60 protein-coding genes and 1 tRNA gene (2 of these 61 running past the window's edge) are annotated in these 57671 nt (G+C 37.1%); 28 read left to right on the forward strand and 33 right to left on the reverse strand.

What is annotated here, in order from left to right; translation table 11 throughout:
• The 3 genes from KIM67_RS09475 to KIM67_RS09485 all read left to right on the forward strand — a co-directional run.
• Positions 1-541, forward strand: partial view of a response regulator transcription factor gene (locus KIM67_RS09475; RefSeq protein WP_213831088.1) — the 3' portion only. 110 nt of this gene lie to the left of the window's left edge; only the last 541 of its 651 coding nucleotides appear in the window; its start codon lies off the left edge, out of view; it ends in the stop codon at positions 539-541.
• A 154-nt stretch (positions 542-695) separates the two neighbouring features.
• On the forward strand, positions 696-1121 hold the full coding sequence (locus tag KIM67_RS09480; protein WP_163419651.1) for a hypothetical protein: 426 nt from the start codon (positions 696-698) through the stop codon (positions 1119-1121).
• Between the two features lie 18 nt (positions 1122-1139).
• Positions 1140-1748 (forward strand): SIMPL domain-containing protein, encoded by a 609-nt coding sequence (locus KIM67_RS09485; RefSeq protein WP_213831089.1) that lies wholly within the window; start codon positions 1140-1142, stop codon positions 1746-1748.
• Between the two features lie 210 nt (positions 1749-1958).
• Here the strand turns inward: KIM67_RS09485 and KIM67_RS09490 are convergent, their stop codons facing one another.
• On the reverse strand, positions 1959-2201 hold the full coding sequence (locus KIM67_RS09490) for a hypothetical protein (RefSeq protein ID WP_213831090.1): 243 nt from the start codon (positions 2199-2201) through the stop codon (positions 1959-1961).
• 319 nt (positions 2202-2520) lie between these two features.
• On the opposite strand from KIM67_RS09490, the gene KIM67_RS09495 reads away from it, so the two are divergent.
• Entirely contained in the window at positions 2521-3096 is a 576-nt protein-coding gene (locus KIM67_RS09495) for a glycoside hydrolase family 19 protein (RefSeq protein ID WP_213831091.1), read from the forward strand.
• Between the two features lie 90 nt (positions 3097-3186).
• Here the strand turns inward: KIM67_RS09495 and KIM67_RS09500 are convergent, their stop codons facing one another.
• Positions 3187-5760 carry a toxin-antitoxin system YwqK family antitoxin gene (locus KIM67_RS09500; protein WP_213831092.1) on the reverse strand — a complete coding sequence of 858 codons (2574 nt, stop codon included), beginning with the start codon at positions 5758-5760 and terminating at the stop codon, positions 3187-3189.
• A gap of 190 nt (positions 5761-5950) precedes the next feature.
• Here KIM67_RS09500 and KIM67_RS09505 point away from each other — a divergent pair.
• The 7 genes from KIM67_RS09505 to KIM67_RS09535 all read left to right on the forward strand — a co-directional run bounded on the left by KIM67_RS09505 (position 5951) and on the right by KIM67_RS09535 (position 11987).
• Positions 5951-6034 (forward strand) — tRNA-Leu (locus KIM67_RS09505).
• Positions 6035-6207: 173 nt separating this feature from the next.
• Entirely contained in the window at positions 6208-7107 is a 900-nt protein-coding gene (locus KIM67_RS09510) for a MerR family transcriptional regulator (RefSeq protein ID WP_213831093.1), read from the forward strand.
• A gap of 21 nt (positions 7108-7128) precedes the next feature.
• A complete protein-coding gene (locus KIM67_RS09515) occupies positions 7129-8583 on the forward strand; it encodes an NAD(P)/FAD-dependent oxidoreductase (RefSeq protein WP_213831094.1) in 1455 nt (484 codons plus the stop codon).
• Positions 8584-8588: 5 nt separating this feature from the next.
• Positions 8589-9428 (forward strand): phytoene/squalene synthase family protein, encoded by an 840-nt coding sequence (locus tag KIM67_RS09520; RefSeq protein WP_213831095.1) that lies wholly within the window; start codon positions 8589-8591, stop codon positions 9426-9428.
• On the forward strand, positions 9429-9878 hold the full coding sequence (locus KIM67_RS09525) for a sterol desaturase family protein (RefSeq protein WP_213831096.1): 450 nt from the start codon (positions 9429-9431) through the stop codon (positions 9876-9878).
• Positions 9878-11344: a 1-hydroxycarotenoid 3,4-desaturase CrtD gene (crtD, locus tag KIM67_RS09530; RefSeq protein WP_213831097.1), complete on the forward strand. Its 1467-nt coding sequence runs from the start codon at positions 9878-9880 to the stop codon at positions 11342-11344. Before KIM67_RS09525 ends, crtD begins: the two co-directional genes overlap by 1 nt.
• Position 11345: 1 nt before the next feature.
• Positions 11346-11987, forward strand: coding sequence for a carotenoid biosynthesis protein (locus KIM67_RS09535; RefSeq protein WP_213831098.1), 642 nt, complete (start codon positions 11346-11348; stop codon positions 11985-11987).
• On the opposite strand, the gene KIM67_RS09540 is transcribed toward KIM67_RS09535, so the two are convergent.
• The 7 genes from KIM67_RS09540 to KIM67_RS09570 all read right to left on the reverse strand — a co-directional run bounded on the left by KIM67_RS09540 (position 11970) and on the right by KIM67_RS09570 (position 19544).
• Positions 11970-12683, reverse strand: a complete 714-nt coding sequence (locus tag KIM67_RS09540; RefSeq protein ID WP_213831099.1) for a DUF3291 domain-containing protein — start codon at positions 12681-12683, stop codon at positions 11970-11972. The two genes, KIM67_RS09535 and KIM67_RS09540, sit on opposite strands and share 18 nt — an antisense overlap.
• Complete coding sequence (locus KIM67_RS09545) at positions 12684-13244, reverse strand: TlpA disulfide reductase family protein (RefSeq protein ID WP_213831100.1); 561 nt, start codon at positions 13242-13244, stop codon at positions 12684-12686.
• Positions 13245-13248: 4 nt separating this feature from the next.
• Complete coding sequence (locus KIM67_RS09550; RefSeq protein WP_213831101.1) at positions 13249-13809, reverse strand: TlpA disulfide reductase family protein; 561 nt, start codon at positions 13807-13809, stop codon at positions 13249-13251.
• Between the two features lie 77 nt (positions 13810-13886).
• Positions 13887-16157, reverse strand: a complete 2271-nt coding sequence (locus KIM67_RS09555) for an aconitate hydratase (RefSeq protein ID WP_213831102.1) — start codon at positions 16155-16157, stop codon at positions 13887-13889.
• Positions 16158-16257: 100 nt separating this feature from the next.
• Positions 16258-17211, reverse strand: a complete 954-nt coding sequence (locus KIM67_RS09560) for a MoxR family ATPase (RefSeq protein WP_213831103.1) — start codon at positions 17209-17211, stop codon at positions 16258-16260.
• A 4-nt stretch (positions 17212-17215) separates the two neighbouring features.
• A complete protein-coding gene (locus KIM67_RS09565) occupies positions 17216-18628 on the reverse strand; it encodes a peptidylprolyl isomerase (protein ID WP_213831104.1) in 1413 nt (470 codons plus the stop codon).
• Complete coding sequence (locus KIM67_RS09570; RefSeq protein ID WP_250149221.1) at positions 18609-19544, reverse strand: peptidyl-prolyl cis-trans isomerase; 936 nt, start codon at positions 19542-19544, stop codon at positions 18609-18611. The genes KIM67_RS09565 and KIM67_RS09570 overlap by 20 nt, the downstream gene beginning before the upstream one ends.
• A 64-nt stretch (positions 19545-19608) precedes the next feature.
• Here KIM67_RS09570 and KIM67_RS09575 point away from each other — a divergent pair, with 64 nt between their 5' ends.
• The 6 genes from KIM67_RS09575 (at position 19609) to KIM67_RS09600 (ending at position 25759) form a co-directional block, all read left to right on the forward strand.
• Positions 19609-20061, forward strand: coding sequence for an SRPBCC family protein (locus KIM67_RS09575; RefSeq protein ID WP_213831105.1), 453 nt, complete (start codon positions 19609-19611; stop codon positions 20059-20061).
• 5 nt (positions 20062-20066) lie between these two features.
• Positions 20067-20324, forward strand: coding sequence for a hypothetical protein (locus KIM67_RS09580; protein WP_213831106.1), 258 nt, complete (start codon positions 20067-20069; stop codon positions 20322-20324).
• Positions 20325-20334: 10 nt separating this feature from the next.
• The gene (locus tag KIM67_RS09585; RefSeq protein ID WP_213831107.1) at positions 20335-21477 is read left to right on the forward strand and encodes a serine hydrolase; all 1143 of its coding nucleotides are present in this window, start codon (positions 20335-20337) and stop codon (positions 21475-21477) included.
• 130 nt (positions 21478-21607) lie between these two features.
• Positions 21608-23968, forward strand: a complete 2361-nt coding sequence (locus KIM67_RS09590; protein ID WP_213831108.1) for a DUF2339 domain-containing protein — start codon at positions 21608-21610, stop codon at positions 23966-23968.
• Positions 23952-25175, forward strand: coding sequence for a DUF3999 family protein (locus KIM67_RS09595; protein WP_213831109.1), 1224 nt, complete (start codon positions 23952-23954; stop codon positions 25173-25175). The genes KIM67_RS09590 and KIM67_RS09595 overlap by 17 nt, the downstream gene beginning before the upstream one ends.
• Positions 25176-25324: 149 nt before the next feature.
• A complete protein-coding gene (locus KIM67_RS09600; RefSeq protein WP_213831110.1) occupies positions 25325-25759 on the forward strand; it encodes a BLUF domain-containing protein in 435 nt (144 codons plus the stop codon).
• Positions 25760-25842: 83 nt separating this feature from the next.
• On the opposite strand, the gene KIM67_RS09605 is transcribed toward KIM67_RS09600, so the two are convergent.
• Positions 25843-26361: a fasciclin domain-containing protein gene (locus tag KIM67_RS09605; RefSeq protein WP_213831111.1), complete on the reverse strand. Its 519-nt coding sequence runs from the start codon at positions 26359-26361 to the stop codon at positions 25843-25845.
• 119 nt (positions 26362-26480) lie between these two features.
• On the opposite strand from KIM67_RS09605, the gene KIM67_RS09610 reads away from it, so the two are divergent.
• Positions 26481-27044 carry an RNA polymerase sigma factor gene (locus KIM67_RS09610; protein WP_213831112.1) on the forward strand — a complete coding sequence of 188 codons (564 nt, stop codon included), beginning with the start codon at positions 26481-26483 and terminating at the stop codon, positions 27042-27044.
• Positions 27041-27796 carry an anti-sigma factor domain-containing protein gene (locus tag KIM67_RS09615; protein WP_213831113.1) on the forward strand — a complete coding sequence of 252 codons (756 nt, stop codon included), beginning with the start codon at positions 27041-27043 and terminating at the stop codon, positions 27794-27796. Before KIM67_RS09610 ends, KIM67_RS09615 begins: the two co-directional genes overlap by 4 nt.
• A gap of 13 nt (positions 27797-27809) precedes the next feature.
• Here KIM67_RS09615 and KIM67_RS09620 read toward each other — a convergent pair whose 3' ends face one another.
• The 3 genes from KIM67_RS09620 to rimO form a co-directional block, all read right to left on the reverse strand.
• A complete protein-coding gene (locus KIM67_RS09620; RefSeq protein WP_213831114.1) occupies positions 27810-29432 on the reverse strand; it encodes a Gfo/Idh/MocA family protein in 1623 nt (540 codons plus the stop codon).
• 12 nt (positions 29433-29444) lie between these two features.
• Positions 29445-29915 carry a DoxX family membrane protein gene (locus tag KIM67_RS09625; protein ID WP_213831115.1) on the reverse strand — a complete coding sequence of 157 codons (471 nt, stop codon included), beginning with the start codon at positions 29913-29915 and terminating at the stop codon, positions 29445-29447.
• A gap of 90 nt (positions 29916-30005) precedes the next feature.
• Positions 30006-31313 carry a 30S ribosomal protein S12 methylthiotransferase RimO gene (gene rimO / locus KIM67_RS09630; protein WP_213831116.1) on the reverse strand — a complete coding sequence of 436 codons (1308 nt, stop codon included), beginning with the start codon at positions 31311-31313 and terminating at the stop codon, positions 30006-30008.
• Positions 31314-31439: 126 nt separating this feature from the next.
• On the opposite strand from rimO, the gene KIM67_RS09635 reads away from it, so the two are divergent.
• Positions 31440-32531 (forward strand): serine hydrolase, encoded by a 1092-nt coding sequence (locus KIM67_RS09635; RefSeq protein ID WP_213831117.1) that lies wholly within the window; start codon positions 31440-31442, stop codon positions 32529-32531.
• Between the two features lie 168 nt (positions 32532-32699).
• Here KIM67_RS09635 and KIM67_RS09640 read toward each other — a convergent pair whose 3' ends face one another.
• The 14 genes from KIM67_RS09640 to KIM67_RS09705 all read right to left on the reverse strand — a co-directional run bounded on the left by KIM67_RS09640 (position 32700) and on the right by KIM67_RS09705 (position 43466).
• On the reverse strand, positions 32700-34397 hold the full coding sequence (locus KIM67_RS09640; RefSeq protein WP_213831118.1) for an amidase family protein: 1698 nt from the start codon (positions 34395-34397) through the stop codon (positions 32700-32702).
• Entirely contained in the window at positions 34364-35230 is an 867-nt protein-coding gene (locus KIM67_RS09645) for a DUF2911 domain-containing protein (protein ID WP_213831119.1), read from the reverse strand. Before KIM67_RS09645 ends, KIM67_RS09640 begins: the two co-directional genes overlap by 34 nt.
• A 1-nt stretch (position 35231) precedes the next feature.
• Positions 35232-36188, reverse strand: coding sequence for a signal recognition particle-docking protein FtsY (gene ftsY / locus KIM67_RS09650; protein WP_213831120.1), 957 nt, complete (start codon positions 36186-36188; stop codon positions 35232-35234).
• Between the two features lie 180 nt (positions 36189-36368).
• Positions 36369-36521 carry a DUF4295 domain-containing protein gene (locus tag KIM67_RS09655; RefSeq protein ID WP_097047502.1) on the reverse strand — a complete coding sequence of 51 codons (153 nt, stop codon included), beginning with the start codon at positions 36519-36521 and terminating at the stop codon, positions 36369-36371.
• A 10-nt stretch (positions 36522-36531) separates the two neighbouring features.
• The gene (gene rpmG, locus KIM67_RS09660; protein WP_031444791.1) at positions 36532-36714 is read right to left on the reverse strand and encodes a 50S ribosomal protein L33; all 183 of its coding nucleotides are present in this window, start codon (positions 36712-36714) and stop codon (positions 36532-36534) included.
• 27 nt (positions 36715-36741) lie between these two features.
• A complete protein-coding gene (gene rpmB / locus KIM67_RS09665) occupies positions 36742-36969 on the reverse strand; it encodes a 50S ribosomal protein L28 (protein ID WP_163419616.1) in 228 nt (75 codons plus the stop codon).
• A 73-nt stretch (positions 36970-37042) separates the two neighbouring features.
• Positions 37043-38290, reverse strand: a complete 1248-nt coding sequence (locus KIM67_RS09670; protein WP_213831121.1) for a competence/damage-inducible protein A — start codon at positions 38288-38290, stop codon at positions 37043-37045.
• Positions 38291-38629, reverse strand: a complete 339-nt coding sequence (locus tag KIM67_RS09675) for an Hpt domain-containing protein (protein ID WP_213831122.1) — start codon at positions 38627-38629, stop codon at positions 38291-38293.
• Positions 38629-39240 carry a fumarylacetoacetate hydrolase family protein gene (locus tag KIM67_RS09680; protein WP_213831123.1) on the reverse strand — a complete coding sequence of 204 codons (612 nt, stop codon included), beginning with the start codon at positions 39238-39240 and terminating at the stop codon, positions 38629-38631. The genes KIM67_RS09675 and KIM67_RS09680 overlap by 1 nt, the downstream gene beginning before the upstream one ends.
• A gap of 25 nt (positions 39241-39265) precedes the next feature.
• Positions 39266-40042, reverse strand: a complete 777-nt coding sequence (locus KIM67_RS09685) for a 3'-5' exonuclease (RefSeq protein WP_213831124.1) — start codon at positions 40040-40042, stop codon at positions 39266-39268.
• Positions 40043-40051: 9 nt separating this feature from the next.
• Complete coding sequence (locus KIM67_RS09690; RefSeq protein WP_213831125.1) at positions 40052-40834, reverse strand: prolyl oligopeptidase family serine peptidase; 783 nt, start codon at positions 40832-40834, stop codon at positions 40052-40054.
• Positions 40835-40900: 66 nt separating this feature from the next.
• Complete coding sequence (locus KIM67_RS09695) at positions 40901-42265, reverse strand: dihydrolipoamide acetyltransferase family protein (RefSeq protein ID WP_213831126.1); 1365 nt, start codon at positions 42263-42265, stop codon at positions 40901-40903.
• 94 nt (positions 42266-42359) lie between these two features.
• A complete protein-coding gene (recR, locus tag KIM67_RS09700; protein ID WP_213831127.1) occupies positions 42360-42980 on the reverse strand; it encodes a recombination mediator RecR in 621 nt (206 codons plus the stop codon).
• 126 nt (positions 42981-43106) lie between these two features.
• Positions 43107-43466 carry a CoA-binding protein gene (locus KIM67_RS09705; RefSeq protein WP_213831128.1) on the reverse strand — a complete coding sequence of 120 codons (360 nt, stop codon included), beginning with the start codon at positions 43464-43466 and terminating at the stop codon, positions 43107-43109.
• A gap of 356 nt (positions 43467-43822) precedes the next feature.
• Between KIM67_RS09705 and KIM67_RS09710 the strand changes: the two genes are divergently transcribed.
• Positions 43823-46276 carry an outer membrane beta-barrel family protein gene (locus KIM67_RS09710; protein WP_213831129.1) on the forward strand — a complete coding sequence of 818 codons (2454 nt, stop codon included), beginning with the start codon at positions 43823-43825 and terminating at the stop codon, positions 46274-46276.
• A 98-nt stretch (positions 46277-46374) separates the two neighbouring features.
• Here the strand turns inward: KIM67_RS09710 and KIM67_RS09715 are convergent, their stop codons facing one another.
• The 3 genes from KIM67_RS09715 to KIM67_RS09725 form a co-directional block, all read right to left on the reverse strand.
• On the reverse strand, positions 46375-47382 hold the full coding sequence (locus KIM67_RS09715; RefSeq protein WP_213831130.1) for a 3-oxoacyl-ACP synthase III family protein: 1008 nt from the start codon (positions 47380-47382) through the stop codon (positions 46375-46377).
• A 93-nt stretch (positions 47383-47475) separates the two neighbouring features.
• Positions 47476-48786 (reverse strand): AarF/ABC1/UbiB kinase family protein, encoded by a 1311-nt coding sequence (locus KIM67_RS09720; protein WP_213831131.1) that lies wholly within the window; start codon positions 48784-48786, stop codon positions 47476-47478.
• 6 nt (positions 48787-48792) lie between these two features.
• Positions 48793-49449, reverse strand: a complete 657-nt coding sequence (locus KIM67_RS09725) for a TetR family transcriptional regulator C-terminal domain-containing protein (RefSeq protein ID WP_213831132.1) — start codon at positions 49447-49449, stop codon at positions 48793-48795.
• Between the two features lie 336 nt (positions 49450-49785).
• Between KIM67_RS09725 and htpG the strand changes: the two genes are divergently transcribed.
• The 3 genes from htpG (at position 49786) to KIM67_RS09740 (ending at position 53494) form a co-directional block, all read left to right on the forward strand.
• Positions 49786-51672, forward strand: coding sequence for a molecular chaperone HtpG (gene htpG / locus KIM67_RS09730; protein WP_213831133.1), 1887 nt, complete (start codon positions 49786-49788; stop codon positions 51670-51672).
• A gap of 130 nt (positions 51673-51802) precedes the next feature.
• Complete coding sequence (locus KIM67_RS09735; RefSeq protein WP_213831134.1) at positions 51803-53137, forward strand: hypothetical protein; 1335 nt, start codon at positions 51803-51805, stop codon at positions 53135-53137.
• A gap of 3 nt (positions 53138-53140) precedes the next feature.
• The gene (locus KIM67_RS09740) at positions 53141-53494 is read left to right on the forward strand and encodes a MauE/DoxX family redox-associated membrane protein (protein ID WP_213831135.1); all 354 of its coding nucleotides are present in this window, start codon (positions 53141-53143) and stop codon (positions 53492-53494) included.
• Here the strand turns inward: KIM67_RS09740 and KIM67_RS09745 are convergent.
• Both KIM67_RS09745 and KIM67_RS09750 read right to left on the reverse strand, forming a co-directional pair.
• Positions 53489-53905: a hypothetical protein gene (locus KIM67_RS09745; RefSeq protein WP_213831136.1), complete on the reverse strand. Its 417-nt coding sequence runs from the start codon at positions 53903-53905 to the stop codon at positions 53489-53491. The genes KIM67_RS09740 and KIM67_RS09745 overlap by 6 nt on opposite strands.
• Positions 53898-54476 carry an RNA polymerase sigma factor gene (locus KIM67_RS09750; protein ID WP_213831137.1) on the reverse strand — a complete coding sequence of 193 codons (579 nt, stop codon included), beginning with the start codon at positions 54474-54476 and terminating at the stop codon, positions 53898-53900. Before KIM67_RS09750 ends, KIM67_RS09745 begins: the two co-directional genes overlap by 8 nt.
• A gap of 134 nt (positions 54477-54610) precedes the next feature.
• Here KIM67_RS09750 and KIM67_RS09755 point away from each other — a divergent pair, with 134 nt between their 5' ends.
• Together KIM67_RS09755 and KIM67_RS09760 are read left to right on the forward strand one after the other, a co-directional pair.
• Positions 54611-54964, forward strand: a complete 354-nt coding sequence (locus KIM67_RS09755; RefSeq protein WP_213831138.1) for a DUF6249 domain-containing protein — start codon at positions 54611-54613, stop codon at positions 54962-54964.
• A gap of 62 nt (positions 54965-55026) precedes the next feature.
• Positions 55027-55659: an MOSC domain-containing protein gene (locus KIM67_RS09760; protein ID WP_213831139.1), complete on the forward strand. Its 633-nt coding sequence runs from the start codon at positions 55027-55029 to the stop codon at positions 55657-55659.
• A 50-nt stretch (positions 55660-55709) separates the two neighbouring features.
• Here the strand turns inward: KIM67_RS09760 and KIM67_RS09765 are convergent, their stop codons facing one another.
• Positions 55710-56090 carry a hypothetical protein gene (locus KIM67_RS09765; protein WP_163419585.1) on the reverse strand — a complete coding sequence of 127 codons (381 nt, stop codon included), beginning with the start codon at positions 56088-56090 and terminating at the stop codon, positions 55710-55712.
• A 211-nt stretch (positions 56091-56301) separates the two neighbouring features.
• On the opposite strand from KIM67_RS09765, the gene KIM67_RS09770 reads away from it, so the two are divergent.
• Together KIM67_RS09770 and KIM67_RS09775 are read left to right on the forward strand one after the other, a co-directional pair.
• Complete coding sequence (locus KIM67_RS09770; RefSeq protein WP_213831140.1) at positions 56302-57171, forward strand: AraC family transcriptional regulator; 870 nt, start codon at positions 56302-56304, stop codon at positions 57169-57171.
• Between the two features lies 1 nt (position 57172).
• Positions 57173-57671 carry the 5' portion of an alpha-ketoglutarate-dependent dioxygenase AlkB gene (locus tag KIM67_RS09775; RefSeq protein ID WP_213831141.1) on the forward strand. It continues 98 nt past the right edge of the window, so the window shows 499 of its 597 coding nt (coding positions 1-499); it begins with the start codon at positions 57173-57175; the stop codon falls past the right edge of the window.

Below are 57671 nucleotides of genomic sequence, written 5' to 3' on the forward strand. Positions count from 1 at the left end.
CGGAAAAAACGTAGCAAAGTATTTGGACATCAATAACGCCAAAGAATCCATAGACTTAGTAATCACCGATGTCAACATGCCAGAATTTAATGGTATCGAACTTAATAAGCACATCAAAACCAAACATCCGAATACAAAAACTTTGGTAGTTAGTATGCTGCACGATACCAACACCGTTCAAACGTTGACCAAGGACAATGTGGATGGTTATGTTCCGAAGAACGCAGAAAAGGGTGAGCTCATCAAAGCTATTGAGACCATTCTTAAAGGGGAAAAGTATTTTTCCCAAACCATTAAAGATGTTTATTTAAAAGGAATGTTCTCCAATGAGCAATCGCTGACACAATCATTATCAAAAAGAGAGAAAGAGGTTTTAAAATTGATCGCACAAGAATTTACTACCCAAGAAATCGCAGACAAATTATTTCTTAGCAAGCATACCATAGAAAGCTACAGAAAAAACCTCATCTCCAAGTTAGAGGTCAGAAATCTTGCTGGCCTAACAAAATACGCTATTAAATTAGGGCTGTTGGAAGAATAGCGAGGACCATATCCAATGTGCTTCCATAAAAGGTTTCATTAAATTCTAGACCACTCCCTGTAAACAGGGGGTGGTTTTTTACTGAAAAACGGGCTGTATACAGTTCTGGATATCCGCAATTTTGAATCATTAATTAACATAAAAACTTATAATTATGATTTACGGAATTACCTTAATCTTACTTAGCATTATCGCGGTACCATCATTGGTGCTAGCAAAAAAACCAAACGCCAAGGAGTTATTGGAAAAAATTGAACCCTACCAAGGATGGATAGGTTTAGTTTTCTGCTTTTGGGGAGTTTGGGGCATTATCACCAGTATTCTCAATCTTGGATGGTTGACCTCTGCACCTATTTGGTGGATTACACTTTTTGCAGGGAGCTTGGTAGAGGCCACTCTGGGTTTTATGCTCGGTTTTGGATTGATCAACAAGCTTTTCTTGAGCAAGAACGACAAGGCTACCGAAAAAGCAGCAGAACTTCGTTCTAAAATTGCCCCAAAACAAGGAAAGCTTGGTCTGTTGGGTATCGCAGTGGGCATTTGGATGATAGTTGCATCATTCTTATTTACAATTAGTTAAACATAAATAAAAAGCAAAATGAAAAAAATCATTCTAATTGTAATGGTATTGATCACACTAGTAGTGAGGTCACAAAATTCGACAGATCAAAGAAATACCGTTTCGGTTTCTGGCAGGGCATTAGTGGATAATGCATCAAAGTCCTACAAAGCCAAAGTGGTCCTTAACATGGATCAGGTGCGTTATTCAAATCCCGATTGCAAAACCTTAGAGGAGTTGAAAGAAAAGTTTTTTGAAAAGTTAAAAGCCAATGGTTTTGAACTTACTTCTTTTAGAGAGAATAAGATGGAATTTATCGCTTACGGTTATCAAAGCGACGGAACTGTTTTTGATTTTGAAACCTCTGATTTTGAAAAGGTAATGGCACTAACAAAAGTTAGAATGACTGGAGTGACCACTACTTTTCAATACAAATCTACCGTATCTGAAGCGATGCACAAAAGCTTGATCAAAACAGCAGTCGAAGATGCTAAAAAAAATGCAACACTGGTGTGCAATGTAATCAACAAAAAACTAGGCGGCATAGTTTCCATAAGCGAAAGCTTTCTAAACAATGGCATCTGGTACTCTTACTACAATGGTAATAAAGATTATTTAACCGTTCAAGTGGTTTATGAAATAAATTGAAAATTTAGTTAATTAGTTGGTTTCCGGTCTTTGGGCTTTTAAGTTCATAGGCCGGTTTTTTTGTGTTATGTTTTTTACAGAAGACCTATTTAAATTTTTTAAATGCAATTTGCTATAATAAGTCTCATTTCTTTAAGAGAAATGGTGCTACTAGACGTTAAGATACTGTAGCGAATGTATGAGCGCGTATTGGAAAAACTCTTTTCACCTTTATTCTGAATAATTATCCTTCAAGTGCAAGAGGTTATTGATAATGCCCGAAAGCTCAAAGGAAATAATCTTCTCACCCTTCTTTTCGAACGATGTAATCGAATATGAATAAATTTCCCTGCCTCCTTTTAGTATCGTTACGGAAAAGAGATCTTCATTCGAATCAAAAACTGCTGTACAATCGTAGTTCGTATTCGAGCTGAGCCAATAGCACAGACTATTGATTTGGTTAAACTTGGACATGTTCTCGTTCATGTGGTAGAAAAAACCAACTATTTGGGTGCATTGAAAATAACTTTTTTGTTTTTGATATATTGTATCAACGACCCCGGAACAAATAGGAGCGATTTCAGAAAAAAAGCTTTTCAACAGCTACTGACATAAGAATCCCGCGTTTTGACCACTTCACTTTAAAGAAGCAACTTTAACACTTCTCATGCGTTTTTAACAAACCAAAAAGATATTCGTCAGCGTAAATATTAATGTATGGTGATGGATTTAAATATTATGAATTACTGTAATGGAATCCATCTTCAATTGTTTTAAAAACATTTGGATAAGAATGATAAACAGGACCTTTTTCTTCGATTATATAAGACATCGTCTCCATTTTGGAAGACTATCCCAAAACCAAGTAAATGGCTATACACTGCTTCTTGATTATTGGGAGACCAACCAATTGAAAGATACAAGGTGGTTGGCCTATGTTCTTGCGACCACCTATCATGAAACGGACAAGACCATAAGGCCCTTAGTCGAATATGGAAAAGGAAGAGGCAAAGAATATGGCAAAAGAGATCCTGATACTGGTCAGACATATTATGGGCGTGGTTATGTACAATTGACCTGGAAAGAAAACTACAGGAAATATTCAGAAATACTCGGCATTGATTTGGTCAACAATCCCGATTTGGCATTGGACCAAAATGTTGCGACAGAGATATTGTTCCACGGCATGGTAAACGGTATATTTACCGGCAAAAAACTGATGGACTACTTCAATACAGATACATTAGATTGGTACAATGCCCGAAAGATTGTCAATGGGAACGACAAAAAATTTATAATAGGCGACTACGGCAAAGAATTTTTCGCAGCAATTTCTTTTAATTTTATGGCCAATACTAATTCACTCTAGAGAGAATTTGAACAATTCCCTTTATAAAGAATTTAGTTTCATGTATATACAGCCTAAAAGGGCAACATAGTAAATGTCTTTTACATCAACTCAATAAAGATCTTTGTAATTAATATAGTTTAATCCAAGATTGAGTTTTTCAATTTGTGAATTAAGACCCAACTGAATTTTCTCCGAAGCTTTGAACACTATACCATTATTTTTGGATTCTATCTCCACTTCCATGGAATCCTTGGTTTTGACACAGCGTATTTTTTCCAAATCGTTATTGTAGTTGTAAATAGGAACCATCCACAGTTCGCCATCTATAAAATTACCATTTCTGAATGTTGCACTGTGCATTTTTGCGCCTTTCATATTATAACGGTCTACAGTGCCATCCAAACTATTGTTTCTGAGAACAAATTCATATTTTTTATTTTTGGATGATGGATAGTACACAATTATATTCTGTAAACCGTCCTCTTTGTAAATGGTATAGAAATCGCCTGTTTTTTTCTCTGCTAGGCTACTGACCAGTTTGCCTTTCTCATATAGTTCGGTTCTCTTATCGTTATATGTCGACACGATCATTTTTCCTTGATAGGGAGCATCGTTCTTGTAGATAATATTGGCAATGGTATTTCCTTTTCCGTCAAAATAAGCAGCTTCACCCTCTAGTTTGTCGTTGATGTAATGTATATAGGATGTGACTTTACCATAAGTATCGTAAAACGTAAATTTACCATCTCGCAAACCAGCTTTGTACTGACCATCTCCCAGTACTTGACTTCCGTAACCGTATTCTTCATACAATCCATCTTTAAGGCCGTTCTTATAGGTATGTTTATTTCGTTTTTGATGGTCATAGAATGTACCTTCGAAAGGTTCACCGTCTTTAAATTTCATAGATGACAAAAGCACTCCAGATCTATCATAAATTTTAGCCTCGCTCGTAACATCGATATCCTCCATTAAAACATAATCCTTTTCTCGACCTGTCGAAACGTAAACATCTTCGTAGCGTAAAAGACGAACGTTTTTACCATCCTTCCATATTTCTTTCCTTTTGATTCTATCGGCACCATAAAAAAACTCGTACAGGGTTCCTTCATTTTTTTTGTAATCAAAAGATCCTATTTGGGTACCCTGTTCGTCATAAAACTTGCCAAAAACCTCTTTGTAGTTCTCAAAATCGATATCTGACCTTACTTGTCCGTTGCTGTAGTATGATATCTTTTTCTTGTAATTATAACCATCCGTATCATAGATTTTCTCTTCTTTATATGGCAGGCCTGTATCATAATTGTACGATATGTAATAGTCTCTCGCTAGCTTGGAATCTTTATAAATCTGTGAGGAGGTTATTCTTCCATCACGGTCTACTGTAAATTGTTCCCCGTCTTTAGGAGCATAGTACTTCTCGTCATCCAAAATCATTTTTCCGATAACTGCTCCAGATTTATTAAAAAATTGTTCCGTATATCCGTCACGTTTTTTAAAAACAATATTTGACTCTGGATAGTAGACCGTTTCCTGAAGAAGCTTCCCATCTTTATATTTTTTTATGGCACCCGTTACCAAAAGCTCGGTACCCTCGTAGGGCGCATAATTCTTAAACAACAAAGAATCCATTACAGCACCTTCGGTGTCATAATAGAGAATCTTTTCCCTGTAATTTTTATCGGAATATGTAGTATAGGAAAAGAGTTTACCATTTTTAAAATTCCTGACCCAGCTTAAGCGTTCATTTTTATAGTTGGATATGCTTGACGGCACGAACTCTTTACCCTCTCTCTGTTTTTTGTAGTCAAAAGCATATTTCTTCCCATTTACGGGGACCAATCTATTTTCTTTTAATCTGTAGCTTACTTCACCCAATTCTTTTCCAGTCTCATCATAATAAACTGTTTTGTAGTCAGGCTCAGAAATCAATTCTTCCCTAATCTGTCCAGAAATATCATAAAAGTCAGCGCCTAAATAAGTCTTATTTTTATAATAACTTATCTGGTATATTCCGTCTAGACCCTTTCTAAAATAAGCTTCTGACCCATTTATTGGACTGCCCCTATCGTAGGACATTTGAGCAACCAATTTACCGTTTTTGTCATAATACTTTGATTTAACCCTTCCGTAGTTATCCTCGTCAGTCAACGTATACGTCTCGCCCCTAATACCATTTAGGCCATTCTTATGGGTAATTTCTATAACCGTGTCCTTGTCAATCTCCTTATAGTACTGTGTACCATAGGACATTATATTTTGTTTGCCCGAAACAAATTTTCCATTTTCATAATTGGCAGTTAATTCTTGACCGTGTAGTGAAGTAATGAATTTACCTTCCAATTTATTGTCAACATAATTTCCTTTTTGAAGTAAAGAACCATTATTATTGTACCAGGTAACCTCACCATGCCAATAATCTTTATCCTCAAATTTTGAGACCCCTTCCATCTGAATCTGTCCGTTGATATAAAAATCCTTTATCAAAAACAAACCATCACTTTTCACCACAGGAGGCCTAAAAAAAGCTGCATTATTTTTATCGGTTGTCTTCCAAGCTGCATCGTACCATATTGTATCGTTTTGTGCAAATAGTGAAAGATCGGAACATAAAATAACCAACGTTAGTACACAGTATATTTTTTGTTTTCCAAAATCGTTCATCAAAAATTTCTTTATCATATCATGAAATTAAATAGTTAAGCCAAAAGTATGCGCACCATAATTTGAATCCTACCCTGTTTTCAGTGGAATTTTTAAATCATCTTAAAATGGATGAAATACAGCAAACGTAAAAATGGATTTGATATTACTTGCACCATCTAGCTTGCAATTTAGGTATTTTGATTATTTTTGCAGCCCAATTATTAATGCCCACGTGGTGGAATTGGTAGACACGCTACCTTGAGGGGGTAGTGTTCGAAAGGACGTGCTGGTTCGACTCCAGTCGTGGGCACAAAACCGCAGATTGCTGCGGTTTTTTTATTGTATAAATGGCTTTTTGCCAAGGTTTTGCTTAAAAACTTCAAAAAAAACCTGCATTTTAATAAAACCTCTATAAATTTTATCCTAACATATTAGGTTAGCATCATTTAAATTGTAAATTTGTTTAACGTTTACAGTCAAAAGATGAACAATGTAAAAAAGTCTTTCAGTATAAGGGATATGGAAAATCTTTCTGGTATTAAAGCGCATACCATTAGGATTTGGGAAAAAAGATATAATCTTTTTCAGCCAGAACGTACCGTCACAAATATAAGAACGTATAGTTTAAGTAGTTTGCAAAAACTTTTGAACATAACACTTCTATACAATAATGGGTATAAGATTTCTAAAATAGCTAAACTTGAAGAATCTCATATTCCAGTTATTGTAAGGGAGATCGTGTCTAACAATAGTGAAAAAAATCATGCCATAAATGCATTTAAATTGGCGATGATCAATTTTGACCAGACCCTATTTTTAAACACCTACAACAGTTTATTGACAGAAAGGTCATTTAGGGACATATTCAACGAAGTGTTCATTCCACTCCTGAACGAACTGGGTCTTTTGTGGCAAACAGATACCATAAGTCCGTCCCATGAGCATTTCATTACCCATTTGATAAAACAAAAAATCTATATCAATACAGAAAAGTTGCAAATGGTGGAACCTACACAAAAAGATAAGGTTTTTGCACTCTTCCTTCCTGAGAATGAAATCCACGAAATTGGATTACTTTATCTGAACTATGAGATTACCCTGAGAGGTTATAAATCAATTTATCTAGGACAAACAATGCCCATAGAAAGTTTGGTGGATTTACTTAAATACTACAGTAATGTCCACTTTGTTTCTTATTTCACTGTTTCCCCCACCAAAGACGAGCTGACCTCATATTTTGAGAAATTTTCAAAAACATTGAATATATCCGGTAGTTCCAAACTATACGTTTTGGGCCATCAGATACAATACATAGCAAAGGAAGAACTTCCTAATACCATAAGAACCTTTAATTCGATTGAGCATTTAATAGGTTCGCTCTAATTTTAAGTTGTAGTTGCCCCGATGAAAAAAGTTGTGATTATAGGTTCTGGTTTTTCCTCACTTTCAGCTTCATGCTACATGGCAAGAGCTGGATACGACGTAGAAATCTTTGAGAAAAACAATACCGTAGGTGGACGTGCAAGACAATTGGTGAAAGAAGGGTTTACTTTTGATATTGGCCCTAGCTGGTATTGGATGCCCGATATTTTCGACAAATTTTTTGCAGATTTTGGCAAAAAAACTTCAGACTATTACCAACTGGATAAATTAAGTCCCGCTTACAAAATCTTTTTTGATGATGATATAATCACAATTGGTGATTGCATGGATAAAATATGTGAGGAATTTGAAAGAATCGAAAGTGGCAGTGGAAAACACTTAAAGCAATTCATTGGCAAGGCCCAAGAGAATTATGACATAGCGATCAATAAAGTTGTTCTTCGACCTGGATTATCCCCTTTTGAGCTGGTTACCAAGGAAACAGTACTTAGAGTAGATCAATTTTTTAAAACCATAAGTCAAGAAGTACGAAAGCGTTTTAAAAATCCAAAACTGATTTCCACACTAGAGTTCCCCGTGCTTTTCTTAGGAGCAAAACCAAGTAAAACACCTTCTTTTTATAGTTTTATGAATTTTGCTGATTTTGGTTTGGGCACATGGCATCCAAAAGGCGGTATGTATGAAATTATAAAAGCCATGAGAAGACTTGCAGAAGAATTGGGCGTTACCATACATACAGAAAGTGCTGTTGACAAAATTAATGTTACCAATGGAAAAGTTTCTGGTATCAGTAGTAAGGAGAATGTCATAAACGCAGATTTTGTGATAAGTGGTGCAGACTATCACCATTCAGAAACGTTATTAGAAGAGAAGTACAGACAGTATTCTGAAAGCTATTGGGATAAGAAAACCTACGCACCTTCTTCATTGCTATTTTATGTCGGGTTTGATAAAAAACTGAAAAACATAGAACATCATAACCTCTTTTTCGATACAGATTTTGAAAAGCATGCACAAGAGATTTATGACAACCCACAATGGCCAAGTGATCCGTTGTTTTATGTAAACTTTCCATCCGTGACAGATTCCTCTATGGCCCCAGAAGGTTGTGAAACAGGTTTTTTTCTCGTTCCCATTGCTCCAGACCTTGAAGACACACCACAATTAAGAGACCAATACTTTGACATTATAATAGATAGATTCGATAAACGCACGCAACAGGATGTTAAAAAATCTATTATCTTTAAAGAAAGCTTTTGTGTAAACGACTTTGTGGAACAGTACAACTCGTACAAAGGAAATGCTTATGGCATGGCCAATACCCTAAGTCAGACAGCTTTTTTAAGACCAAACCTTAGAAGCAATAAAGTAAAGAACCTGTATTTTACCGGTCAGCTAACCGTTCCGGGGCCTGGTGTTCCACCATCGTTGATATCGGGAAAACTGGTGTCCGATTTGATAATTAAAAATACCTAACTAAGATGAAAACTATTTTTGACAACGTATCCTACAATTGCAGTAAGATTGTGACAGAATCTTACAGTACTTCATTTGCATTGGCCACAAAAATGCTATCATCATCCATTAGGGGCGATATATATAATATTTACGGATTTGTTCGTTTTGCCGATGAAATTGTGGACACGTTTCATGATTATGATAAAAAGATGCTTTTCGAAAATTTTGAAAAAGCCATGAACGATGCTATCGATAATAAAATCAGTTTAAATCCGATTCTAAATTCTTTTCAAAGTACCTATCACAAATATGACATCCCCTTCCATTTGGTAGAAGCTTTTATGAAAAGCATGCGAATGGATCTTTCAAAGAAAAAGTACCACACCTTTGAGGAATATCAGGAATACATTTATGGTTCCGCCGACGTGGTAGGTTTAATGTGCCTGTGTGTTTTCGTAGATGGTGACAAAGACAAATATGAAGAATTAAAAGATTCTGCAATGGCTTTGGGGTCAGCATTTCAAAAAGTAAACTTTCTAAGGGATTTAAAGGCTGATTACGAACTATTGGAACGCACCTATTTTCCAAATACCAATTTAATGGAATTGGACGAGGCTTCTAAAAAAAGAATTGTAGATGAAATTAAAGCAGACTTTGCATTAGGATATTCGGGCATTGTAAAATTACCAGAACAAGCTAAGTTTGGAGTTTATACCGCTTACAAGTATTATAACAAACTTCTCCAAAAACTGCAGAGCACACCACCTTTGGAAATAAAAAATACGCGAATCCGTGTTCCAAATTACCAAAAATTCGGACTTTTGGCACAATCTTATGTCAACTATAAATTACAGCTTGTCTAAATGAAAATTGCCCTTACGATTCTTATCTTTTTTGGAACTTTTTCCATTATGGAGTTTATGGCATGGTTCACCCATAAATATGTAATGCACGGTTTTTTATGGAGCTTGCACAAAGATCATCATAAAAAAGACCATGATTCTTGGTTTGAACGAAACGACTTTTTCTTTATTTTTTATGCGGTAGTAAGTATGTCGTTCATAATGATAGCCAACAATACCACTTTTTGGTACGGTTGGCCAATCGGTTTTGGAATATTGGCATATGGGATAGCGTATTTCTTTGTACATGATATTTTTATCCATCAACGTTTTAAGCTCTTTAGAAATGCTAACCATTGGTATGCCAAAGGTGTACGAAGAGCCCATAAGATGCACCATAAACACCTAGGAAAAGATAAAGGTGAGTGCTTTGGAATGTTGTTCGTTCCCTTTAAATATTTCAAAAAATAATGCCTAAAGCCATTGTTATTGGCGCTGGTATTGGTGGAATAGCCACCGCAATCCGTTTAAGGGCCAAGAACTATAACGTACTTGTATTTGAGGCCAATGACTATCCTGGTGGCAAACTACATTCAAAACAGGTAAACGGATATCGTTTTGATTTAGGCCCTTCGTTATTTACCATGCCACACTTTGTAGACGAGCTCTTTCGACTTCATAATCAAAAACCTGAAGATTATTTTAACTACGTTCAAAAAGATACGGTCTGTAATTACTTTTGGGACGACGGTACTAGGTTTTCGGCCAAGTCCAAAAAAGAAACCTTCGTTAAAGATGCTTCAGAAACCTTTGATGAGCCTAAGGAAAAAATAGCGGATTATTTGGAAAGAAGTCAGATAAAATACGATTTGACTGCATCGCTGTTTCTTGAAAAGTCATTACACAAGTTAACCACCTATCTTTCAAAAGATACCGTCAAAGCCATTTTGCAGCTGGGAAAGTTGGATATAAACGCATCTTTAGACCATTCCAACAAAAAGGCATTCGAGAGCGAAAAGCTTGTCCAACTTTTTAATAGGTATGCAACCTATAATGGTTCCTCTCCTTATCAAACACCGGGAATAATGTCTATGATACCACATTTGGAAATGCATTATGGCACATTTTTCCCAAAGGGTGGAATGCACCAAATAACGCAATCTCTTTTTAATTTGGCGAATGATGTTGGGGTAGAATTTAAATTTGGCGAAGCGGTTGAGGAAATCAATATAGCTAACAAAAAGGCTGAAGGGATAAAATCTCAAAACGGCTTCTACGAATCGGATATCGTAGTTTCCAATATGGATATCTATCCTACGTTTAAAAAATTGCTTTCAAAACAAAAACAACCAAAAAAAGTCTTGCAACAAGAACGTTCTAGTTCAGCACTTATTTTTTATTGGGGCATTTCCAAAAGTTTTAAGGAGCTCGATCTTCATAACATTTTTTTCAGTGCTGATTATCAAAAAGAGTTCAAGCACATTTTTGAAGAGAAAAGTCTTTATCACGACCCAACAGTTTATATAAATATTACCAGTAAGGAAGAACCAAGTGATGCACCGGAAAATCACGAAAACTGGTTTGTCATGATCAATGCGCCAGGAAATTATGGACAGGATTGGGAAACCCTGATAAAAGAGAGTAAAAAAAACATTTTACGAAAGCTCAATAATATATTGGGCATAGCTATAGAACAATATATAGATTCAGAATTCATACTGGACCCTGTGGGTATCGAGAACAACACCAGTTCCTACAGAGGAGCATTGTATGGAGCGGCTAGCAATTCAAAATTTTCGGCATTTCTTCGGCATCCTAATTTTAGCTCTTCAATAAACAACCTATTTTTTTGTGGTGGTTCTGTGCATCCGGGAGGAGGTATACCATTGTGCCTATTGTCTGCGAAAATTGTTAGTGACCTAATCCCAGAAGCGTAATATGAGGTTTTTGTCAACATATAAGCTATGGATAGCCATAGGATTGATATGGCTCTTCCATATATCTGGAATCATAGGGATTAGTATAGGATATCAAGATTGGTTTTTAACGAAAACTCCATTAAATCTATTTATCTGTCTGATACTTTTCATCTGGTTGTTTCCTATAAATTCCAAGAAAAAAATAGCAGCTGCGCTATTGTTCTTCTTCATGGGTATGTTTTCAGAGTGGCTCGGCGTTAATTATAGCTTACTCTTTGGCGAGTATGCCTATGGCTCCAATTTTGGCCCTAAATTGGATGGCGTTCCTTTTCTTATTGGTTGCTTATGGGCGTTACTGGCATTTATTACAGCTTCTTTGGTAGAAATATTTAAAATATCTAGGTGGGTAAAGCTTATATTATCCGCTTTGTTAATGGTGGCTCTCGATTTTTTGATGGAACAAAGTGCGCCAAGTTTTGATTTTTGGCTTTTCGAAGGTCATGTACCCATTAAAAACTATGTGACTTGGTTTATACTGGGCTTTATAATGCATTTAGTTATTTGGAAGTACAGAATGTACGGAAACACTATTTTATCCTATAATTTATACGTAGCGCAGTTCCTATTCTTTGGTTATTTCTATCTATTCCCCATTGCTTAGTCTTGGCAAAGGATTTTTTCCACCCCAAGTCCCAATAGATCGGTAGGGCTGAAACCTAGAAAATAATTCTTCCTTATACCATTTCAATTCCCTTGTATGCCCAATCGCTTTTACATGTGTCCTACTCTGATACGCAAAACTGTCAAGAGCAGCTTTGCTTTTCCAAACACTGAATGTTGCCATTTGTTTTATGGGAACTTCACCGAAGCCTTTTGTATAGATGAGACCTTCGTTTGTGAGCAGCTGTTCTTGGGAAACAGGAACATATTTCCAAAATGTATATAATAATTTGGTTTTAATCGTAGCCCTTGTAATAGCAACTACAAACGGATTATTTTCATCTATTTCTTTGCTCTTCTTAAACGGATTTGAACCAGACCACTCCCCCCTACTTATCAAGTTTTTTAAATACAAGCACCAATGTTCCTTGGAACGCGAGCGATATTTTTCCATTAAAGAGGATGTTTCAAAAAAATGACTTGCACAATCTTCATTTTCCCAAATCTGCAGTAGTGCATAAGTACTCCAATCGGGTAATGGGTTGAACCCTTCTTTACCACTCCCCCATAATTTATAGAATTGAAGCCCATCTACTTTCTTAAGGTGTGAATGTGCAAATTGCATCATTAGAAAGGCCCAAAACTTAGCTCCAAAAGAAGGATATTTAAAAATGGTTATCGTAGTAACTTGCCCCATTTATTCCGATAAAAGTTTATTCAGTAGATTTCTGGTATTTTCTGAATTCCAATCGGCCGCACCATGCTCAGCGACTACAATCTTCCCTGATTTACCAATGATGTACGTTGTTGGTATACTTTTATGTGATAATACTGAGGGAATATCGGTCGCTTCAAAAAAAACAGGTAGTTCATATTCTTTTTTATTCAATAAGCTGACCACTTTATCCTGGTCATCATTGGCCACAAATGCAAAAACAACTTCATCTTGGTAATCTGTATGTAACTCAACCAAACTTGGGAGCTCTGCAATACATGGAGGGCACCAAGTTGCCCAAAAATTTAAGAGAATCACTTGTCCCTTTTTTTCTTCAAAATTTAGCGTGTTACCATTCAAATCCAAAAGTTCCCAATCATAATCAATAAGCTTTTGTTTTTCTTCATTCAATACGATATCTGGACTCCCGGCAAAAATCCTACCTGCAAAAACACGTAAATGAAAACCAACGGGCGTGAATAGCATTAAAGCAATAATCAAAATCCATACGATATTACTGACTTGATTTTTTGAAAGCTTCATGGAGCTATTCAGCTATTAATTTATCCAACAGGCCAAACACTTTACTGGTATCCCAGTCAGCTATTTTTTCCTTATAGACCACAATGTTTCCAGATTTGTCTATTAAGTAGGAGGAGGGGACAACATCAGGATTTATGGGCATCTTTTCACCAATGATCAAATAGGTAACAGGAAAGGTGAATTCGTGTTTTTCCATAAATGCTTCAACTGGAGGTCTGTTCTCATTGGTAATAATATAGAAATCCATTTTCTCGTTGTAAGCATCGTACATTGTTTGAATACTGGCCAGCTCCGCTTCACTAGGTAATTTCCATGAGGCCCATAGGTTGATAAAAACTACATTTCCCCTAGATTTCTCAAAGTTGAAAAAATTCCAATCTGCATCTTTCAGCTTCCAATCGTAATCCGTTATTTTTTCTCTGTTCGCTTCTTCAATAACTGGCGGGGAGAACGCAAATAATTTGTTTAGTAGAACTTTTCCGTAATGACCCATGGGGGTAACAAAGAATGAAAGTATAAAAAGTATTACTACGATGTTTATTATAGTCTTTTTATTAATTTTCATTTCATAGAGTGTTTTGTTAAAACTAAAAAACTCCTGATACATATCAGGAGTTTTTTTCAAATTATCGCTTAGATGAACTATGCATTCTCTTTTTTAATGACATTTAATGCAGATCCTTCTTTAAACCAATTGATTTGTGCATCATTGTACGTATGATTTGCAATTATAGTATCCGTACTGCCATCCTTATGAACAACCTCTATCGTTAAAGGCTTATCGGGTGCAAAGCTTTCGATATCCACAAAATTGAAGGTATCATCTTCTTGAATTAAATCATAGTCTTTTTCATTGGCAAAAGTAAGCCCCAACATTCCCTGTTTTTTCAGGTTGGTTTCATGTATTCTGGCAAATGATTTCACCAACACTGCAGCAACGCCCAAATGTCTTGGTTGCATTGCGGCATGCTCTCTTGATGAACCTTCCCCATAATTATGATCACCCACTACGATGGTCTTAATACCTTCTTTTTTATAATCACGTTGAGTATCTGGCACTGCTCCGTACTCTCCGCTCAACTGATTCTTCACAAAATTGGTTTGTTTGTTGTACGCGTTTACAGCACCAATCAGTGTATTGTTTGCAATATTATCCAAATGTCCTCTGTAGCGCAACCAAGGTCCTGCCATAGAGATATGATCGGTAGTACATTTACCAAATGCTTTGATCAGCAGTTTAACGCCTCGCAATTGTTCAGGCTGAATAGGTACAAACTGATCTAGTAGTTGCAATCTTTCTGAACTGGGCGAGACGACAACCTGAACACCGCTACCATCTTCCATGGGAGCTACATAACCAGCATCTTCAACAGCAAATCCTTCAGGTGGCAGCTCGTAGCCTCTTGGTTCGTCCAAAAGTACTTCTTCGCCATCCTCATTGATCAATTTATCGGTCATTGGATTAAAATCCAATCTCCCAGAAATTGCAATTGCAGTAACCAGCTCGGGCGAACCTACAAAGGCAAGTGTGTTTGGATTACCATCGGCACGTTTCGCAAAGTTTCTATTGAACGAGTGTACAATCGTATTACGGGGGCCATCGGCAGCTTTGTCGCCATAGCGGTCCCACATGCCTATACACGGACCACAGGCATTTGCAAATACCGTAGCACCTACACTATCAAAAGTATCTATGAACCCATCACGGTCAATCGTGTAGCGTACTTGTTCAGAACCCGGGGTTATGGTAAACTCCGACTTCATCTTTAATTTTTTATCAGCAACTTGTTTAGCCAAAGAGGCAGCTCTGGAAATATCCTCATAAGAAGAATTGGTACAAGAACCTATTAAACCAACTTCAACATTTAAAGGCCAATCATTTTTCTTAGCGGCTTCACTCATTTCTGATATGGGCGTTGCCAAATCTGGAGTAAAAGGCCCGTTTAAATGTGGCTCAAGTGTATTCAGGTCAATCTCGATAACCTGATCAAAGTATTTTTCAGGATTTTCATAAGCATCTGCATCTGCTGTGAGGTGTTCCTTTACCTCTAGAGCGGCATCAGCAACATCGGCCCTGTCCGTTGCCCTTAAATAACGGTCCATGGATTCATCATAACCGAAAGTAGATGTTGTTGCACCTACCTCAGCACCCATATTACAAATAGTGCCTTTTCCTGTACAGGACATGGATACGGCACCTTCCCCAAAATATTCGATAATTGCTCCGGTTCCTCCTTTAACGGTCAGAATATCGGCAACTTTTAAAATCACATCTTTTGGGGCTGTCCAACCAGATAGTTTTCCAGTTAATTTTACCCCGATCAATTTTGGAAATTTTAATTCCCATGCCATTCCGGCCATAACATCGACCGCATCGGCACCTCCTACTCCAATGGCGACCATTCCCAAACCTCCGGCATTTACCGTATGGGAATCGGTTCCTATCATCATTCCTCCAGGGAATGCGTAGTTTTCCAATACAACTTGATGAATAATTCCAGCACCAGGTTTCCAAAAACCTATTCCGTATTTGTTTGAAACGGATTCCAGAAAATCAAAAACTTCATTACTGGTCTCGTTTGCTCTTTTTAAATCCGTTTTTGCATCGACCTTAGCTTGAATCAAGTGATCACAGTGTACCGTAGTTGGAACTGCTACTTTTGGTTTACCGGCATGCATAAATTGTAGTAACGCCATTTGAGCCGTTGCATCTTGACACGCTACTCTATCTGGGGCAAAATCAACGTAGTCTTTACCTCTGGTAAATTTTTCGCTGGGTGTTCCTTCCCACAAGTGTGAATACAATATTTTTTCTGCAAGGGTCAGCGGTCTGCCTACTAGTTCACGGGCTTTTTCTATTCGCTCTCCCATAGAAGCATACGCTTCTTTAATCATATCAATGTCAAACGCCATTCTACAATTGGATTTTAAGATTTTGTAATTTCGTAAATTTAGTGAAATACCTACGATTTAGGAATTAGAATCTACTAAATATGCAGGGGAAGTTTTTAATTTATAACAATTCTGAAATAATATTTTCTTCAGAAATGCCTTCCGCTTCTGCCTTATAATTTTTTAGGATTCTGTGACGTAATATACCCATGGCGACAGCTTTTACGTCCTCAATATCTGGTGAAAACTTTCCATGTACAGCGGCATTTGCCTTTGCGCCAAGAATTAAGTTTTGCGAAGCTCTTGGTCCCGCTCCCCAATCTATATAGGTATTGACGAACTCTGATGCCCCATCCAATCCGGGTCTTGTCTTGTTTACCAATCGCACAGCATAATCGATAACATTGTCCGGTACCGGAATCCTTCGTACTAAATGCTGAACTGCAATAATCTCTTCAGCATTGAACAAGGTGTTGATGTTTGCGGTTTCATCGGTCGTAGTGGATTTTACAACATCTATCTCTTCTTCGATTGAAGGATATTTTAGTTCTATTGCAAACATAAAACGGTCCAATTGCGCTTCCGGCAATGGATAGGTACCCTCTTGTTCAATTGGGTTTTGTGTGGCCAATACAAAATAGGGCATATCCAATTTATATTGTTGACCTGCGATTGTTACGGCTCTCTCCTGCATTGCTTCCAAAAGTGCCGCTTGGGTTTTTGGAGGGGTTCTATTGATTTCATCGGCCAAAATAATATTGCCAAATACAGGACCTTTAATGAATTTAAAGTTTCTGTTTTGGTCAAGGACTTCACTTCCTAAAATATCACTAGGCATTAAATCTGGAGTAAATTGTATCCTTTTGAAATCCAATCCCAAGGTTTGGGCAATTGTATTGACCATTAACGTCTTGGCCAAACCGGGAACACCTATTAAAAGCGAATGCCCTCCTGTGTATATGGATAATAAGATTTGCTCGATTACATACTCTTGGCCTATTATAATCTTGGCAATCTCATTTTTTAAGGCTTGATGTTTTTTAACAAGGTTTTCAACTGCTATAACGTCCGACATGCATCTACTCCTTTACCCAATTGTTTGCAAAATCACAGTCTCTGTTTCCATCGTTTACATGAATATAAGTATCTTCTATATGATCTCCCATCCACTCTTTGATCGCTTCAAACTGTTTTTCTCTTAGGGCCAACTCTTGAATTTTCAGATAATCTTTTGCAAAATCAGCTTCGTGCTCATCAAAGCGATTGGAGATTTTCATGATCTTAAACTTTGGCGGGCCTCCCCTTTGGTCGTTTTCGCGTATGGGCCTTGAAATTTCTTCGTCTTTTAAATTACGGACCTGATTGTAAAGCTCGGGATCCATTTTGGTAAGTTCAAAACGGGAATCAAAGTTGATAGGGTTACGCAGCAAACCACCATCAAACTTGGTCTCTTTTTCATCCGAAAAATTTAATGCAGCTTCCGCAAAAGTATATTTTCCGTCAATGACCTGTTGCCTAATGGTATCTAGTTCTTTTACCGCTTTATCTATGGTTGCTTGAGGAATCTCGGGAATTATAAGAATATGACGTAAATCCAACTCTTGTCCTCTGATTTTTTCAATATAAATAATATGATAGCCAAAAGCCGTTTCGAAAGGTTCTGAAATCTCGCCTTCTTGCAAGCTGAACGCAACGTCCTTGAACTCTTTGACAAATGGGGTTTCCCTTGTCATGCTATAAAAACCGCCTTTGGATTTTGATCCAGGATCTTGGGAATAGAGGATTGCCTTTACATTAAAACTTGCGTCGTTGTCCTCAACGTCTTGTTTAATCTGATTTAACCTATCAATTACCTTTTGTTTCTCTGCTTCGGGGGCCTCAGGCTGTTTCACGATTTGCGCAATCTCTAATTCAGCTCCAAAAACTGGCCTTTGATCATCTGGAATCTTTTTGAAAAACTGTCGTACTTCTTCTGGGGTTACTTCTATTTCCTCTACAATCTTCCCTTGCATTTTTTCCGAAAGCATCCGAAGTTTATTGATTTCAAAAAGCTCCGCTCTAAAACTTTCGATGTCGGTTTTGTTGTAAAACTTCAAAACTTTTGCCATGGAACCCACTTGAGCAACCAGCTGTTGGATTTGTCTATCGCTCTGCGCATTCACTTGATCATCGGAAACAAGTAAACTGTCTTGTACCGCCTGATGGGCATAAAGACGATCCTCCATTAATTTTCCCAGCAAGCTACATTTTGTGATATCCTGTGTGGACGCACCTTGACTTTTTAAATCGATGAGTGTTTTTTCGATATCAGAATCAAGAATAACATAATCGCCAATAACCGCGGCAATACCATCTAATTTTATTTTTTTGGTGTTGGTGGTACTATCTGTTTTCACCATTACCGCTTCATCTGCAGTTTCTTCTTGTGCGCTCAAAAGTCCGCATACCGCAAAAAATAGCAGGGCCAACACTTTATTTTTCATCTTTTTCATAAACTTCGAATTCGTTTTTCTGTATTGCTTCATCAAGGATTTCCGTTTCTAGCTTCCGAACGTAATCCAATCTTCTTCTATTAATTATCAATTGTCTTATATCTGGTGAAATGTATTCAAAAGGAGCAGTATCGTTGATTTCCAATACATCTTTCACACTTCCCAAATATACTTCTAAGGAATCCTGTAATTCAAAAAATTGTGATTTTTTTAAATAGTCCTCTTCGTTGAGCGAAGTTAACGGTGGTATTTCCTCTATAACCCTAGATGCACTTACCCAAATGGAATCGTTAAAATGGATTTTTTTGAACTGTACGGCTACAGAATCCAAATAACGTTTGTCCTTCTGTTGCCAATCCTTCATGCTTTTGATTACATCGTCTTTGTGCAAAAACTGGGTTGGCAATCCCACAAATCTAAGTTGCACCAGTCGTTCGCTAAGCTTAAAGTTTTCTTTTTCTTTTTCGTAGTACTGCCTTAACTGTTCGGTTGTCACAGCAGTATCTTGAGCTTGCAATACCAGTGCCTCTATGTATGCCCTAGTGTATAAATCTGCCCTGTAGTCATCTACAAGGCGGTCAAATTCGCTCAATTTTTCTTCAGGAAGGTTAATCTTGGATTTTGACAACAACAATTGTTTTGAGGCCCAATTGTTAATGTAGTTGCTTACAAACAGGGCACTATCTTGTTTGGACATGTCATCATTGATCAAAGAAGCGATATCTTCTCCATATAAGAAAGCATCCCCAACTCTAGCCAAAGGTTCTTTTTCTTCCTTGTCCTTAAAAAGTGAATTACATGATGATAAGAACAATAGTCCTATAACAAAAAGGCAAGCAATCTTATTTCTCCGTAGAAAAAGCATTCCGCAAAAATAACAATAACTTAAAGTCCCACAAGAAGGTTTTGTTCTCATTAACAGATTTTTAGTAGGCAGGGCTATTCATATAATTTCTTACATTAGTGAAAAACCTTCCAAGATGAAGTATACTTCTGAAATAACGGTCAATTTAAATCGTAAGGCGTTCTTGGAAAAATTGAACAATCCGGAAGATATGAAACATTGGCAAAGAGACTTGATCAGTTATGAACATCTTTCAAAAAATCCCGGGGAAGAAGGGGCCCAAATGAGTATGGATTACAAAATGGGGAAACGGGGGTTTAAAATGGTAGAGACCATCATCAAGAACAATCTTCCTGAAGAACTCCATTCCATGTACGATACCAAAGGTGTGCAAAACATACAGAAGAATTACTTTAGCGAAATAGGTGGAAAAACCAAATGGATATCGGAAAATGAATTTATTTTTTCTGGTTTTGGTATGAAATTGATAGGTTTGTTGATGCCCGGAGCTTTTAAAAAGCAATCCAAACAATACATGGAAGATTTTAAGGCGTTCGCGGAAAACAATATATCGGTACTTGATTCCTGATCGAAATGGAAAAAGCTTTAGATAGAAAAATAAAACTGATTTGGGATTTTCGTGGTCCCAGTGCACTGAAAATTGCGGAACATCATGAAAAACATTTAAATGAATTCGTAGCCCTAGAAAAACTAAAACTAGACATTACAGGTCACCAACAGTTTAACGAAATGCATAGCATAGCTTATCTGGTGGTGGAAGAGGATGAGATGAAAAAGGTTCGTGATGCCTTAAAACCACATCGGGGAGAGATTTACCTTGAAAGCAACTAAACCAAGCGACATGTCAAAAAAATACGTTGTGCCCATATTGCTGATTATAGCTTTAGCCGGGTTTTCTTGTTCTGATAAACCCCAACAAGACCCCTTAGAAAAAGTACTGTCCACCGATAGCGTGCTGATAAAAAAAGTAATGGACAGCATAGATCAGTATGAAGTCCAGATACGCTATACCCAAATAGATAGAAGGAACGATAGTGTTCTCTTTACAGATTTTGACTTTCAGGTCGATAAGAAACAGTATTTCTACCCTGCAAGTACCGTTAAGTTTCCTGCAGCAGTAGCCGCTTTGGAAAAAATCAACGAGATAGACTCTCTTTCCGTCTCTACCCGATTCTATATTGAGGGAGATTCCACAGAAACGACTTTTGCAGAAGCTATTTCACAAATTTTTGCTGTTTCCGATAACGCGGCAAACAACCGCTTGATAGAGTTTTTGGGCCAAAATGCATTAAATGAGCGTATTGGATCCAAAGGGGTAGAACCAATTCGAATAGCACACCGCCTATCCACATCAAATGCAGATGATGTCACAACGAAACCCTTGGTGACCTATTTGAACGATTCTACCACCACAACGAGTAAACGCATCATCAACACTGCTCCAAAACCGTTAGAACTTTATAAAATTGAAAAAGGAACTGGATTTTACAGTGAAGATTCATTGCATATGGGTGCTTTTGATTTCTCCTTAAAAAATTACTATCCTATCGAAGCCCAACATGCTTTGCTAAAACGCATTATTTTTCCTCAGCATTTCCCAGAGGAACAACGTTTTACTATTAGCAAAACTCAGCACGAACTGCTACTAAAAGCTATGCATACACTACCAAAAAATCTAGGGTACGACACGGAAGAGTATTATGACAGTTATGTTAAATTTCTTATGTTTGGTGATTCTGAGGAGTCAATTCCAGACTATATAAAAATTTACAACAAGGTTGGGTATGCCTACGGAACCCTAACAGATTGTGCCTATATCAAAGATGTAAAGAACAACATTGATTTTATGATTACAGCAACAATCTTAGTAAACAAAGATGGTGTTTTTAACGATAACGTATACGAATACGATGAAATTGGAATACCATTTTTGGCTGAATTAGGACGGCAAATCTATGCTGTAGAATTAGAACGAAAAAGGTAGTTTTTAAACAAATACCCCTAAAACGGGGGTGTTTTGATAATAAAAACCCCACTATCTTTCCAACAAATTAAGGTTACAACCGTTTTTATTAACCAACAAAGATGGCGGAAACCAACTTAATTAACCAAATATGGCCGAAAACCAAGAACAAATTGACAAGCTTCTAGAAAGGCTGGAGCTAATGTTAAAAAAACAGCAGGACTTCGATATAGAAATAAACGAACTGCGAAAAGATATTCAGACCCTTAAGAATGTCCAAGTTGAGAGTGTTATTGAAAAAGACACTGTCAATATACCTGAAAAAACCGCTCAACAAATAGAGCAACCTACCGAACAAGCTGAACCAATCACTAAGGAAAATACAGACTTAGTTGAAAAAGAATCTGCACCTCAGCAAATAACACAACCCAAAACAGTACGGCCTAAAAAGGGAAAATCCAATTTGGAAAAGTTTATTGGTGAAAACCTTATTAACAAAATTGGTATACTTATTACGGTCATAGGGGTTATTATAGGTGCCAAGTATTCCATTGAAAATAATTTGATCAGCCCACTTACTCGAATCGTACTTGGGTATCTTGTTGGTTTGGGATTGATTGGCTTTGGTATTAAGCTGAAATCAAAGTATGAAAACTATAGCGCTGTTCTGGTCAGTGGTGCTTTAGCAGTACTCTACTTTATAACGTTTACAGCTTATGATTTTTATGCACTCTTTCCCCAGACTTTAGCTTTTGTTCTAATGTTAGTTTTTACGGCATTTGGTGTGGTTGCAGCGCTTAATTACAATAAGCAGGTGATTGCCCATATTGGGCTTGTAGGCGCTTATGCTGTGCCATTCTTATTAGGTGATGGTTCCGGTAGTGCATCTGTACTTTTCGGGTACATGGTCATCATTAATATTGGAATTGTGATTATAGCTTTCAAAAAATATTGGAAGCCGCTATACTACTCTGCCTTTTCCTTTTCGTGGCTCATCTATCTTTTTTGGATTATTGCTTCATATGAAAAAGAAAACCAGTTTGCATTAGCATTGATAGTGGCGAGTGTATTCTTCACTATTTTCTATGCTACTTTTCTTGCTTATAAATTAATTCGCTCAGAAAAATTTAAAGCATCCGATGTTATCATGCTCTTGTTCAACTCCTTCATATTTTATGGTTTCGGCTGTGGATTACTGGCACAAAATGATACGGGAGCACAACTTTTGGGTGTTTTCACTTTATGCAATGCATTGGTTCATTTTGGGGTTTGTGTATTGATATTCAAGAAAAAAATGGTAGACCGGAATTTGTTCTATCTCGTATCTGGACTAGTGCTAACTTTTATTACCATTGCCATACCGGTACAACTGGATGGCAACTGGGTTACACTTTTATGGATGTTGGAAGCTTCGCTATTGTTTTGGATAGGTCGCACTAAAAATGTACCTGTCTACGAACATTTGTCATACCCATTGATGATTTTAGGATTTTTTAGTCTTACGCAAGATTGGACACTAAGTTATTTTGATAGCTGGTTTGGGGAAGAAAAAGTAGTTTTTAAATCAGTATTGAACATAACTTTTTTAACATCTATAATAACCTCGTTATCCTTTGGTTTTATCAATTGGTTAAATCACAAGTATCAAATTAAAAAGAAAACTGTTGTATCCATAATAATGTCGATAGGAATTCCTACGCTTCTCATTATCACTTTGTACTTCTCGTTCTATTGGGAAATCGTCTATTATTGGGAACAGTTATACAAAGGTTCAAAAATCGAAATACTTGAAGAAAGTATGAACTACGATCAGTTCAATTATAGTTTACGCAAACTAAGTTCAGTCTGGATTTTTAATTATTCGCTTCTGTTCCTAAGTGTTTTAGCAGTTGTAAATATTCAAAAGCTGAAAAATAAAGTTCTGGGCATCATAACGCTCATCCTATCCATTTTGGTTGGTTTTTCTTTTTTGACCGGTGGGCTGTATCTACTAAGCGAGCTAAGGGAAAGTTATCTGGATCAAACTTTAGCGGAGTATTATGATATAACTTCATATGCTATTTGGATCAGGTATGTTGCAATCGCCTTTTTTACGGTTTTGTTGATAACCGTCAATAAAATGATCAGAAAACCCTTTATGGGTATAAATTTCAAGATTCCATTCGAAATTCTTGTTCATACTTCTATACTTTGGATTGCGAGCAGTGAGTTGCTCAATTGGATGGACATCTATGGTTCCGACCAATCTTATAAGCTAGGGTTGAGTATTCTTTGGGGACTGTATTCGCTATTATTAATAGTACTTGGTATCTGGAAAAAGAAAAAATACTTGCGCATTGTGGCAATAGTTCTTTTTGGCATAACGCTCTTAAAACTTTTCTTCTACGATATCGCATCGCTCAATACCATTTCCAAAACCATAGTATTCGTATCTCTTGGTGTACTATTGCTCATTATCTCTTTTCTATACAACAAATACAAACATATTATCACAGATGAGGACGAGAAATAAATTTTACGGTCTTTTATTGATTCTTTTTTGTAATTCGATTTTTGGACAATTACAAAAGTACGATGCTAAAATGGCGTTAGAAGAAATAACGGACCAATGGCATACAATCACGTTACCTTATCCAGTTTTTGATAAAGTAAAACAGGACATGTTTGATATCCGTGTCTATGGTATAACTGCTACTGATACCCTTGAAGCACCTTACATTCTCAAAGCTTTGAAGGGAGAAAGCGTTAAAAAAAATGTTGACTTCAAATTACTGAACACCACTAAGGATGGTAACGGTTATTACTTCACTTTCGAAGTTCCTACTACAGAAGTCATCAATCACATAAAGCTGAACATCAATAATGAAAACTTTGATGCAAAACTGATTCTGGAAGGAAGCCAAAACCAAAACGATTGGTTCACCATTTTGGAAGATTATCGTATCCTTTCCATTAAAAACTCGCAGACCAATTATAGCTTTACTGAACTGGATTTCCCCAATTCAAAATATTCATATTACCGTGTTTTTATACAAACTGATGAAAAACCTATTTTGGATTCAGCCAGTATCGCAATGGACAATACGGTCAAGGCTACCTATACGAACTATCGAATGAAAGGGTTTAGGACAGTTCCTGTAGAAAAAGAAACCTATATCGATATTTATCTAAAACAACGTGTTCCACTGAGTTTTCTAAAAATCAACGTGAAAGACACCTTTGATTACTATCGCCCAATAACCATTAAATATGTTACGGATAGTGTAGAGACCGAAAAAGGCTGGAAGTATTATTACAGAAACCTTACCTCAGGAATTCTAACCTCTATAGAAAAAAATGAATTTAAGTTTCCTAGTACATTGGTAAAAAGCTTACGGGTAGAAATTCAGAATCATGACAATCAACCCTTAAAAATTGGAACTATCGAAGCCAAAGGATATGCTCATGAACTTGTTACCCGTTTTACCGAACCTGCCGACTATTTTCTAGTCTACGGAAACTCCAATGCAAAAAAACCTATATACGATATCACTTTAACAAAAAGTAATATCCCTGAAAACCTATCTAAACTTAGTTTCGGACCCCAACAATTAATTCCAAAAACCGAAAAACCACAGGTAGAACCATTATTTGAAAATGAATGGTGGTTATGGGGCATTATGGTTCTTGTAGTTTTACTATTAGGTGGATTTACCTTAAAGATGATGCAGAAGGGATAGCATAAATGGTGCATAGATGCTATTTAAATCTAGTTAAAGACATTGAGAAAAATAAGATGTCTTTATGGTATTGACTTGATACATAAAATTCATATTTCCAAATAATAATTTCCAATATTTGTAGTTATTAACTTACAAACCTAAGTGCTATGAAGTGCGTCCTATATATCAGCAAAGCCCTAAAATCATTTACCAACGAAGAATTGGAGCTACTCTCAATAACCTCTACCGGTAATAATCAAAAAAAAGATATTACAGGCTACCTGTATTATGAAAACAAACGTTTTTTACAATACATGGAAGGAGAAGAGCACATAATCAATCAAATGGTAGATAAAATAGCGCATGATGAAAGACATGAGCTTTTGGCCTTAATAGAAAAACAGGATTTGGTCCATAGACGTTTCCCAGAATGGGGAATGAAAAATATTGCCGATTTAATGTTCTCGAACAGTGCTATAGAAACCACTATAATTCAAACAATGTCAATTTTTGGAGAGAATCACTTAAATATCTCTGAAAGAACACAGAAAGAACTGTTCAACCTTATGGACGATTTATCTTCGGTTTCTTTAGAATCATAAGATTCCCGTATTCTTGGCCATTACGCCAAGTAACGAAAAAAGCACCGCCAAGGCAGTGCTTTCAACCGATAAAACAAGTAAACTTAATTGGGCATTACAACATCTTCAATGATGTGAATCACACCATTGGAAGCCATCACATCCGTCTTAGTTATTTTACTGTAGTTTCCGCCAGCATCCATTAGATAAATTCCACCATCTTTTTTCATAGCAGTGATTTTCCCACCGTTTAACGTGGTAAGCTCAGCTTTCCCGTTTCCTTTATCCAAGGCGGCAACGACATCTGCAGCAGCTATTTTACCAGATACTACGTGATACGTTAAAATGGAGGACAGTTTTTCCTTGTTCTCGGGTTCCAATAGTGAGTTCAGCGTTTTGGAATCAATCTTCGCAAATCCAGAATTTACTGGAGCAAACACGGTAAAAGGTCCGTCACCTTTAAGAGCTCCAACCAAATCTGCAGCCTTAAGTGCAGTGACCAAAGTTGAAAAATCATCTACAGATACAGCAATATCCACAATATCTTTAGATTCCTGGGCTTTAGTTTGCTGCACGAACAAAATCAATGCAAATGTTGAAAGGATAAAAATTAATTTTTTCATTTTTTTGTTTTTTAGATTTAAGTTTTAATATTAATTTTTGGCGCGCTTTACATTTTCATATACACACAGTTTTCTTTTATGGATGAACCCAGTAGTTTTTTATCATATCTTTAACATTGATGAAAAAGCCCCATAGCGATCAAAAACTCATTTTAAACTTATCCAACGGAGATAAAAATGCACTCTACTTGTTGTACGACAACTATAGCGGCGCATTATATGGCGTTGTTTTGCGCATTTGCAGGAACGAAACGCTTGCACAGGATGTATTACAGGAAACTTTCGTAAAAATTTGGAAAAATAGTAGTAGCTATGACCCGGAAAAAGGAAAATTTTATACTTGGGCCTACCGAATCGCAAGAAATACAGCACTTAATGCATTAAGAAAAACGGACAACCTCATCCAAAACGAGGATTTAAGTGTATATACCAATAAAACATCTGCCGAACCCGAACCCGACTATATACAATTGAACGGTTCAATAAATACGTTGGAGCCCCACCATCAGACGGCAATAGATTTGGTCTATTTTAAAGGATATACCCATCAAGAAGCACATGAAGAAATGGGCGTACCCTTAGGAACCTTTAAATCCTATATTAAACAGGCATTGAAACAATTACGAAAAACCTACACCAAACAATTAGTATGGGTTTATTTTATTTTTGAAATGATAGCATGATGGAAAAAGATAAAATATTGGACGAAGGACTTTTAGAGCAATATTTGATTGGAGAACTTTCCGAAGAAGATGCTTTAATGGTGGAAAGTGCCCTACAAAAAGACATTGAGCTAAAACAACATTTTTTGCAGATGCAAGATGACTTTGAGAAAATGGGTTTTGAAAATGCGGTTACCCCTCCATTTCAGGTAAAATATGAGTTACAAAAAAGATTAGAAACACCTTTAGCGAAAAAAACCAATCGGATGCCTTTGTTAGTAGCAGCAAGTTTGGCATTGGTTTTTATGCTCAGTACTGTTTGGCTATATACAAAATGGCAAAATACCGAGAAAAACCTAGAATCATTACAAATTACAACAGCGGACTTACAAAACCGATTGGATAACTTGGAGCAAAGTTATCTTCTTACCTCAAATCGTTTAGAAACGATCAATAACCCAAATGTTATTCCCCTTATACTTTATGGTAATGATATTGCCCCCAATTCCAAAGCAGTTGCCTACGTAAACCATACAACTAAATTGGTTGTAGTAAATCCCCAGGGACTGCCTAAGCTCCCTGCCAATAAAACCTATCAAATGTGGAGTGATGTAGATGGTGAAATGATCAATATGGGGATTGTTCCAACAGACGAAGAATTGGTTACCCTAAAATACATTGATAGAGCTGAATCCTTAAATATCACCATTGAACCTGCAGGTGGTAATGACCATCCTACGGTAGAACAACTGGTATCATACGTTTTGCTCTAATCAATGAATCAACTTACAATTGTTCCGTAGCAACTGGAAATATTTCGGATTTCCCATTCGAAAGTAGTACTTCATCAAAATTGACTCCAGCTATGGGCTTGATAACTTCCATATCGGTATCCCATTCTATTTTTCTACCTAGTTTCCATGATATGCCGGCCATATGAGCGGCTATCGCCTCTTCAAAACCTTCTTTGATTCCACAACTTACATTTCCACCGTTTTTGATGGCACTTAACCATTCGCGCATATGCAAAAATGTAGAATCGACTCTTTCGCCATTGATATAAGTCCACATAAGCCCTTTGTCCGCAAAGTATTGCGAGGTAGCTGAGGATATTGCATCAGGCACGTTGGCCCCAGGATTATATTGGTAAATGGGTATGTGGGGCAGCATCTTTTCAGCCTCCAACATCTCGGCATAACGCGTTGATGCCATATCCGGCCAAACGGTAAGGGTATTGCCCAATTCCATGGTTGCATCATGCCCCATCAAAATTGTGGGTCTACTAAATGCATTTCCTAAAGTAGCACTATAACAAAACGTCATTCCCTTTTCTTTTCCCTGAGCTTGACTACTTCCAGTACTGAATTCGGGGAATTCCATATTTACCTGTAGTACATCGGGAACATCGCGTCCATCATTATGGGTATATATTCCTCCTGATGCAGATACCGAATGTGGGATGCCCATGTTGAGCACACAGTTGAGTCTGTCATAATCATGGGTCAATAAATCCCCTGAAAGGCCAGACCCATAGGCCCACCACTTACGCCATCTAAAAAAATGGTTTTTATTGAAAGGAATTTTTGGTGCAGATCCCAAAAATTGTTCCCAATCTATAGTATCGGGATTTGCTTTAGAGTGGATATCATAGTTCCATGCACCATTATCATCATTTCTATTGGTATTGGTCTGTATTAGAGAGATATGGCCCAAAGTTCCTTTCTCTACTATATCCTTTGCCGTTTTAAAACTAAGTGTTTGCCTGTGCTGATGCCCCACTGCAAAAATTGCTTTGGATTGCTCTGCAGCCGTTCTTAAAGAATAGGTTTCATCAACGGTATGTGTCATCGGTTTTTCAACATAAACATGAATGTTGTTGTTCAACGCTTCAATGGACATGGGAGCATGCCAATGATCAGGTGTAGCAATGACGACTGCTTCTACCTCTCCGCTATGAATCATCTCCTGATAGTTGTCATATCGTTTTACTTTATGCTCCGATGTAGAAAAAGAATTTATCGCACGTTCTGCATTAACATCAAAAACATCGCACACTCCTACCAACTTTACATTGAGTTTATCTTGATTTAAAAAATCTTCCAGAGCTTTATTTTTTGGGTCAATTTCAGCTTCGATCTTCATTTCTTCCATCCATTCTTTTGTAGCAAACCCTAAAGACCTACACAGTTGTTCTCCCCTAATCCCAAAACCAATGATACCAACTTTGATGGGTTCTCCGCCAATATTAGGCACCATAGGTGGTAAAGAAGGAGTTATGTCAAGCTGTTGCAATATCTCTGTCCTTCCCCTTCTATTATAAACCGTATTGGCCGCACCGGCCCACCAAACCGCCCCTAAAATGGGAAGCCCACCCAATCCTTTTAGTAAATCTCTTCTTGACCACTTCATAGCTTTACGTTTTTATAGGTTTTTTTTGATAAAATAGTTAAGGCCAAAATAATGACCTGTAGGAAAGTTGTATATCAGAATACATGCAATCAGTTCGATAAGATTTTTGTTAACGAACCAATAGTTACCTTCGGTATTTAATTGGTCTAGCCACGGAAAAGGTGGGTGGGCCAAATAGTACAAGGCTAAAAGACCTATTGCTACAATCGCTCCTTTTTTCTCAAAAATCCCTAAAGTGAATGTAACCCCTACTATTATAAGAGCGGCCATGTTCAAAACATCCACCCAACCTATTATAGATGGATTGATGAGCAAGAAAAAAAAGGGTTTTAAAGGTCCTTGGGCAGAAGCTAGATAGCCAAAGGAAGTCCATTCGGGATTAAACAGTTTAATAACTCCTTCGTACAGAAAGTGCCAGCCAATAAAAACCCGAAGGAGCACAATACTAATGTTGACATTTCTGTCCTTATTACTATCGATCATTGTGTTAGGTTTTTTGATTCGGAAATTCGGTGAATCTAAAACTACAATGAACTGGTTTTAAAAACTATGACAATTGTCAATACAAGATAGCTATGAGGTGACAGGAACCGCATAAAGGTCAAAGTCCGCAGCTTCGGTAATTTTGACATTTACAAAATCCCCTATCTTAACGTAATGCTGGGTCGCATCGATTAAAACCTCATTATCAACATCCGGCGAATCAAACTCGGTCCTGCCCACAAAATAGTTTCCTTCTTTACGGTCAATTAAACAACGAAAGTCTTTACTGATCTTTTCTTGGTTAAGCTCCCAAGAAATCTGTGATTGAATCTCCATAATCTCATTGGCACGTTGCTGTTTTACTTCCTCTGGCACATCATCTTCCAAGGAATATGCATGGGTATTTTCCTCATGGCTATAGGTGAAGCATCCCAATCGTTCAAAACGCATATCCTTTACCCAGTTTTTTAAAGTCTGAAAATCTTCTTCGGTCTCTCCAGGATATCCCACGATAAGCGTTGTTCGTATCGTCATTTCGGGAACGGCATTTCTAAGATCCTGTAAAAGCTTTGTCGTTTTTGCCTTGGTAGTTCCCCTGCGCATACTTTTTAAGATAGGGTCAGCAATGTGTTGAAGCGGAATATCGATATAGTTACAAACCTTGGGCTCTTTTTTCATTACATCCAAGACATCCATAGGAAAACCCGTTGGAAAGGCATAGTGCAGTCGAATCCATTCAATACCATCTACTTGTACCAACGCTTGAAGCAATGTTGCCAGATTTCGCTTTTTGTATAGGTCCAGACCATAATACGTTAAATCCTGCGCTATTAAAATAAGTTCCTTAACTCCTTTTGCCGCTAATTTTTCTGCTTCAGATACCAATGCTTCAATCGGTTTGCTTTTATGTTTTCCACGCATTAATGGAATAGCGCAAAAAGAACAGGGTCTATCGCACCCTTCGGCAATTTTTAGATATGCATAGTTTTTGGGCGTGGTTGTTAATCGCTCCCCTATCAACTCGTGTTTATAGTCAGCTCCAAGTGCCTTCAATAAATTCGGAAGATCGCTGGTTCCAAAATACTCATCCACATTTGGAATCTCTTTTTCCAGATCGGGCTTATACCGTTCGCTCAAACAACCGGTCACAAACACCTTATCTACATTACCTTCCTCTTTTTTTTGGACATACTCCAAAATGGTATTTACGCTTTCCTCCTTGGCATTTGCAATAAACCCACAGGTATTGATAACAACAACGTTCCCTTCCTCCTCATGGACTACTTCTTTATTATTGGCACGCAATTGTCCCATGAGGACTTCAGAATCGTAGATATTTTTGCTACATCCTAGCGTTACGACGTTGATTTTATTCTTTTTTAAGGATTTTGTCCGCATACCGTTGTAAAATGGAGTGCAAAAATACAACAAGACAAGGCATTACATCGATTTAGGTGCATATTTTTCAAGAACCAACGTTAAACCTATATAAGAATGCATGGTCTAAATCAAAAATCCCAAATCATGAAAAAATCATTACTTATATCCCTTCTTACCTCTTTTTTACTTTGGAATTGTTCCGATTCTTCTGGCAACGGTGACGGGCAAGTAGATGAGCGTGATATTGAAAATGTCTACTTCCCCCCTGAAAAATCCGTGGAATGGGAAACCGTTTCTGCCACAACTTTAGGTTGGAACAGCGATTCTGAACAGGATGTCCTTGATTTTTTGGAAGAAAACAAGACCAAAGCCTTTATCATCTTAAAGGATGGTCGAATTGTGATAGAAAAGTACTTTGGCGACCACACCCAAAATACCAGCTGGTATTGGGCATCGGTAGGTAAAACGCTTACTGCTTTCACAGTAGGAATCGCCCAAGAAGAAGGGCTTTTGGATATTGATAACAGAACTTCGGATTATTTGGGCGAAGGCTGGACGAGTCTTTCTTTAGAAGATGAAAACAGAATCACCATTTGGCATCAATTGACCATGACCAGTGGTCTGGACGATACGGAATTTGATTGTGTAACTCCAGGTTGTCTTACCTATATTGAAGATGCCGGAAAAAGATGGGCTTATCACAATGGACCTTACACCTTGTTGCAAAGCGTTGTTGCCAATGCTGCGGAAGAGGAATGGAAAGCGTATTTCAATGAAAAACTAAGGGATAAAATTGGGATGGATGGATTTTGGCTCCCTACCAATGACACCAACAATGTATTTTTTAGCACAGCTAGAAGTATGGCTCGTTTTGGTTTATTAAATCTAAACAATGGTACTTGGAACAACGAAACCATTCTTGGAGATGCGGATTACAGAACCGATATGAAGAATACCTCCCAAAATTTGAATAAATCCTATGGCTATCTTTGGTGGTTGAACGGGAAACAAAGCTACCGAGCTCCAGTGGTACAAACAGAATTTCAAGGTGAACTTATTCCCAATGCACCTAGCGATATGTATACAGGTTTGGGAAAAGATGACCAAAAACTCTACATTGTTCCAAGCAAAGGTTTAGTTATTTTACGAATGGGTGAAGATGCTGGAGGAGATGTGCTCGGACCTTCCAGTTTTGATAATGAGCTTTGGGAAAAGCTAAATACCTACATAAACTAGATTATTGATAGCCAAGAGACTATATTGACTTAGCGTTTAGTGGTCGGTGGTCAGTGGTCAGTGGTCAGTGGTCAGTGGTCAGTGGTCAGTGGTCAGTGGTCAGTGGTCAGTAAAAAAATTAAAAAACCATCTTACTGCAAACACTGGTTTCATACTCCAACACAAAAGTCAATCCATATAACCTTCTGGAATTTTCCGCACCTTGGTCAAGCTTTCAAAAGCTGCGCCCAATTCATATAGTTTACCTTCTTGATACTGTTTAGCAATAAAGGTCAGACTAATCGGTTCTCCAGATTCCTTATATCCCATAGGAACGGTAAGTGCGGGATATTCCGCTGCTGCTGCAATCCCTGCATCGTAATTATTGATGGAAAGCACGGCATCCAATTGGTGTTTGTCCATAGGACCATTCAAATACTTCCGACCAGCGGCCTTCAATCTATCTTTAATTTCCTTTAGCCCATCCGTAGATGTTGAGTCAGCTAAAATACCATCAAAACGAGCTTGTCCATAGGGAATCCTTATTAATGAATCCTGCAGATTGAATGCCACGGCATCTGCAACGTTTTCAATCTTTACCGCATCTTTATCTTTCACCTGGGTTTTTAGATAAACAGGAAGGTCATTTTTCATATCGATATTTAAAATCGAAAGAAACCCATCAAACGCTACTTCCATGGGTTCAAATTCAATAATGGTGGCACCAGCAGCCTTTAACTTTTCCATTGTAATTCTATAAATGGAATCTGTTTCGATGTAGTTTTTAATCGCTCCAAAGCGTTTTCCTTTGAGCAATGGAGTTTCTGTTGTATACCATTTTTCATCCCAATCCGTTTGTACAGACTTGCTGTCTTCTTCATCATAACCTCGCATAGCATCCAAAAGAATACCATTATCGATGACACTCTTGGTCATGGGTCCGGGAGTGTCCAAAGTGCTGGAAATCGGAACTATCCCGGTCCGGCTCAAAAGTCCAATGGTAGGTTTCATCCCAACAACAGAATTTTGACTGGAAGGCGAGAGAATAGAACCCGAAGTTTCTGTACCCACAGCCGCTACGGCATAATTTGAAGCAATTGAAGTTCCACTTCCAGCACTGGAACCACCAGTATCAAAAACCATTCTACCATAAGGATTAAGGGTTTGTCCACCCACCGCACTTTGTCCATTGGGGCAAACACCACAAATAAAATTAGCCCATTCACTTAGATTCACCTTACCCAAAATCAATGCACCTTTTTCCTTAAGACGCTTTACGATAAATGAGTCATCTGTTCGGTTTTCCATCAAGGCAATGGCGCCAGCCGTGGTTTTCATATTTTGAGCACCGATATTATCTTTCAATAAAATGGGCATTCCATAGATGTTATGGTGTCCTTTTGAGTCTGCATCTAAATTCCGAGCTTCTTCAAGCACATTAGGGTTTAATGCAATCACAGTATTTAAGGTCGTACTATTATCCAACTCATATTTATAAATACGGTGCAAGTAAAAAAGCACCAATTGCTCATAGGTAAATTTACCTTCTGAGATATGTTGCTGAATCGAAGGGATATTCTGCTCTAAAATCAAAGGTTTTAAAGATTCGTATGTAGCAGAATCAAAAGCGGAAACTTCTTCATAAAGTGGTAAAAAGACATCGTTTTTATCCAATACTTTAGATTGTATAAACTTGTATCGCATTCGCTCCTTTTCATGCTCAGCATTGGCAGCAACTTCTGCTGAATCATTATAGGATTGCCACAATACAATCACTTCTTTTTCCTTGGATTCTTTAGCCTGTTGTTTGCAACCGACAAATAAAATAAAGCCAGTAACAAAGAGTATATAAGTTAATCGTCGTGATCTTGAAGTAAGGTTTTCCATGTATTGATGTTCTTTTGGTTCATACGAACAAACTCGTCCTTGTCCTGCTTTTGAGCTAAAGCTAAGGATTTTTGCGCAGATGTTATTGCATCTTCATAGTCACCAAGTGCAGCTTCTACCAAACTTTTTACTCTGTGAAAATAATAGGTATCACCACCTAATTTCAAAGCTTGTTTCAAATACTGCAAAGCACGAGGATATTCTATTTTTTGCTCTTGTAGATAGCGCGCAGCTTCGTAGTATGTTTGTGCCGTAGGATTTTCTGAAAGCTGTCTCGCTATTTCCATTTCCATCTGTGCGTGGGTATCTACAGTAAAGGGTATGATTACTTTGGTATTTGCCCAAATTAACCCCATCTGAATAGTACTATGGGTAATGGAATCAAAGACAATTAAAAAATTCTCTTGGTATTCCCGGTTTTTCTGAGGTTTTACCGTAACACGAAATAAGTCTTCTTCTGGATTGTAGTTTTTACGACCATCTCCCCAATGTTCTGTATTGGCATGAAATGCTATCTGCCAATTTTCTTCTTCCGGAAATGCATACAATGCATAAGTACCTTTGGGCAAATCATTTCCCAAGATGTTCATATCCGTATCCACGGTAATTTTTGTTGATGCATTGGCCCCTACCCGCCAGATACGGCCGTAAGGTACCAAACCACCAAAAATTTTACGCCCTCTAGTTGCTGGACGCGAATATTCCACTGAGATTTTGGAAAGACCGATTTCCTGTTCTATTGTAGCAAGTGGGCTGGCTTTAGGGTGTTTTATTTGTGAATAAGATGAAACGATAACTACTAAAAAAAAAGAATTTATCAGTACCTTCTTCATCTTAGATTTTAAAAAAAGAATCGACAAACTCATACTTATTGAAGACCTGTAAATCATCTATACCCTCGCCTACTCCAATATATTTTACGGGTATCTGAAACTGGTCTGAAATACCGATTACAACCCCGCCTTTGGCCGTGCCATCCAATTTGGTTACCGCCAAACTACTAACTTCTGTGGCCTTGGTGAACTGTTTTGCCTGTTCAAAAGCATTTTGCCCTGTTGAACCATCCAATACCAGCAATACTTCGTGCGGAGCGTTGGGAACGACTTTTTGCATCACCCGTTTCACCTTAGAAAGTTCATTCATTAGATTGACTTTATTGTGCAATCTACCCGCAGTATCGATTAAAACGATGTCTGCATTGTCCGCCACTGCTGAATTAAGTGTATCAAAAGCGACGGATGCAGGGTCACTGCCCATTTTTTGTTTAATTATGGGTACGTCAACACGTTTTGCCCAGACTTCCAACTGATCAATTGCCGCGGCTCTAAAGGTATCCCCTGCTCCCAATACCACTTTTAATCCTTGGTTTTTGAATTGGTTGGCCAGCTTTCCAATAGTCGTGGTCTTCCCCACGCCATTTACACCAACCACCATAATCACATACGGTCTTTTGTCAGTCGGGACAACAAACTCGGTATCTTCACCAATATGCGTTTCTGAAAGTAGGCCCGCAATTTCCTCTCTAAGAATCGTATTGAGCTCATCGGTTCCTAAATATTTATCTTGAGAGACCCGCTTTTCTATACGTTCTATAATCTTTAGGGTAGTATCAACACCAACATCCGAAGTAATCAAAATTTCTTCGAGGTTATCCAAAACCTCGTCATCAACTTTGGATTTACCTGCTACTGCTTTGCTCAATTTGCCAAAAAAACTCGTTTTTGACTTTTCGAGTCCCTTATCAAGGGTTTCTTTTTTGTCTGAAGAAAAAATCTTTTTAAATAGGCTCATATACAATCAACATAAGCGTCAAAGATAGGAAAGTAAGGGGAGTTTTGTTAAAGCTATCGAATAGTTTAGCATAGAATAAAACTCCTAAATTTAGTTTTTAAATCATTGTTCTTTTTGAAAAAGTCCAAAAATAAAAAAAGCCGCTTAAAAAGCGGCTTAATATATCGTGATAGGGGTTGGTTATTTTTTGTTCAACCAATCGTTCACTAATTCTGGTGACATTACCGACTCCACAAAAGTATATGCTCCAGTTTTAGGGGATTTTACCATTTTGATGGCCTTTGTCAATCTTTTTGAACTACCCTGTAGTGTTGCTACCGTTTTCTTTGCCATGGTTCAATACTTATTTAATTTCTTTATGAACTGTCATACGTTTTAGAATAGGATTGAATTTTTTGATTTCCATCCTATCTGGCGTATTCTTCTTATTTTTCGTAGTAATGTAACGCGAAGTTCCTGGCATTCCAGATTCTTTGTGCTCTGTACACTCTAAAATAACTTGAATTCTATTTCCTTTCTTTGCCATTGTATCGTACTTAAAATGTAATCTTTACTATTTTTTGGAGTTCATTTCCTTTAAAACAGCAGAGATTCCCTTCTTATTGATAATTTTTAAACCTCTGGAGGAAACGTTCAAAGTGACCCAACGGTCTTCTTCGGGAATATAAAATTTCTTTTTAGAAATATTTACATCGAATCTTCTCTTGGTTTTATTTATGGAAAAGGATACGTTGTTTCCAAACATCACCTTTTTTCCTGTAACTTCACAAATCTTAGACATCTCCCTAACTTTTGAGTGATTTTATTGAGGCTGCAAATTTATGGCATTTTAATGGGACGCACAAAATTCTTTTTTAGAAATTTAAAATTTCTTTTAGTACTAATTCAAATGCCTTGTTTACAGACTTCTGTACGATACGCTCTCTGTGATTTCCCATGACGAATTTTTTAGCAAAAGTACGCTCGGGAGTACTTATCCCAATAAAGACCGTTCCCACTGCTTCATCTGAATCTCCCTTGGCAGGACCTGCATTTCCCGTTGTTGCAATAGCGAAATCTGTTTCCAATAGTTGTTTAACATTTTCAGCCATTGCAATTGCCACTTCTTCACTGACCACAGAATATTTTTTTACCAACTCTTCGGATACGCCCAGAGTCTTAACCTTAGCTTCCGTTGCATAACTTACAATACTTCCTTTAAAATAAGCTGATGCTCCCGGAACAGAAGTTAGTTGTTGTGCTATTTTACCACCTGTAAAACTTTCTGCAGTGGACAATGTCAGCTGTTTTTGGGTTAACAGTTTTCCAACTTGTACTTCTATGGACTCGTCTTCTTCTTCTCCATAGATAATATCACCAATCAAAGGATAAAGCTTTTTCACTTCGGATTCAAGTGCGAGCACCAAACTTTCCTTATCCGTTCCTTTTGTACTAAGTCGGAGTCTTACCCGGCCCAAGTTGGGCAAATATGCCAGCTTTATAGCATCTGGCAAGTTGTCCTCCCAGTCCTCTATTTTTTCTGCAATAGCACTTTCACCCAAACCATAGGTCATTATGGTTTTATGGATAATATATGGACGTTCGTATTCATTTATAATTTTTGGCAGAATAGCACTTGTCATAAGACCCTTCATCTCAAAAGGTACTCCTGGCAAAGAAACGAAAACAGTTTTTCCTTTCTTCATCCAAAGTCCTGGGGCGGTACCATGCGCATTATGTAATATCTCAGCCTTAGAAGGCACCAAAGCCTGTTTTCTATTTAGGTCGGATATTGGCGTGGGAATGTATTTTTTGAATAGCATCTCAATATGGGCCAAGACCTTTTTATCCAGAACTAGCTCATCATCAAAGAACTGACACAGCGTTGACTTGGTGACATCATCTTTAGTAGGGCCCAAGCCACCTGTGATAATAACCACGGAAGACCTCTCGTGAGCTATTTCCAAGGCATCTAAAATATGGTTTCGGTTATCTTGAATTGATGTTATTTGATAAACCGAAACCCCTATTTTATTTAACTCTTTGGATATAAATGCAGAATTGGAGTCTACAATTTGTCCAATGAGGATTTCATCCCCAATGGTAATTATTTCTGCCTGCATTTATAAGTCAAAGTCTTTTTTAAGTTCTGAAATTACTTGATGTACATCCTTTTTAAGCATTGGAAATTTATCTTTGATTTCATGCATATTTGAAACATTCTTTCCTAGGGTTTCAATTTCAAGTGCAGTAGCTCGTGTTTGTTCCATACCCAATAAATCCACGTTCGGTTTTATTTTATGGGCCAACTTGTACACGTTTTCATAGTCCTCGCTTTCAATAGCTTTTTCCAAACCTTCTAAATCTGTGGGGACTTCTTCCAAAAAAACAGAAATTACAGAGACTATAAAATCTTGATCGCCTTCTGCCATTTCATTTATTTTGTCGAGGTTGTATATCATTATTTCACATTAATTTCAAACATCGTTTCTCCTTCCAGTGTACCAGAAAGGTAATCATTTGGACTTACTTTACCAACCCCGGCTGGTGTACCAGTAAACAGAATATCCCCTTTTTTAAGCATAAAATAGGTAGAAACATATGAAATTAACTCATCTATCTTCCACAGCATCAGCGATGTATTACCAATTTGTACATTTTCCCCATTTTTTAACAAGGAAAACCTTAATTTGTCAGTATTTTCATACTTATCTTTAGACATCCATTTACCTATGACTGCTGCTCCATCAAAACCTTTTGCTTTTTCCCATGGCAAACCTTTTGCCTTGAGCTTGGATTGAAGATCTCTTGCCGTAAAATCTATTCCCAATCCAACTTCATCATAATAGGTGTGCGCAAACTCTTTTGCAATGTGTTTTCCTACCTTCTTTATTTTAACCAAAACTTCTACCTCATAATGTATATCGTTGGAAAATTCAGGAATATAGAAATCTTGCTCCATGGGCAGAATAGAGGAATCTGGTTTTATAAAAACGACAGGTTCTTCTGGACGTTCATTTTTTAATTCGTCAATATGGGCAGCATAATTTCTGCCGATGCATATCAGTTTCATAGTGTTATAATAATTGGGGTTGTTTTTAAGATAACTTGTTATTAAGCTTGCTCAGCTTTATTTGTGTGAGAACCTTTTTGGTATACAGTGGAAAATCAGCATTTAAAATCCAGCCAAAATAGCCAGGTTCTTTTTCCATAACTTCATCTACGGTTTTATCCTTATGTTTCCCAAAGGAAAAGATAGGTTCATTTTTCTTGTTCACGCCTATAAATCCTGCAAAGTCCAAGGATTGTTTACGAGTAGTGAACTCAGAAAGCTTTTTCATGTTGTTCTCTAGTTCTGGATACCTGTCCAGCTGCGCCAACAGCACTTCATAAGTAGCTAAGGTATCTGCTTCTGCACTATGTGCATCTTCTAAGTTTTTATCGCAATAGAATTTGTAGGCCGCTCCTAACGTTCGTTTTTCCATTTTATGAAAAATGGTCTGTACGTCAACCGAAACCATATTCTTCATATCAAAATCTACATCCGCTCTTAACATCTCTTCGGCCAGTAAAGGAATATCGAACCTATCAGAATTAAAACCTGCCAAATCACTGTCCTTTATCATCTTGTAGATTTCTTTGGACAATTGCTTGAACGTTGGTTCATCAGCAACTTTTTCATCGGAAATACCATGTACCAAAACAACTTCTGGGGGAATGGGCATTTCTGGGTTAACGAGCCATGTCCTGCTTTCTTTATTTCCATTTGGAAAAACCTTTAGAATAGAAATTTCAACAATTCTATCTTTGGCTACGTTAGTCCCAGTAGTTTCCAAATCGAAAAAACATATTGGTTTGGTAAGTTTTAGTTCCATAAAACAGTTTTAACGTGATTTAGAAAATAGCCAAGAAAGCAATTCTGGTTCTGCAAAGGCATTATCCCAACTATTGTGGCCGACTCCGGGGTAAACAGTATAGGTAACGTTGATATCTTTATCCTTCATTGCTTTTACCATATTGGCCGAATACTTTTCCGGGACAACATCATCAGCATCGCCATGAAAAACCCACCAGTCTGGTTTAGTTAGTTTTTTGCTTATTTTCGGATTTGCACCTCCACAAACGGGAAATGCCGCAGCGAACATCTTTGGATTCCTTTTCACAAGTTCAAATGTACCCATTCCCCCCATAGAAAGTCCTCCTACGTATATTTTACGTTTATCCAGTTTGTACCTTCTTTTTAAATCTTTTAACAAGCCTTCCAACAAAAGCATATCTTTTGTGGGGGCACTGTCCTCATAAAAAACAAATTCCCTATTGGGCATTTCTCCTTTTACATCTACTTTGGACCACGAACTATTTGCAGCACATTGGGGAAATACCACAATTGTTGGATAATTATTTCTTACTTCTTCTTTTTGGAACAGGCCAGACCCATGCACTAGCTGGCTTTTATTATCATTTCCTCTTTCTCCAGATCCGTGCAACAGTACTATTAATGGATATTTTTCCGAAGCATCATAGTCTTTTGGCAATAGCATACGATATGGGAGACTATCCCCATCCTTTTCAAAAATCATTTTTTGATAGTCAGAAGAGTTTTGTGCCGTCATGCTCATACTAACAAATAAAAGACATGTTGCATAAAAAGAGATTATAATTCTCATTGATTGATGAATTGAATTAAACCTCTAAATTAACAATAGTGAAAGAAATAAATGTGCTTTTTTGGACTAGATTTCCCTATTTATATCCCAAGCTTCAAGATAATCTGCTACCGTTTTTACAAACATACCTCCCAAAGCGCCATTTACAACCCTATGATCATAGCTATGGGAAAGGAACATTTTACTTCGGATACCTATATATTCTCCTTGGTCGGTCTCAATTACAGCCGGAATTTTCCGTATCGCTCCCAAAGCCAAAATACCCACCTGAGGTTGGTTGATAATTGGTGTTCCAAACACACTGCCAAAAGTACCCACATTGGTAACGGTGTAGGTACCATCTTTGATTTCATCTGGCTTTAGCTGATTGGTTCTTGCTCTATTGGCAAGGTCGTTCACCGTTTTTGCCATGCCCACCAAATTAAGTTGATCAGCATTTTTTATAACCGGCACTATAAGATTCCCATCTGGAAGTGCTGCCGCCATTCCTAGGTTGATGTTTTTCTTTTTAATCACTTTATCGCCATCCAAGGAAATATTGACCATTGGATACTTTTTTAAAGCAGTGGCCACAGCTTCCATAAAAATTGGTGTGAAAGTCAATTTTTCACCTTCTCTTTCCTCAAAAGCTTTTTTGTTCTTATTTCTCCAATTGACCACATTGGTCACATCTACCTCAACAAAACTTTGAACATGGGCAGATGTGGCAATACTATCCACCATATGCTGCGCAATCAGTTTTCCCATGCGGGTCAATGGAATTATTTCATTACCATCGCCTACAGGCATTGATACAGGTGTTTTGGGTTTTTCCAATGGTGCTTTTGAAATTTCTGGCACAGGAGGAGCTTTGACTACTTCTGTGACTGTTGGTTCTACTTTTGTAACTGCGCTTCCGTTTGAGGAACGATGCTCCAAAAATGCCTTTATATCGTTTTTGGTTACTCTACCTTCCTTACCTGTCCCTATAATGGATTCCAACTCTTCCATTGAAACACCTTCTTCCTTTGCAATATTTTTTACCAAAGGGGAATAAAACCGTTCCGAATCGGAAAAATCATGTGCTGTTGCGGTAGCAGTTTCTTTAGCTGATTGCATTTGATACTCCAATGCTGCAACTGGTTCTTCAATTGGTTCCGACGCTTCAACCTGCCCTTCATCGATAGATACAGGTGAGTCTGTATTTTCGCCATCTGTTTGTATAACGGCAACCACCTCACCAACTTTAATGACATCGTCAACTTCAAAACGTTTTTCAAGCAATATGCCCTCTACCTCACTGGGAACTTCTGAGTCAACTTTGTCCGTCGCAATTTCAAAAATAGCTTCGTCCAACTCTATAGTATCCCCAATTTCTTTTAACCATGTGGTCAGCGTTGCTTCTGCGACACTCTCTCCCATCTGTGGTAATTTCAATTCAAATTTTGACATATTCTTATTTAACGTAGTGATATCGACTTGTATTTTGCAAAAATAACAAAGAATTCAACGCATCCTTAATTTATATGCATTATTTAATACGTTGTTAACTTGCTTTTATCGAACTTTCAAACGGTACCCTGTTCAAAATACTTCTTCCCAGAGTAACCTCATCTGCATATTCCAGCTCATCGCCCACCGCTATTCCTCGTGCTATAGTCGATGTGGTTACACCAAGACCTTCCAATTGTTTATAAATGTAAAAGTTTGTGGTATCACCCTCCATGGTTGGACTCAGTGCAAAAATAAGTTCTTGTACATTCTTTTCCTTAACTCTGGTAATCAACGAACTTATGTTCAGGTTTTGTGGCCCTACTCCTTCCATTGGAGATATTTTACCCCCCAATACATGATAAAGTCCTTGGTACTGCGATGTATTTTCTATTGCCATTACATCCCTTATATCTTCCACAACACAGACTACGGTCTCATCACGTTTGGCACTGGAACATATTTCACACAATTCCGTATCCGAAATATTATGACAGTTTTTGCAAAAATTGATTTGATTTCTGAGGCTTACCAAAGCATTGGACAACAAATTGGTTCTTTCCTCGGGTTGGTTCAAAAGGTGTAGTACAAGTCTAAGTGCCGTCCTTTTCCCAATACCAGGTAACTGGGACATTTCATAAACAGCATTCTCTAAAAGTTTTGATGAAAACTCCATACCTTTAAATATTGAACAAAATTACAATTTTACCACTACCTATGTTAATCTGAAGGAATACAAGTCTTCTCTTTTAAACAAAAAACAAAATATCCCAATATCTTTTGTAACTGATAAGGCTCTAATTTAGTATTGACCTGTAGCCAATAGCACCAAAGTGCAAGCGACTTCAACATCAATACCTGCCTGTTCAAGGATCTGTTGAAATTCAGGATTCTCTGTACCGGGATTGAAAATAACCCGTCTTGGATTTAAATCAAGTATATTTTGATAATACTGTTTCTGCCTAGTAGGGTTCATATAAAGCGTAATGGTCTCCAAGTTTTCAAAACCATTGAGGTTATTTTTTATTTCTACATTGGAAACACTACCCTCCCTTAATCCAAATGCCTCTGTTTCAATTTTTTTTTCGATTAATCTGCGAATTACAATGTTACTATACCTACTTGGGTTTAATGATGCCCCAAAAACCAGAGTCTTAACCATTTGTTAATTTTAATGTTAAACTAAATCAAAGATTGTAACTAATCAAAAAAAAACTCGTCTATTGTACGTACAAAATTAATCATTGGTAAGACTGTATCTTTTATAGTTAATGGTTAGTGTTTAGTATAGCTTATCAATGAACAAGGCCTTGGTCAATACTTTTATAGTTGGCACCAGGGCCTTTCTTCTTCATAACTCCCTATAATTGATGGAATTCCGCAATACTTTTATGCAATTTAAAATAACCTGTTGTTTTTGTTAAAAAATGTTAAAATCCATATTGGATGTAACAACCAGCAAAAAGCATCGTCTCGTTAGTATCATCAATCAATAATCAATCAAAAACGAACAAAGTCATGAAAAGGGTATTCTTACTTTTCACACTGCTCTTGTGCAGTATTTATTCCACAGATTTACAAGCAAACGACAACACCGATACCAAAATTGGTTCTATCTCTGGTACGGTAATAGACAATGCACAGCAACAACCCATAGCCTATGCCGCTATTGTAATCAAATCCGAAGACGGCAGCAAGACAATTACTGGGGGGATAACAACGGAAGATGGGAAATTTGAAATAGACAAACTGCCCGAGGGAGTTTTTATTTTGGAAGTCCAGTTTATAGGATACAAAACACATTCGCAAAAGCTGGAAATAACCAAAAAAAATAAAAAACTGGATGTTGGTACCATTACATTAATGGAAGATGCCGAAAAACTGGAAGAAGTAGAGGTTGTGGCCGAACGAACGACTATAGAACAACGTGTGGACAGAAAGGTAATTAACGTTGGAAAAGATTTGACCACAGCGGGTGCCACCGCTTCAGATATCATGAACAACATCCCATCTGTCAATGTAGATTCACAGACCGGTGACATTTCTTTGCGTGGAAACTCCAACGTACGGGTTATGGTAGATGGCAAACTATCTAATGTACCCGTTGCACAGTTATTACAGCAAATACCTTCCACATCGATAAAATCGATTGAGCTTATTACAAATCCTTCTGCAAAATACAATCCGGAAGGAATGAGCGGAATTATAAACATTGTACTGCACAAGAACGCCAATGTTGGGTTTAATGGAAATGCAACCGTTGGTCTCACACAGGCAATAGAAGCGAAGTTCAATAGCTCGATAGATTTGAACTACAGACAGGGGAAATTTAACTTTTATGGTAATTACGGCAACAATATTGGCAAATATGTAAATGACGGAACTATTCTCAGACTCGATGAAAACTCGTTACAAGCTTTCGATTTTTTCAATAATAACAAGTCGCACCTTTACAAAGTAGGATTTGATTTTTATCTCAACGACAAAAACACCATCTCAGTTTTCACCAATCAAAACATTTTTGATGGGAACGGAGAAGGTATTACGGATGTTACTTATAACACCGATTTATCTAGAAATGTAACCCAAATCTTTACCGATGTAAATGAAAATCAAAGTGAGCAATACAACTTTGACTACAAACACGATTTCAAAAAAGAAGGTCATAATATAGAATTGGAAGTAGACCACAATAGGTTCAATAGTGATCAAGATGCAAATTTCAGGTCGATTGGAGCATCTCTATTTCCTGATTATATGGATTTTGTCGATACTGAACGTACGCAGACCTTTGTAAATCTAGATTATGTGAATCCTCTTGACAGTATTTCCAAATTGGAAGTTGGTTTGGAATCTAGAACCTTTGAAACCGATGTTGACTATTCCTCTACTGGTTTATCTTTTAATTCCGGTGGGGATTTGATTCCCACACCAAGCACGGATTTTATCTATAGTATGGACATTTATTCTGCTTATGTGACCTTCAGCCAAACCAGAGGTAAATTTTCATATCAAGCGGGAGTTCGTTTGGAGGATGTGGAAGTTAAGGCCGATACAAACAGGTTAAGAGCTTTTACCGATGAATATACCGAACTATATCCATCAGCCTTCATCACGTACAATCCAAATGAGAAAAATCAGTTTCAAGTAAGTTATAGCAGACGTGTGGATAGACCGGGATTGGAACAGGTTAACCCTGTTAGGGAATGGGCAACTCCTTTGATTTCTTCCTTTGGAAATCCAAGTTTGGTTCCCCAGTTTACCAATTCCTATGAGACCAATTATACAAGAAGATTAAAAAACGGAAGTATTACTGCCGGGGTTTTCTATAGAGCTATTTCGGATGAAATCAACCGAGCCGTTTATGTTGATCGATTGGATTTCAATAAACTTATTCTCACATTCGACAATTTTGAAAATACCTCTGCCTATGGTTTCGAACTTTCAACGAATTATAAATTCACGGAATGGTGGAGTATCAATGGAAGCTTTGATTTCTTTTCACAAACCCAAAGAGGAGTTACTGAAAGTTTGAGCGGCGATAGTCCCAATCCTACTGAAAATGATATTGTGGAAGAACGGGTCGAGGTGGACAACACCGCATGGAATTTAAGGCTAAACAATAGTTTTAAGGTAAGTAAATCATTAACGTTTCAGTTGTTTGGATTTTACAGGGGGCAAAACAGGACCATCCAATTTACCGCAAGGCCCATGTATTTTGTTAATCTTGGAGCTCGTTACAGTTTCGCAAAAGGAAAAGGTACTATAAGCCTAAATTACAATGATATGTTCAATACCATGCGCTTTGGTTTTGATGGAGATCGCCCTTATGAACAAGAAGGCGGATTCAACTGGGAAAGCAATAATCTGTATGCCGGTATGTCCTATCGATTTGGAAGCGGAAAAAACAGAGCAAAACAACGCAAGAGAAGGGACAGCAATACCAAAGAATCTGGCGGAGGTATTTTATAATAAATTTTTGATATTCCTTAATACGGTGTTGGTTGGTTAATAATTAAGGTTTATCATTTAAAGCCTCTGGTTCTTTATCAGAACCAGAGGCTTGTTTTTTACCATTTAATTATAACGCTCCCCCACGTAAAGCCACTTCCAAAGGCAGCAAGCACCACTAAATCCCCTTCATTTACTTTACCAGCTTCCCAAGCTTCAGTTAGGGCTATTGGAATTGAAGCAGCAGTAGTGTTACCATAATTCATAATATTGTTGTACACTTGGTCATTGGAAAGCCCAAACTTCTTTTGTACAAATTGTGAGATTCGCAAATTGGCCTGATGCGGAATCAACATATCAATGTCTTCTGCACTCAAACCATTGACTTTTAATCCTTCTATAATTACTTCGCTAAAACGAACAACGGCATTCTTGAATACAAACTGCCCGTTCATGTAAGGGAAATAGGAAGTGTCTTCCGGGTCTTGCTCTTCAATAATATCGGTAACCCATCTTTTTCCCATTCCCGGTGCGATCAAAGACAGTTCTTCTGCATGCTGTCCTTCTGAATGCAAATGGGATGATAGAATTCCTTTCGAAGCATCTTCTTCCCTAGTGAGTACAGCGGCCCCGGCACCATCACCAAAAATAACAGAGACTCCCCTACCCCTAGTGGTCATATCCAATCCATGTGAATGCAATTCGGAACCGATTACCAATATATTTTTGTACATGCCGCTCTTAATATATTGGTCTGCTACAGATACTCCATATATAAATCCGGAACATTGGTTTCTTACATCCAAGGCACCAACGGTTTTTATACCCAAATCACGTTGTACCAAAACTCCAGGACCAGGAAAATAATAATCTGGACTTAGGGTGGCAAAGACAATGAAATCAATCTCATCTTTATCGATACCTGCACGTTCTATAGCAACTTTTGCTGCTTTAACACCCATAGATGTTGTAGTATCCGTTCCCTTAATTACGTGCCTTCGCTCTTGTATTCCAGTACGTTCTTGAATCCACTCATCATTAGTGTCCATTACTTGGGACAGATCATCATTGGTGACTACATTTTCTGGCACATAAAATCCCAGACCAGATATTCTTGAGTTGTACATAATTTTCTGTGTTGTTGGTTTTTAAAAAAGTAAGCAACTTTTAAATGGAAAAGTAAAAAATATATTCAAGCAACAAAGAATATATCAAAAAAATTAGTCGATGTATTTCCTAAACTGATTCACTTTTACAGTCGCTTTTAAATCATGAAGGAGGTTATAAAGGCCAAAAAATGTCCGATTCATGTATAAAAAATGTTTTGACCCTCTGTTCCCGTTCATCTTCTTAATCTGTTCATCTTTAGAGTAACGTTCGCTCAAATCGGCAATTTTGTTCCAAAAATCGTCCGCGCCAAAGTCAAAATTTTCCTCATTGAATGGTGAAGTGAATATGGTAAGCATTTCCTTAAAAAGTGCTTTAAAGAATTCAAGCTCCTTTTTGGAATCTGTAGGTGTCAGGATTTCCAATTCATAGAGCTTTTCCATAAAGATGCCATCATTATTGATGTTACCTTCTTTTGCCAGTTCAAAATAAGGTATGTAAAACTCATCTGGAATCTGTTTAATACAGCCAAAATCTATAGCAATTAAGGTTTCTTTAGGGCTGACCAAGAAGTTTCCAGGATGCGGGTCCGCATGAACTTTGCGCAAACTATGAATTTGGAACATGTAAAAGTCCCATAACGCCTGACCTAATTTATTTCCTAAATCTTGGTCAAATTCGGTTTTGGCAAATTCACTAAGGTGTCTACCCTTCATCCAATCCATAGTAAGGATGCGCTCACTGGACAGGTTCTCATAATACTTTGGGAATTCCATATTGGGAATGTCGGCACAAGCTTGCGTAATTTCTTCACTTTGCTTGAGCTCCAAAATATAATTGGTCTCTTCAACCAGTTTATTTTCTACTTCTTTAAAATACTTTTCAGAATCCTTACCCTTAAGATTGAACATTCTTATTGCAATAGGCTTTACTATAGCTAAATCACTACTGATACTTTTGGCCACACCGGGATATTGAATCTTAACGGCCAATTCTTTACCATCTTTTTTAGCTCTATGAACTTGACCTATACTGGCAGCATTGACAGAATCCTTTTCGAAAGTGTCAAAAATTTCCTCAGGGTATTTATCAAGGTACTTTTTAAATGTCTTCCTTACCAAAGGTGCGGAAAGTGGTGGTACTGAAAACTGTGACAGTGAAAATTTCTCGACATAAGCCCTTGGAAGAAGGTTTTTCTCCATGCTTAACATCTGGGCCACTTTTAGGGCACTTCCCTTTAGACTCTTTAGCCCATCGTAAATATCCTCTGCATTGTCTTGGTCCAATTCTTCTTTGGCCGATTCTGAATTGACCAATTTCTTTCCATAGTATTTGACGTAATTACCCCCAATCTTCACACCCGTTTTCACAAGTTTTCCAGCTCTCTCAATTTTTCCCGTGGGAATACTGTCCAATGTCTTCATACGCTCTTAGGCAAAGTTTTCTTTGTATAGGAATTTCCCAAAATCAATAATTTTTTCTAATGGAGTATTTTCAAATACTTCAAAAATAGTTGTCACGGATTTTTCTATAGCGATGTCAGTTCTCTCGAAATCCGGTGAATTGTCGTCCATCCAAAACTTTAAAAGGAATAAAAATTGCAACCAGGCGCCTTCTGAAAAAATCTGTGGGTTTCTTTTTAGAATCTTCAGATTCTTTTCGCTGTTTCGTTCTTCAATGAGCTCTGCTGCAAAATCTTTTATGTGGTTTCTAAGACCTTTTAACTGAGTTATTTTTTCCATGCGCCCCTTATGTTCGTTAAGCACGAACAGCACATAGCTCCTGTTCAATGTTAACGATTCAAAAAAAGTAAAAAAGAAAGTGAGCATCTTTTCCTCATTGGTCATGTTATCATATGCCTTGTTCTTTTGCATTACCGACATTGTATTCTCATAAAACTTTTCCCAAATACGGTGGCGTAAACCTTCAAAAGAACCGAAAAACTTATAGAAATCCGATTCTTGGATTTTGTTTTCTTTACAAAATTTATAAACTGATTTTGGAACTGTCTCATGTTCCAAAACATAGTTCATAAACCATCCTACAACTTTATCCTCTGTTACTTTTGCGCTGGTAGTATTTGCCATTACATTATATGTTTAATCAAAAATACGATTTATCAAACAGATTTTAGTTAAGGTTTTAAGAATTAAAAAGGAAAACGCACTTTCGAATGAAAGTGCGTTTTCAACAACCTAACCAATAAATAAACAAACTTGTCATAGATAATCTATTTCATAGCAATTTTTCTACAACAGTTCAAAGATACATATTTTGTTTATTCTTTTTATAATAATGATAAACAAAATATGTTAAATTTTATTTTTTCCTCAAAAACCTTTTTAAAATGTCAGTTTGTCATATTCTTGACTATGGTATTTTTTTTGTCATGGTATTTAAAATTCAAAGAAAATCATTAGACAATGGCTACAGGTAAAATCAATGTTTCAGTAGAGAATATATTTCCATTAATTAAAAAGTTTCTATACAGCGACCACGAAATATTCTTGAGAGAACTTATTTCAAACGCTACGGACGCAACATTAAAACTCAAGCACCTTACTTCCATAGGTGAGGCCAAAGTCAAGTATGGAAACCCAATGATAGAGGTCAAGGTCGATAAGGATAAAAAGAAAATCCATATTATTGATCAAGGTATTGGGATGACCGAGGTCGAAGTAAAAAAATACATTAACGAAGTTGCCTTTTCTGGAGCAGAGGAATTTTTAGATAAATATAAAGATGCAGGTAAAGACGCAGGAATCATTGGTCACTTTGGACTAGGTTTCTATTCTGCTTTTATGGTGGCAGAGAAAGTTGAGATTATTACAAAAAGCTTCAAAGACGAACCCGCTGTGCATTGGTCATGTGACGGTTCACCCAAATTCACACTAAAAGAAGCAAAGAAAACCGACAGGGGAACCGAGATTGTTCTTCATATAGCTGAGGATTCCACAGAATTCTTGGAAGATTCAAAAATTAGCGAACTGCTCAAAAAATACAACAAGTTCATGCCCATCCCAATAAAATTTGGGATGAAAACAGAGACCCTACCCAAACCTGAAGATGCAAAAGAAGAAGATCAGGCACCAACCGAAGAAGTAGATAATATTATCAATAATCCAAATCCGGCATGGACCAAACAACCTGTCGATTTAAAAGATGAGGACTACAAGGAGTTCTACAGAGAGCTGTATCCAATGCAATTTGAAGAGCCACTATTCAACATCCACCTTAATGTTGATTATCCTTTTAACTTGACCGGTATTCTGTACTTCCCAAAATTGTCCAACGACCTAAATATTCAAAAGGACAGGATTCAGCTTTATCAAAACCAGGTTTTTGTTACGGATAATGTAGAAGGTATTGTTCCCGAGTTTTTAACCATGCTTCGCGGGGTTATAGATTCTCCAGACATTCCTTTAAATGTTTCTAGATCATACTTGCAGGCTGATGGGGCCGTAAAAAAAATATCATCGTACATCACTAGAAAAGTAGCGGATAAACTAAGCTCTTTGTTCAAAAATAACCGTGAGGACCTTGAACAAAAGTGGAACGATATTAAAGTAGTTATTGAGTACGGCATGCTTTCCGAAGATAAATTCTTTGAAAAAGCGGACAAATTTGCACTATATCCTACCGTAGATGGAAAATTTTTCACTTTTGAAGAATTGGAAAACAAAATAAAGGACACTCAGACCGATAAGGACGATAAGCTTGTAGTTCTTTATGCTTCGGACAAAGAGGCACAGCATAGTTATATTGAAGCTGCCAAGAAAAAAGGGTACGAAGTCTTACTAATGGATTCTCCTATTATTTCCCACTTAATGCAAAAATTGGAAACTTCTAAAGAGAAGCTATCTTTTGCTCGAGTGGATGCAGACCATGTAGACAATCTTATTAAAAAAGAAGATACCGCAATTTCTAAACTTTCTGATGATGAAAAAGAAAAACTGAAAGGCGAAATAGAAGAGGTTGTAAAAGAAAAAGGATACACCATACAGATGGAAGCTATGGACAGCACCTCATCTCCATTTATCATTACGGAGCCCGAATTTATGAGAAGAATGAAAGAAATGCAGCAGACAGGGGGAGGTGGAATGTTCGGTATGGGCGGTATGCCAGAAATGTACAACCTTATCGTAAATACAAATCACGAGCTTGTAGGTGAAATACTGAATACCAAAACTTCCAAAAAGCGTGAACGCTTGATCAATCAATCACTGGATTTGGCAAGATTGTCCAAAGGATTGTTGAAAGGCGAGGAACTTACCAATTTTATAGCACGTAGCTACGATATGATCAAATAGGTTTAAGCCACTCCCATTTTTAAGTAAGGAGTGTAAAATATACCAGAAACCGCTCATGACTCGGCTAGCCCAAGTTAGAGCGGTTTTTTTAGGTAAAAGTTTTATCTTGAAGCGAAAACCATTCCTATCAATGAAGAACGATTACAAAAACCCTGCTTTCAAAAAAATGCTGGACTCGCTGCAGCAACAAAGTTGGGAGCTCGAACTCATCATATCGGGTTTTGCCATTTTTGGTCTTTTTACAGCTTATGACCCTCTTAAAATAGAGATGATCAATGCACAAAACAATGAGCAGGTATATAGCTTGGTCGTTTATCTTGTGTTACTGTTGGCATGTTCTATCCTACTGTTCAATCTACTTTTACATGTTATTATGCGAGGGTTATGGATTGGAGCTTTGGGTCTAAGATATGTGTCAGGGGATATTGACTTCGATGTTCTCAATTACAATAGTCGGTTCAAGAATTATCTAAGTAAAAAAATAGTCTCTTTTGATCGCTACATTGGTAATCTGGAAAACTATTGCAGTATTCTCTTTGCGATATCTTTTTTACTTGTTTTCTATGTACTGGCCATAACGATCATCATCATAACCATTGTTCTAATTTCATTTTTCATCATTAACAACGACAGTTTGCCTGGCTGGCTGAGTAAAGGTTTGGGGGTAACTTTAGTTCTGTTCATTGTTTTTGGAATGTTCCTCACTTTTATTGATTTTATTACACAAGGACTGTTAAAACGCAATAAATGGGTAGCAAAGATGTATTTTCCTTTTTATTGGGTATTCAGCTTTTTGACACTATCGTTTTTGTATCGGCCATTGGTCTATAACTTCTTGGACAATAAATTTGGAAAACGACTCATCCTTCTGCTAACCCCTATATATATTGCAATCTTATTGATTACCTCCTTGGAATACCGAAACTCTAATTTTCTTGATGACAAACAAGACTCATCAAACATGTTTGCCAATCAGGAGAACTATTTTGACATGCTAGTAAAAGATGAGGATTTTCCAGGTGAGGTTGCGATACCGTCTAAAGTTATTACTACAAATTATTTACAGGTGTTCATTCCTTTTTCTGAAGGTATTGAAGATAGGATTTTTAGTTTCAAGGAAACGCTGAAGCCAGAAAAAGACAGAAGAGGCCTAACTTCAAGTATTCAATTTAGCTCGAGTTGGGATGATAGGATAAAGAGCAAAAAACAAAAGGACAGTATTAGAAAACTATACCTTAACGTATTCAACGAAATGTATTCGTTCGAGATTGATAGTATAACCAAGGACAGTGATTTTATTGTAACTACAGGAATCAAGAATATCTTGGGTTTTGAAACTTATCTGGATATAAAAGGCCTACGGGAAGGCCTCCATACGCTAAAGGTCAAACGGAAACAAAAAAAGAAGGATTCGATTTCAACCGTTACACGCAAGGTTATTCCTTTTTGGTATTTTAAAAAATAACTAATGAATTATCCGTGGCATTTATATCTAATGGCAATCATGTATATTTTTGCTGGAGTAATGCATTTTGTATATCCAAAAGTGTATTTACGAATAATGCCCAGATACCTTCCCAATCACAAATTGCTTGTACAGCTAAGTGGACTTGCAGAAATTGTTTTGGGAATTGCCCTATGTTTTGAGCCAACCAAGAATTTGGCAATTTATGGAATCATTTTAATGCTTTTTGTATTTCTTTTGGTTCACTTTTATATGTTAACCGGTGAAAAAGCATCTGCAGGAGTACCAAAGTGGATTCTTGTTCTTAGAATTCCTTTACAATTTGGTTTGATGTATTGGGCGTACATCTATTTATAATCTTAGCATTAAAATATTGTCAAAGTATCTTTTTAGAAAGGGAATTTGAATCAAAAACAACAACCCAAAAAGTAATATAGCATATATGGTAGTCTTTGAGTATGAAAGCATCTGAGGCCAATCTAAAGTTCTTTCAAAGAACAAATCGATTTGCTCATTCCCAAACCATTCTTGATTTTTCACACCATAGTAAGTTCCTAAATACCAAGTTATTCCAACCAATCCGACAGCCATAAAAAACAGAACGCTATTTGGTATCAACGGCTTATATTTAGTAATATCATTCAACACTGGTTCAGTAATTTGAGACATAACATTATCCGTAAAATTGGATGAGGGAGATTCTAAGGTAGCCTCATCCATAATTTTGTCAACAAACTTCTTTAACTCCTTTTCTTCACTTTTACCCATAATTCTGAAATGTTTCTTTTTCTAAATTACCTTCCAATAGTTTAGCCAGTTTTTTTCTTGCTCTGAACAGCCTTACTTTTAAGGTACTAACAGAGACATTCAAAACTTTTTCAAGCTCTACCAAACTTTGTTCCTCGAAATAAAAGAGGGTAAGGATACCGCTATCGTCAGGAGGTAATAAATTCAAGCATTTTTTGATCAGCGCTCTTTTTTCCTCTTGTAGCATTTTTTCCAACCCAGTATTCATATTCGCAAATATAGTATTGTCAACATTGTCGATATTAACAAATGTTCTATTTCGCTTATTCTGTTTGACCCTATCTAAGCATGTATTATAGGTAACTCTATAAATCCATGTGGAAAGCTTAGAGTCACCTTTGAAATGCGAAAGCGATTTAAAAATCTTTATAAAGGTATCTTGGGATACTTCTTCAGCCTCTTCCCTATTCCCTAACATTCTATATGCTAAAGTATACACCAAATTCTTATATGCATCAACCAATTCTGAAAACGCATGGGTATTTCCACCCTTTATTTCTTTAATTAAATCAGTTTCAGTTTTGGTTGTCATTGTATGTTGGACGCCAAAACATATGCAGTGGTTACATGATTCTCTTTTTTTCTTTAAAAATGTAACCACGAGCAAAAAATGGTCGTCATAGGTAATGAACTAATAAAATAATAATCATTTAAAAACGAACAATTATGGGATCTGAATTAATCATTATACCAATACTATTTGGGGTTATCTTTGGAATAGCGTACCTCTATTTTTCAACCAGAAATAAAGAACGACTGGCTTTAATTGAAAAGGGAGCAGATGCAAGTATTTTTGTAAAAAGTAGAAGAGCAGGTACCGCTCCTTTTTGGAAAATTATTATTCTAAATATTGCACTCCTTTTAATTGGCATCGGAACAGCAATCTTTCTAGCCTCAATTTTAGTATATAGTTTTGGAGTTGAGGATGATATTGCGTTTCCGGGAACAATTTTCACTTTGGCCGGAGTTGGCCTTTTAGTTGGTTTCAATATGACAAAACGTTTAGAGAAAGAAGATTGAACCTGCGTAAAATCATTTGATAAAACCGCCGTTATTTACGGTGGTTTTTTTATCTTGACATTATGCAAATAATTTCAACAAACATAGGCAAACCAACCACCATTTCCTGGAACGGGAAACAAGAAGAAACAGGTATTTACAAGTATCCAACGGAAAAATCGCTTCTTTTAGAACAAGAAAACGTGGAAGGAGACGCCATTATCGACCGTAAGCATCACGGTGGTGAATTTAAGGCATGCTATCTTTTTTCTTCCGACGACTACCCCTATTGGAGAGAGAAATATCCCCAACTGGAATGGAACTGGGGCATGTTTGGAGAAAACCTCACTATCGAAGGATTAGATGAATCAAAACTGAGGATTGGGAATATCTATAAGATTGGAAACAGTCTGGTACAGATAACCCAGCCTAGAGAACCTTGCTACAAATTGGGAATACGATTTGGAACACAAGAAATTTTGAAACAGTTCATAGACCATGAACGTCCGGGAACTTATGTGAAAATCCTGAAAGTAGGCGAGGTCCAAACTGGAGACACAATGGAATTGGTGAAAGAATCCGAAAACACATTGACCATACAACAGTTTTATAAATTGTTGTTCGCCAGAAAAAAAGATAAAGCTATTTTGAAATTGGCGCTCAATAATGACGGATTACCCAAGAGCAAAAAAGAGAAATTAAAAAAGTATGTATAAAAAAAGAGGCCCAAACTGGACCTCCTTTGCACTGAAATTAACTAAACAAACTATCTTACTTCAATAGTCTTTTTGTAGGTACCCATTTTATCTACAACAACTACTGTATACTCATCTTCAAAAGCTTTTTCAAAATTGAAAGCTTTTTCTACTACAAGCTCTCCTTCAATTGACTCGCTATAAACAAGTCTAGCTTCACTATCATATACTTTTAGAATCACTTCACCTTGTGAAATGTTCAATAGGTTCATCAATATTTTATCACCTTTTTTAATAAAAACCGGGTCTAGTTCAATAGAAATCAAACTTTTTTCTACTTCACTTTTAGCCTTACCTTTTTTGTCTAAGGCATTTACCGTTCCATTTGCAATTCCTGCGGTTGATACTAAGAGGAATGCTGCTACCGTAACATAATTTAAAACTGTCTTCATAACTTTTCGTTTTTTTAAGATTACAAGACAAAACTACTACAGGGTTACCAGCCAAAACACCACCATTTTTTCCATTTTATATGGAATATTACCACCCTTACCATGTTAAACTAACATCATGGTTAAAATAACATAGATTTTAGTTAATTTTGCATATATAGTATGATTGTCCCGGTAATAACTTTACATAAATAAACCTAAAACGGCTCCAATGATTCAAAAACCTGCTTTTGAAATAATTGAACCAAGTTTCGGAAACTCGTTTACCTACCAAAAGTTTGATGAAAACAAGGTAAACAAGAACAATGGATGGCATTACCACCCAGAATTGGAATTGGTATACATTAATGGTGGCTCCGGTAAAAGACAGATAGGAAGCCATGTATCTTATTTTAGAAACGGTGACCTTATCCTTATTGGATCTAACCTGCCTCACTGCGGATTTACAGATAAGCTTACCGGAAATAAAAGTGAAACCATTATACAGATGAAGGCGGATTTTCTTGGAAATGATTTTTTTAACATTCCCGAGATGCGAAATATCCATAAGCTTTTTGAAGTCGCCAAAGGTGGGATTGCATTTTCTGGAAAGACAAAAAACAAAGTCGGTGATAAAATGGAGGTATTGGAATATCAGACCGATTTTCAACGCTTGTTATCAATACTCAATATATTAAACCAACTGGCCACTTCAGATGAGATAAAAGTGCTTAATGGCCAGGGGTTTTCCATGGAGACCGAAGTCAAGGACAATGATAGGATAAACATTGTCTTTAATCATGTGAAGACCAGTTTTAAGGAGGATATCAGTTTAGATGAAATTGCAGATATGGTGAGCATGACCGTTCCATCTTTTTGTAGGTATTTTAAAAAAATAACCAATAAGACCTTTACGCAATTTGTAAACGAGTACCGATTGGTCCATGCTTCCAAACTTTTGGCCGAGCAGCCCATCAGTATCACGCAAGTCTGTTATGATAGTGGTTTCAATAACTTTTCGCACTTTAATAAATCTTTCAAAGCTTTTACGGGACAAAATCCATCAGAATATCGGAATCAATTAAAAAGTGTGCTAAAGTAAAATGTCGCTTTTCTCCGAGAAAATAGATTTAGGGCTAAAGGACAGTGATATCTGTTACTACCCTAATTTCTTAACTCAAGAAAAGGCCAATGTCTATTTTAAGACACTCAGAGACCAGACTCCCTGGCAACAAGATAAGATTACCGTCTTTGGAAAAACATATGACCAACCTAGATTGACCGCACTCTACGGAAATAACGGAAAAGCATACTCCTATTCCGATATAACCATGCAACCGCATGCGTTTACGCCAGAATTGCTCCAGATAAAATCAATAATCGAAAAAGAGGTCAACATTGAGTTTTCCACTTGTCTTTTAAACTATTATAGAGATGGGAAAGATAGTAATGGTTGGCATGCGGACAATGAAAAAGAATTAGGCAAGAATCCAATAATCGCATCCGTATCATTTGGAGCAGAACGGTTTTTCAATCTTAGGCACCAAAAAGACAAATCGTTAAAACATAAGATACTTTTAGAGCATGGAAGTCTCTTATTGA

This window comes from Flagellimonas sp. 389 (assembly GCF_018449435.1).
Taxonomy (GTDB): domain Bacteria; phylum Bacteroidota; class Bacteroidia; order Flavobacteriales; family Flavobacteriaceae; genus Flagellimonas.

What these genes read in the sequence shown, in the direction of transcription:
- KIM67_RS09480 (WP_163419651.1), top strand. Translation starts at nt 696, where the DNA reads ATGATTTACGGAATTACCTTAATCTTACTTAGCATTATCGCGGTACCA.
- KIM67_RS09485 (WP_213831089.1), top strand. Translation starts at nt 1,140, where the DNA reads ATGAAAAAAATCATTCTAATTGTAATGGTATTGATCACACTAGTAGTG.
- KIM67_RS09490 (WP_213831090.1), bottom strand. Translation starts at nt 2,201, where the DNA reads ATGTCCAAGTTTAACCAAATCAATAGTCTGTGCTATTGGCTCAGCTCG.
- KIM67_RS09495 (WP_213831091.1), top strand. Translation starts at nt 2,521, where the DNA reads ATGATAAACAGGACCTTTTTCTTCGATTATATAAGACATCGTCTCCAT.
- KIM67_RS09500 (WP_213831092.1), bottom strand. Translation starts at nt 5,760, where the DNA reads ATGATAAAGAAATTTTTGATGAACGATTTTGGAAAACAAAAAATATAC.
- KIM67_RS09510 (WP_213831093.1), top strand. Translation starts at nt 6,208, where the DNA reads ATGAACAATGTAAAAAAGTCTTTCAGTATAAGGGATATGGAAAATCTT.
- KIM67_RS09515 (WP_213831094.1), top strand. Translation starts at nt 7,129, where the DNA reads ATGAAAAAAGTTGTGATTATAGGTTCTGGTTTTTCCTCACTTTCAGCT.
- KIM67_RS09520 (WP_213831095.1), top strand. Translation starts at nt 8,589, where the DNA reads ATGAAAACTATTTTTGACAACGTATCCTACAATTGCAGTAAGATTGTG.
- KIM67_RS09525 (WP_213831096.1), top strand. Translation starts at nt 9,429, where the DNA reads ATGAAAATTGCCCTTACGATTCTTATCTTTTTTGGAACTTTTTCCATT.
- crtD (WP_213831097.1), top strand. Translation starts at nt 9,878, where the DNA reads ATGCCTAAAGCCATTGTTATTGGCGCTGGTATTGGTGGAATAGCCACC.
- KIM67_RS09535 (WP_213831098.1), top strand. Translation starts at nt 11,346, where the DNA reads ATGAGGTTTTTGTCAACATATAAGCTATGGATAGCCATAGGATTGATA.
- KIM67_RS09540 (WP_213831099.1), bottom strand. Translation starts at nt 12,683, where the DNA reads ATGGGGCAAGTTACTACGATAACCATTTTTAAATATCCTTCTTTTGGA.
- KIM67_RS09545 (WP_213831100.1), bottom strand. Translation starts at nt 13,244, where the DNA reads ATGAAGCTTTCAAAAAATCAAGTCAGTAATATCGTATGGATTTTGATT.
- KIM67_RS09550 (WP_213831101.1), bottom strand. Translation starts at nt 13,809, where the DNA reads ATGAAAATTAATAAAAAGACTATAATAAACATCGTAGTAATACTTTTT.
- KIM67_RS09555 (WP_213831102.1), bottom strand. Translation starts at nt 16,157, where the DNA reads ATGGCGTTTGACATTGATATGATTAAAGAAGCGTATGCTTCTATGGGA.
- KIM67_RS09560 (WP_213831103.1), bottom strand. Translation starts at nt 17,211, where the DNA reads ATGTCGGACGTTATAGCAGTTGAAAACCTTGTTAAAAAACATCAAGCC.
- KIM67_RS09565 (WP_213831104.1), bottom strand. Translation starts at nt 18,628, where the DNA reads ATGAAAAAGATGAAAAATAAAGTGTTGGCCCTGCTATTTTTTGCGGTA.
- KIM67_RS09570 (WP_250149221.1), bottom strand. Translation starts at nt 19,544, where the DNA reads ATGAGAACAAAACCTTCTTGTGGGACTTTAAGTTATTGTTATTTTTGC.
- KIM67_RS09575 (WP_213831105.1), top strand. Translation starts at nt 19,609, where the DNA reads ATGAAGTATACTTCTGAAATAACGGTCAATTTAAATCGTAAGGCGTTC.
- KIM67_RS09580 (WP_213831106.1), top strand. Translation starts at nt 20,067, where the DNA reads ATGGAAAAAGCTTTAGATAGAAAAATAAAACTGATTTGGGATTTTCGT.
- KIM67_RS09585 (WP_213831107.1), top strand. Translation starts at nt 20,335, where the DNA reads ATGTCAAAAAAATACGTTGTGCCCATATTGCTGATTATAGCTTTAGCC.
- KIM67_RS09590 (WP_213831108.1), top strand. Translation starts at nt 21,608, where the DNA reads ATGGCCGAAAACCAAGAACAAATTGACAAGCTTCTAGAAAGGCTGGAG.
- KIM67_RS09595 (WP_213831109.1), top strand. Translation starts at nt 23,952, where the DNA reads ATGAGGACGAGAAATAAATTTTACGGTCTTTTATTGATTCTTTTTTGT.
- KIM67_RS09600 (WP_213831110.1), top strand. Translation starts at nt 25,325, where the DNA reads ATGAAGTGCGTCCTATATATCAGCAAAGCCCTAAAATCATTTACCAAC.
- KIM67_RS09605 (WP_213831111.1), bottom strand. Translation starts at nt 26,361, where the DNA reads ATGAAAAAATTAATTTTTATCCTTTCAACATTTGCATTGATTTTGTTC.
- KIM67_RS09610 (WP_213831112.1), top strand. Translation starts at nt 26,481, where the DNA reads ATGAAAAAGCCCCATAGCGATCAAAAACTCATTTTAAACTTATCCAAC.
- KIM67_RS09615 (WP_213831113.1), top strand. Translation starts at nt 27,041, where the DNA reads ATGATGGAAAAAGATAAAATATTGGACGAAGGACTTTTAGAGCAATAT.
- KIM67_RS09620 (WP_213831114.1), bottom strand. Translation starts at nt 29,432, where the DNA reads ATGAAGTGGTCAAGAAGAGATTTACTAAAAGGATTGGGTGGGCTTCCC.
- KIM67_RS09625 (WP_213831115.1), bottom strand. Translation starts at nt 29,915, where the DNA reads ATGATCGATAGTAATAAGGACAGAAATGTCAACATTAGTATTGTGCTC.
- rimO (WP_213831116.1), bottom strand. Translation starts at nt 31,313, where the DNA reads ATGCGGACAAAATCCTTAAAAAAGAATAAAATCAACGTCGTAACGCTA.
- KIM67_RS09635 (WP_213831117.1), top strand. Translation starts at nt 31,440, where the DNA reads ATGAAAAAATCATTACTTATATCCCTTCTTACCTCTTTTTTACTTTGG.
- KIM67_RS09640 (WP_213831118.1), bottom strand. Translation starts at nt 34,397, where the DNA reads ATGGAAAACCTTACTTCAAGATCACGACGATTAACTTATATACTCTTT.
- KIM67_RS09645 (WP_213831119.1), bottom strand. Translation starts at nt 35,230, where the DNA reads ATGAAGAAGGTACTGATAAATTCTTTTTTTTTAGTAGTTATCGTTTCA.
- ftsY (WP_213831120.1), bottom strand. Translation starts at nt 36,188, where the DNA reads ATGAGCCTATTTAAAAAGATTTTTTCTTCAGACAAAAAAGAAACCCTT.
- KIM67_RS09655 (WP_097047502.1), bottom strand. Translation starts at nt 36,521, where the DNA reads ATGGCAAAGAAAACGGTAGCAACACTACAGGGTAGTTCAAAAAGATTG.
- rpmG (WP_031444791.1), bottom strand. Translation starts at nt 36,714, where the DNA reads ATGGCAAAGAAAGGAAATAGAATTCAAGTTATTTTAGAGTGTACAGAG.
- rpmB (WP_163419616.1), bottom strand. Translation starts at nt 36,969, where the DNA reads ATGTCTAAGATTTGTGAAGTTACAGGAAAAAAGGTGATGTTTGGAAAC.
- KIM67_RS09670 (WP_213831121.1), bottom strand. Translation starts at nt 38,290, where the DNA reads ATGCAGGCAGAAATAATTACCATTGGGGATGAAATCCTCATTGGACAA.
- KIM67_RS09675 (WP_213831122.1), bottom strand. Translation starts at nt 38,629, where the DNA reads ATGATATACAACCTCGACAAAATAAATGAAATGGCAGAAGGCGATCAA.
- KIM67_RS09680 (WP_213831123.1), bottom strand. Translation starts at nt 39,240, where the DNA reads ATGAAACTGATATGCATCGGCAGAAATTATGCTGCCCATATTGACGAA.
- KIM67_RS09685 (WP_213831124.1), bottom strand. Translation starts at nt 40,042, where the DNA reads ATGGAACTAAAACTTACCAAACCAATATGTTTTTTCGATTTGGAAACT.
- KIM67_RS09690 (WP_213831125.1), bottom strand. Translation starts at nt 40,834, where the DNA reads ATGAGAATTATAATCTCTTTTTATGCAACATGTCTTTTATTTGTTAGT.
- KIM67_RS09695 (WP_213831126.1), bottom strand. Translation starts at nt 42,265, where the DNA reads ATGTCAAAATTTGAATTGAAATTACCACAGATGGGAGAGAGTGTCGCA.
- recR (WP_213831127.1), bottom strand. Translation starts at nt 42,980, where the DNA reads ATGGAGTTTTCATCAAAACTTTTAGAGAATGCTGTTTATGAAATGTCC.
- KIM67_RS09705 (WP_213831128.1), bottom strand. Translation starts at nt 43,466, where the DNA reads ATGGTTAAGACTCTGGTTTTTGGGGCATCATTAAACCCAAGTAGGTAT.
- KIM67_RS09710 (WP_213831129.1), top strand. Translation starts at nt 43,823, where the DNA reads ATGAAAAGGGTATTCTTACTTTTCACACTGCTCTTGTGCAGTATTTAT.
- KIM67_RS09715 (WP_213831130.1), bottom strand. Translation starts at nt 47,382, where the DNA reads ATGTACAACTCAAGAATATCTGGTCTGGGATTTTATGTGCCAGAAAAT.
- KIM67_RS09720 (WP_213831131.1), bottom strand. Translation starts at nt 48,786, where the DNA reads ATGAAGACATTGGACAGTATTCCCACGGGAAAAATTGAGAGAGCTGGA.
- KIM67_RS09725 (WP_213831132.1), bottom strand. Translation starts at nt 49,449, where the DNA reads ATGGCAAATACTACCAGCGCAAAAGTAACAGAGGATAAAGTTGTAGGA.
- htpG (WP_213831133.1), top strand. Translation starts at nt 49,786, where the DNA reads ATGGCTACAGGTAAAATCAATGTTTCAGTAGAGAATATATTTCCATTA.
- KIM67_RS09735 (WP_213831134.1), top strand. Translation starts at nt 51,803, where the DNA reads ATGAAGAACGATTACAAAAACCCTGCTTTCAAAAAAATGCTGGACTCG.
- KIM67_RS09740 (WP_213831135.1), top strand. Translation starts at nt 53,141, where the DNA reads ATGAATTATCCGTGGCATTTATATCTAATGGCAATCATGTATATTTTT.
- KIM67_RS09745 (WP_213831136.1), bottom strand. Translation starts at nt 53,905, where the DNA reads ATGGGTAAAAGTGAAGAAAAGGAGTTAAAGAAGTTTGTTGACAAAATT.
- KIM67_RS09750 (WP_213831137.1), bottom strand. Translation starts at nt 54,476, where the DNA reads ATGACAACCAAAACTGAAACTGATTTAATTAAAGAAATAAAGGGTGGA.
- KIM67_RS09755 (WP_213831138.1), top strand. Translation starts at nt 54,611, where the DNA reads ATGGGATCTGAATTAATCATTATACCAATACTATTTGGGGTTATCTTT.
- KIM67_RS09760 (WP_213831139.1), top strand. Translation starts at nt 55,027, where the DNA reads ATGCAAATAATTTCAACAAACATAGGCAAACCAACCACCATTTCCTGG.
- KIM67_RS09765 (WP_163419585.1), bottom strand. Translation starts at nt 56,090, where the DNA reads ATGAAGACAGTTTTAAATTATGTTACGGTAGCAGCATTCCTCTTAGTA.
- KIM67_RS09770 (WP_213831140.1), top strand. Translation starts at nt 56,302, where the DNA reads ATGATTCAAAAACCTGCTTTTGAAATAATTGAACCAAGTTTCGGAAAC.